The 57,671-nt window shown below is 54.4% G+C and carries 39 protein-coding genes and 1 tRNA gene (1 of these 40 running past the window's edge); 21 read left to right on the forward strand and 19 right to left on the reverse strand.

Going from position 1 to position 57,671, the window contains the following annotated elements:
• The 5 genes from RAC90_RS18910 to ompC all read left to right on the forward strand — a co-directional run.
• On the forward strand, nt 1-11,788 hold an 11,788-nt coding region (locus RAC90_RS18910; protein ID WP_375124649.1), incomplete at its 5' end, for an Ig-like domain-containing protein.
• Nucleotides 11,789-12,290: 502 nt separating this feature from the next.
• Nucleotides 12,291-13,646, forward strand: coding sequence for a TolC family outer membrane protein (locus tag RAC90_RS18915; RefSeq protein ID WP_039338185.1), 1,356 nt, complete (start codon nt 12,291-12,293; stop codon nt 13,644-13,646).
• A gap of 26 nt (nt 13,647-13,672) precedes the next feature.
• Nucleotides 13,673-15,811, forward strand: a complete 2,139-nt coding sequence (locus tag RAC90_RS18920; protein WP_375124650.1) for a type I secretion system permease/ATPase — start codon at nt 13,673-13,675, stop codon at nt 15,809-15,811.
• Entirely contained in the window at nt 15,808-16,977 is a 1,170-nt protein-coding gene (locus RAC90_RS18925; protein WP_033740600.1) for an HlyD family efflux transporter periplasmic adaptor subunit, read from the forward strand. The genes RAC90_RS18920 and RAC90_RS18925 overlap by 4 nt, the downstream gene beginning before the upstream one ends.
• A gap of 583 nt (nt 16,978-17,560) precedes the next feature.
• On the forward strand, nt 17,561-18,688 hold the full coding sequence (gene ompC / locus RAC90_RS18930) for a porin OmpC (RefSeq protein ID WP_006119981.1): 1,128 nt from the start codon (nt 17,561-17,563) through the stop codon (nt 18,686-18,688).
• A 31-nt stretch (nt 18,689-18,719) separates the two neighbouring features.
• Here ompC and RAC90_RS18935 read toward each other — a convergent pair whose 3' ends face one another.
• Both RAC90_RS18935 and RAC90_RS18940 read right to left on the reverse strand, forming a co-directional pair.
• Nucleotides 18,720-18,875: a hypothetical protein gene (locus RAC90_RS18935; protein ID WP_006119982.1), complete on the reverse strand. Its 156-nt coding sequence runs from the start codon at nt 18,873-18,875 to the stop codon at nt 18,720-18,722.
• Between the two features lie 147 nt (nt 18,876-19,022).
• A complete protein-coding gene (locus RAC90_RS18940; protein ID WP_006119983.1) occupies nt 19,023-19,136 on the reverse strand; it encodes a hypothetical protein in 114 nt (37 codons plus the stop codon).
• A 145-nt stretch (nt 19,137-19,281) separates the two neighbouring features.
• Between RAC90_RS18940 and apbE the strand changes: the two genes are divergently transcribed.
• From apbE to RAC90_RS18955, 3 genes are all read left to right on the forward strand, one after another.
• The gene (apbE, locus tag RAC90_RS18945; RefSeq protein ID WP_282498028.1) at nt 19,282-20,322 is read left to right on the forward strand and encodes an FAD:protein FMN transferase ApbE; all 1,041 of its coding nucleotides are present in this window, start codon (nt 19,282-19,284) and stop codon (nt 20,320-20,322) included.
• A 13-nt stretch (nt 20,323-20,335) separates the two neighbouring features.
• Nucleotides 20,336-20,977: a DNA oxidative demethylase AlkB gene (gene alkB, locus RAC90_RS18950; protein WP_039338180.1), complete on the forward strand. Its 642-nt coding sequence runs from the start codon at nt 20,336-20,338 to the stop codon at nt 20,975-20,977.
• Nucleotides 20,978-21,062: 85 nt separating this feature from the next.
• Nucleotides 21,063-22,715, forward strand: coding sequence for a multidrug ABC transporter permease/ATP-binding protein (locus RAC90_RS18955; RefSeq protein WP_375124651.1), 1,653 nt, complete (start codon nt 21,063-21,065; stop codon nt 22,713-22,715).
• Nucleotides 22,716-22,877: 162 nt separating this feature from the next.
• Here the strand turns inward: RAC90_RS18955 and RAC90_RS18960 are convergent, their stop codons facing one another.
• Both RAC90_RS18960 and RAC90_RS18965 read right to left on the reverse strand, forming a co-directional pair.
• Nucleotides 22,878-23,081, reverse strand: a complete 204-nt coding sequence (locus RAC90_RS18960; protein WP_006119987.1) for a hypothetical protein — start codon at nt 23,079-23,081, stop codon at nt 22,878-22,880.
• 253 nt (nt 23,082-23,334) lie between these two features.
• Complete coding sequence (locus tag RAC90_RS18965; protein ID WP_058702164.1) at nt 23,335-24,588, reverse strand: mechanosensitive ion channel family protein; 1,254 nt, start codon at nt 24,586-24,588, stop codon at nt 23,335-23,337.
• 606 nt (nt 24,589-25,194) lie between these two features.
• Here RAC90_RS18965 and RAC90_RS18970 point away from each other — a divergent pair.
• Nucleotides 25,195-26,598 (forward strand): glycoside-pentoside-hexuronide (GPH):cation symporter, encoded by a 1,404-nt coding sequence (locus RAC90_RS18970; protein WP_375124652.1) that lies wholly within the window; start codon nt 25,195-25,197, stop codon nt 26,596-26,598.
• A 41-nt stretch (nt 26,599-26,639) separates the two neighbouring features.
• Nucleotides 26,640-28,154, forward strand: a complete 1,515-nt coding sequence (locus RAC90_RS18975; RefSeq protein WP_375124653.1) for an alpha-N-arabinofuranosidase — start codon at nt 26,640-26,642, stop codon at nt 28,152-28,154.
• 84 nt (nt 28,155-28,238) lie between these two features.
• On the opposite strand, the gene RAC90_RS18980 is transcribed toward RAC90_RS18975, so the two are convergent.
• The 3 genes from RAC90_RS18980 to RAC90_RS18990 form a co-directional block, all read right to left on the reverse strand.
• Nucleotides 28,239-28,315, reverse strand: a tRNA-Pro gene (locus RAC90_RS18980).
• A 73-nt stretch (nt 28,316-28,388) separates the two neighbouring features.
• Nucleotides 28,389-30,143, reverse strand: coding sequence for an LPS biosynthesis-modulating metalloenzyme YejM (yejM, locus tag RAC90_RS18985; protein WP_058708435.1), 1,755 nt, complete (start codon nt 30,141-30,143; stop codon nt 28,389-28,391).
• A 22-nt stretch (nt 30,144-30,165) separates the two neighbouring features.
• On the reverse strand, nt 30,166-30,390 hold the full coding sequence (locus tag RAC90_RS18990) for a YejL family protein (protein ID WP_006119976.1): 225 nt from the start codon (nt 30,388-30,390) through the stop codon (nt 30,166-30,168).
• A gap of 159 nt (nt 30,391-30,549) precedes the next feature.
• Here RAC90_RS18990 and yejK point away from each other — a divergent pair, with 159 nt between their 5' ends.
• Nucleotides 30,550-31,554, forward strand: coding sequence for a nucleoid-associated protein YejK (yejK, locus tag RAC90_RS18995; protein ID WP_033740589.1), 1,005 nt, complete (start codon nt 30,550-30,552; stop codon nt 31,552-31,554).
• A gap of 92 nt (nt 31,555-31,646) precedes the next feature.
• Here yejK and rplY read toward each other — a convergent pair whose 3' ends face one another.
• Together rplY and RAC90_RS19005 are read right to left on the reverse strand one after the other, a co-directional pair.
• On the reverse strand, nt 31,647-31,931 hold the full coding sequence (gene rplY / locus RAC90_RS19000) for a 50S ribosomal protein L25 (protein ID WP_006119974.1): 285 nt from the start codon (nt 31,929-31,931) through the stop codon (nt 31,647-31,649).
• 131 nt (nt 31,932-32,062) lie between these two features.
• On the reverse strand, nt 32,063-33,817 hold the full coding sequence (locus RAC90_RS19005) for a DEAD/DEAH box helicase (RefSeq protein WP_205950537.1): 1,755 nt from the start codon (nt 33,815-33,817) through the stop codon (nt 32,063-32,065).
• Nucleotides 33,818-33,972: 155 nt separating this feature from the next.
• Between RAC90_RS19005 and rsuA the strand changes: the two genes are divergently transcribed.
• From rsuA to RAC90_RS19020, 3 genes are all read left to right on the forward strand, one after another.
• A complete protein-coding gene (gene rsuA / locus RAC90_RS19010) occupies nt 33,973-34,692 on the forward strand; it encodes a 16S rRNA pseudouridine(516) synthase RsuA (RefSeq protein ID WP_033740587.1) in 720 nt (239 codons plus the stop codon).
• An 11-nt stretch (nt 34,693-34,703) separates the two neighbouring features.
• A complete protein-coding gene (locus RAC90_RS19015; protein WP_006119971.1) occupies nt 34,704-35,900 on the forward strand; it encodes a Bcr/CflA family multidrug efflux MFS transporter in 1,197 nt (398 codons plus the stop codon).
• 253 nt (nt 35,901-36,153) lie between these two features.
• Nucleotides 36,154-36,474: a hypothetical protein gene (locus RAC90_RS19020; RefSeq protein ID WP_033740957.1), complete on the forward strand. Its 321-nt coding sequence runs from the start codon at nt 36,154-36,156 to the stop codon at nt 36,472-36,474.
• On the opposite strand, the gene yejF is transcribed toward RAC90_RS19020, so the two are convergent.
• The 9 genes from yejF to yeiP all read right to left on the reverse strand — a co-directional run bounded on the left by yejF (nt 36,461) and on the right by yeiP (nt 47,281).
• Nucleotides 36,461-38,065 (reverse strand): microcin C ABC transporter ATP-binding protein YejF, encoded by a 1,605-nt coding sequence (yejF, locus tag RAC90_RS19025; RefSeq protein ID WP_375124654.1) that lies wholly within the window; start codon nt 38,063-38,065, stop codon nt 36,461-36,463. The two genes, RAC90_RS19020 and yejF, sit on opposite strands and share 14 nt — an antisense overlap.
• Nucleotides 38,066-39,088 carry an ABC transporter permease gene (locus tag RAC90_RS19030; protein WP_039338172.1) on the reverse strand — a complete coding sequence of 341 codons (1,023 nt, stop codon included), beginning with the start codon at nt 39,086-39,088 and terminating at the stop codon, nt 38,066-38,068. It abuts the gene before it with no gap.
• On the reverse strand, nt 39,088-40,182 hold the full coding sequence (locus tag RAC90_RS19035) for a microcin C ABC transporter permease YejB (RefSeq protein WP_006119967.1): 1,095 nt from the start codon (nt 40,180-40,182) through the stop codon (nt 39,088-39,090). The genes RAC90_RS19030 and RAC90_RS19035 overlap by 1 nt, the downstream gene beginning before the upstream one ends.
• A 9-nt stretch (nt 40,183-40,191) precedes the next feature.
• A complete protein-coding gene (locus RAC90_RS19040) occupies nt 40,192-42,000 on the reverse strand; it encodes an extracellular solute-binding protein (protein WP_375124655.1) in 1,809 nt (602 codons plus the stop codon).
• Between the two features lie 41 nt (nt 42,001-42,041).
• Nucleotides 42,042-43,619, reverse strand: coding sequence for a cyclic di-GMP phosphodiesterase (locus tag RAC90_RS19045; RefSeq protein WP_375124656.1), 1,578 nt, complete (start codon nt 43,617-43,619; stop codon nt 42,042-42,044).
• Between the two features lie 207 nt (nt 43,620-43,826).
• On the reverse strand, nt 43,827-44,393 hold the full coding sequence (mepS, locus tag RAC90_RS19050; protein WP_006119961.1) for a bifunctional murein DD-endopeptidase/murein LD-carboxypeptidase: 567 nt from the start codon (nt 44,391-44,393) through the stop codon (nt 43,827-43,829).
• A gap of 509 nt (nt 44,394-44,902) precedes the next feature.
• Nucleotides 44,903-45,610, reverse strand: a complete 708-nt coding sequence (locus RAC90_RS19055; RefSeq protein WP_375124657.1) for a phosphatase PAP2 family protein — start codon at nt 45,608-45,610, stop codon at nt 44,903-44,905.
• Between the two features lie 42 nt (nt 45,611-45,652).
• Nucleotides 45,653-46,630, reverse strand: coding sequence for a CobW family GTP-binding protein (locus RAC90_RS19060; RefSeq protein ID WP_375124658.1), 978 nt, complete (start codon nt 46,628-46,630; stop codon nt 45,653-45,655).
• A 78-nt stretch (nt 46,631-46,708) separates the two neighbouring features.
• Nucleotides 46,709-47,281, reverse strand: a complete 573-nt coding sequence (yeiP, locus tag RAC90_RS19065; protein ID WP_006119958.1) for an elongation factor P-like protein YeiP — start codon at nt 47,279-47,281, stop codon at nt 46,709-46,711.
• Nucleotides 47,282-47,552: 271 nt separating this feature from the next.
• Here yeiP and RAC90_RS19070 point away from each other — a divergent pair, with 271 nt between their 5' ends.
• A complete protein-coding gene (locus tag RAC90_RS19070; protein ID WP_072193592.1) occupies nt 47,553-47,807 on the forward strand; it encodes a YkgJ family cysteine cluster protein in 255 nt (84 codons plus the stop codon).
• A 168-nt stretch (nt 47,808-47,975) separates the two neighbouring features.
• Here RAC90_RS19070 and RAC90_RS19075 read toward each other — a convergent pair whose 3' ends face one another.
• Nucleotides 47,976-49,373, reverse strand: a complete 1,398-nt coding sequence (locus RAC90_RS19075) for an MFS transporter (RefSeq protein ID WP_054633440.1) — start codon at nt 49,371-49,373, stop codon at nt 47,976-47,978.
• Nucleotides 49,374-49,845: 472 nt separating this feature from the next.
• Between RAC90_RS19075 and RAC90_RS19080 the strand changes: the two genes are divergently transcribed.
• The 6 genes from RAC90_RS19080 to fruA form a co-directional block, all read left to right on the forward strand.
• Nucleotides 49,846-50,877: a LacI family DNA-binding transcriptional regulator gene (locus RAC90_RS19080; protein ID WP_054633573.1), complete on the forward strand. Its 1,032-nt coding sequence runs from the start codon at nt 49,846-49,848 to the stop codon at nt 50,875-50,877.
• A 245-nt stretch (nt 50,878-51,122) separates the two neighbouring features.
• Entirely contained in the window at nt 51,123-52,055 is a 933-nt protein-coding gene (locus RAC90_RS19085; RefSeq protein ID WP_367143843.1) for a dihydrodipicolinate synthase family protein, read from the forward strand.
• Between the two features lie 306 nt (nt 52,056-52,361).
• Nucleotides 52,362-53,654: an anaerobic C4-dicarboxylate transporter family protein gene (locus RAC90_RS19090; protein WP_375124659.1), complete on the forward strand. Its 1,293-nt coding sequence runs from the start codon at nt 52,362-52,364 to the stop codon at nt 53,652-53,654.
• Nucleotides 53,655-54,036: 382 nt separating this feature from the next.
• Complete coding sequence (fruB, locus tag RAC90_RS19095; RefSeq protein WP_054633443.1) at nt 54,037-55,167, forward strand: fused PTS fructose transporter subunit IIA/HPr protein; 1,131 nt, start codon at nt 54,037-54,039, stop codon at nt 55,165-55,167.
• Nucleotides 55,164-56,102 carry a 1-phosphofructokinase gene (gene fruK, locus RAC90_RS19100; protein WP_006119955.1) on the forward strand — a complete coding sequence of 313 codons (939 nt, stop codon included), beginning with the start codon at nt 55,164-55,166 and terminating at the stop codon, nt 56,100-56,102. Before fruB ends, fruK begins: the two co-directional genes overlap by 4 nt.
• Nucleotides 56,103-56,118: 16 nt before the next feature.
• On the forward strand, nt 56,119-57,671 hold the 5' portion of the coding sequence (gene fruA, locus RAC90_RS19105) for a PTS fructose transporter subunit IIBC (protein ID WP_006119954.1). The gene runs 145 nt beyond the window's last position; only the first 1,553 of its 1,698 coding nucleotides appear in the window; its start codon is at nt 56,119-56,121; its stop codon lies beyond the right edge, outside the window.

Genomic DNA, 57,671 nt, shown 5'->3' on the forward strand with positions numbered 1-57,671 from the left:
GGCGCTGCAGGCGCTGGCGGCGGGCACGGCAACCATCGAGGCGACGGTGAGCAACGCGGCGGGCACCGCGGCCACGACTGCCGAAACCATCACCGTGGAGGCACCGGCAACACAGCCCGGCGATCCGACGTTGACCGTCGATCCTTTCGCCGGGGACAACGTGCTGGATAATGCAGAAAAAGCAACGGATCAGATTCTGTCCGGCACCACCGTCAATGTGGAGCCGGGCCAGACCGTGACCGTGACCCTGGGCGGGCAGACCTATACTACCACGGTGGGCCAGGACGGCGGCTGGAGCGTGACGGTGCCGTCGTCAGCGCTGGGCGCATTAGCGGCGGGCACGACGACAATTGCCGTCAGCGTGGCTAACAATGCCGGAGACATCGCGACGGGCAACCAGGACATTATCGTTGAACCCGCAGCGGGGACGCCGGGATCGCTGACGATTACCCAACCGCTGGGCGGAGATGGTTTTATTAATGCGCTGGAAGCCAGCCAGGGCGTTATCGTTAAGGGCGCGTTCCTGGGTGGAACACCGGGTCAACAGATTGCGGTTAACTTTAACGGTGTCAATTACAACGGTACCGTAGATGGCGACGGATTATGGTCGGTCACGATGCCTGCAGCCGCTTTTGACGGCGTGGCAGACGGGCTGAAATCGATTACCGTCAGCACCGTGGACGCTAACGGTAACCTCGTGACCGGCACAGCTGACGTGATCCTGCAGGCCACAACATTGCCTGCTGTTAACCTCGACAGCGGCGCGATCAGCGATGGTGTCCTTAATAATCTGGACGCCGCCAGCGATCAGGTACTGAGCGGGAATACCGGCATTACCGGTGACGGACAACAGGTACAGATTCAACTCGGCGGCAACACTTACAACGTTCCGGTTAATACGGACGGCAGCTGGAGTACGACGATTCCTGCCACCGATCTGTCTGCCTTACCGCAGGGGAATAACCCACTGGTTGTCAGTGTGGTTGATCAGGCTGGCAACGTGGTTACCCAGACAAATAACCTCACGGTGGATACCCAGTCACCTGTGCTGGGCGTTGATCCCGTGGGCGGCGATAACACGCTAAGCGTCAGCGATCTGACACAGCCACTGATCCTGAATGGTACCGGCCAGAATGGCGATCAGGTCACACTCTCGCTCAACGGCAGATTTTACCGGACGCTGGTGGCCTCCAATGGCCGCTGGTCTTTGAGAGTTGACCAGTCTGATCTCGCTGCATTACCGTCAGGCAGCAATCCGTTTACGGTCACGGTGACGAATGCCAATGGCAGCCAGACGACGTTCACCAGCGATCTGAATGTCGCGACGGCACCAGAAGTCCAGCCTACCATTACGGTTAATTCGGGTAGTTTTGCTGGCGATGGCATTCTGGATGGTGCCGAACAGCAGCAGCCACAAACCCTTACCGGCACCACAACCAATGTTGAGGCGGGACAACAGGTTAGCGTTACCCTGAATGGCGTGACCTACACGGGGACAGTAGAGCCCAACGGTAACTGGCAAATCACGCTGCCGTCCACCGCATTGTCCGGCTTGCCGAATGGTGCGCAGTCGCTGACCGTTGAGGTCGTAAACGCCGTCGGGAACACCAGCAGTGCGGAGCTGACCTTTACGGTCGACAATACGGGCAGCAGCGTTGCGCTGTCGCCTGTAGGGACAAATAACTACCTCAATGTTGAGGATGTGGCCAGCGATGTCGTGTTGAGTGGCACCACAATCAACATTCCTGCGGGCAGTCAGGTGACCGTTAGTGTTAATGGCACCAGCTATACCGGCACGGTCGATGCGCAGGGCAACTGGACGGTGACGCTGCCTGCCGGTTCACTGGCTGAACTGCCAAACGGTGCTCTGCCGGTCATTACCACTATCACCGATGCCGGTGGTAACACGCTTGCCACCAATACAACGAATATTAACGTCTTTGCTACCGATCTGCCGATCGCAACGGCTGGCGTCGCCTTTGGTGATGGCGTGCTGAATGGCGCTGAAGCCACGGCCAACGGCACGATTACGGGCAACAGCGGTGTGACCGGTGCCGGGCAAGGCGTTGTCGTCAACTTCAATGGGGTTGGCTATAACGGCACGGTAGATGGTGCAGGTAACTGGCAGGTGAGCATTCCGTCAGGCATCCTCGCTGCGCTGGATCAGGGAACGGTACCTTATACCGTCACGCTCACCGATATTGCCGGCAACACCAGTACGGCCTCTGGCTCCGTCACGGTGGATACCGTGTCGCCGGTGCTGCAGGTTGCCACGCCTTCTGGCGATGGCGTACTCAACGCCACGGAAATTCAGCAGCCTCTTGTGCTGACCGGCACCAGTGAAAACGGTGCGACCATCGTCGCCTCGTTTAATGGTACAACCGTCACAACAACGGCTAATACAGATGGCACCTGGACGCTGAATGTACCGGATGCTGCGTTGAGTGGATTGTCTGACGGTAGCTATACCTTAACGGTGACGGCGACAGACAGTGCCGGTAACGTCTCTACCAATACCAGTAACCTGACGGTAAAAGCGGATGCGGCTTCGCTGCCAACGTTAACCCTGAATTCCTTCGCAGGCGATAATGTCGTCGATGGCGCAGAGCGTCAGGTCAGTCAGGTGCTGTCCGGCACCACCACGAATGTCGAGCAGGGTCAGACCGTCACCCTCACTGTAGGCAGCGATGTTTTCAGCGGCACAGTATTGGGGGATGGCACCTGGCAACTGACTGTTCCGGCAGAGGTCCTCGCTTCGCTGGCTGACGGCAGCGCCAGTTACACCGTGGCCGTCAGTGATGCCGCAGGCAATACCGCCACTGGCAGTCTGGATCTGACGCTCAACAGCAATGCCTCAGGCATCGCGCTGGCCCCCCTGAGCGACGATAACTATCTGAATGCCGGTGAGGCAACCGACCCGCTGATTGTTAGCGGAACCACGGTCAATGTCGCGCCCGACAGCACGGTTACGCTGGTGTTCAATGGCGTCACGTATACCGGCACGGTTTCAGCCACCGGAACCTGGAACATTGTGATCCCACCTGCCGATCTGGCAAGCCTGACGGATGGGCCGACCACGTTGACCGTATCGGCTACGGATACCACGGGGGCCGTACTCAGCAGCTCAGGTACGCTGAACGTGGCCATTAACAATGTACCCAACCCTGTCGTTATTAATGCTTTTGATGGCGGCGTGATTAATGCAGACGATGTCACCAATGCGCAGGCGCTGAACGGCACAACTGGCGTGAGTGGCGTTGGGCAAACCGTCAACGTCACCTTTAACGGTAATATCTACAGCGGAACCGTGGACGCAAACGGCAACTGGCGCGTTACGCTGCCTGCTGATGCGCTTACCGCTCTGACTGAGGGCAGCACCGGCTATACGGTGACGGTCACGGATGCGGCCGGTAACAGCCGTTCCGTTGCGGGCACTGTCGAGGTGGATCTCACCCGGCCAGGCCTGACGCTGGATCCGGTGACAGGTGATGATGTTGTCGACCTGACCGAGAGCACCGGACCGATTGTGCTCAGCGGCAGCAGTGATGCCGGGGAAGGTCAGGTGGTAACGATCGCCTTAAACAATCAGGTATGGACCACGGCAGTTGACGCCGAAGGCAACTGGAGCTTTACATTGCCCGCTGGCGCACTGGAAGGTATTCCCGCAGGCAGCTATGCACTGGCCGTGACCGTCAGCGATCTGGCCGGAAACAGCGTGACAGAAACCCGCGAGATTACCGTATCAACGAACAGTCTGCCGATCAGTATCGTTACACCTTTCACAGACGGCTATCTGAACCAGATCGAGTCCACGACTGACCAGACACTCAGCGGCACCACCGGCGCTTCTGGCGCAGGTCAGACCGTCACGGTGACCGTGGGGGGAAATGATTACAGCGCGACAGTGGATGCACAGGGTAACTGGTCTCTGACTCTGGGTAGTGATGTCCTTCAGGCACTGACAGAAGGCGTCAATCCCATTGTCGTCAATGTGACTGACGCGGCGGGTAACACGGGCAGCCTGGACAGTAACATCACCGTGGATTTCACACCGCCTGAACTGACTCTGACGCCGGTTACCGGAGATAATCAAATCAATGCAGTGGAGGTGCTGCAGACCATTCCGGTTTCCGGCACGGCATCGCTGGCTGATGAAGGGCAAACGGTTACCGTGACCTTACAAGGCCAGACTTATCAGACGCTGGTGCTTCAGGATGGAAGCTGGCAGGTCAATATTCCTGCCAGCGTCATGCAGGGCCTACCGGATGGCACGTATGCGTTGGATATTACCCTGACAGATGCGGCGGGTAACCAGACCACGCTGACGCAAAATCTGACCCGCGTCGCCGACAGCGCGTCATTGCCCGTGCTGACAGTCGATACCGTCAGCGGCGATAACTTACTGAACCGGGCAGAAGCCGCTGCGGATTTCACCATCAGCGGTGGCAGCACGAACCTGACGGCGGGGCAGGTTGTGACTGTCACCCTGAACGGTCAGAGCTACACCGGTGCCGTTCAGGCAGACGGCAGTTGGAACGTGACCGTTCCTGCGGGTGATGCTGGCGCGCTGCCAGATGGTGCGTTGTCTGTGGTGGTGGTGGCGAGCGATACGGCGGGCAATCCTGCCAGCAGCACTGCCAGCCTCACTGTCATCGCCAGCGAGGCGGCGCAGCCAACGCTTAGCGTAGATGTAGTGGCAGCGGACGACATCATCAACGCAACCGAAGCCGGAACGGCGCTGGAGGTGACGGGCAGCAGCAGGCTACTGGCAGAAGGGACGCCTGTTACGCTGACCGTTAACGGTATTGCGTACCCGACCACCATTGATGCCAACGGCAACTGGCGCGTAACCTTGCCCGCCGATGCCCTTGCTGATCTGCCGTCTGGGACAGAACAGGCCTTTGTGGTGACGGCGAATGATGCTGCGGGCAATCCTGCGGAGGCCAGCCATAATGTCGCCATCGAAACGACCCTGCCATCGCTGGTCGATATTACCCTGAGCGCAGGCACGTCGCTGAATCAGGCCGAATCGCTCCAGGATCTGACGGTCACCGGTAACAGTGCGCCTGGCGCACAGATTAGCGTGACGCTAAATCAAATCAGTTACACCGCCCTGGCCGACGGAAACGGTGCCTGGACGCTGGCCATCCCGGCAGCGGATCTGCAAGCGCTGACTGATGGTGTTCAGACTGTCACCGTGACGGCAACGGACACCAGCGGTAACGTCGCGACCGACAGCAGTACGACGCTGGATGTGGCGATCAGAAACGTACCTGTCCTGACGCTGGACGTCCCGTTTGGCGATGGCCTGCTGAGTCAGGCAGAGGCTGCGGGTGCGTTGACGCTGACGGGCACAGCCACCAATCTGGCCGAAGGCAGCGAAATCACCGTCACAATTGGGGATCAACCCTTTACCACGACGGTCGCTGCCAACGGTATCTGGACGCTCAATCTGGCACCGGACGCGCTCAGCGGTTTACCCGATGGCGTGACGCAGGTGCAGGTGACGGCCAGTGATGTGGCGGGCAATCCGGCAGAAGCATCCGTCGGCGTTGAGATCTTACTGACGACACCAGCGACGCCAACGGTTGCGGAAACGCTGTTTGGCGATAACGTCATCAATGCCAGTGAAGCTGCGTCAGTACAGCTGATTAACGGCACCACACCACTTAGCGACGGGCAAACCGTGAACGTGACTGTGGACGGCACACCGCTGACGGTATCCGTTGACGCCCAGGGTAACTGGACAGCCAGCCTGACGCCGGAAGTCATGGCGGGGCTGGCCGATGGCAGCCATACCCTGAGTATCGTGACGACCGATCGGGCAGGCAATACCTCGGTGACCACCACACAGGATTTCACGACGGCAACCGCACCGATTGCCGCGCCTACGCTTGATACGCCGTTTGGCGATGGACGCATTAACGCGGCCGAGGCGCAGGCTGGCGGTAGCCTGAGTGGCGATCTGAATAATGATAACGCCGCCGCCGTGACCGTTACGGTCAACGGGACGCTCTATGCGGCTGCCATTAACGGCGACGGCACCTGGTCACTGGATCTGCCCGCGAGCGTCCTGCAAACGCTGCCGGATGGGACCTGGCCGGTGACGATCACCGTCACCGACGTGAATGGCAATACGGCCAGCACCGTTGACAACATCATTGTCGCTGTGCAAACGCTGCCGAATGTGAGTCTCAATCTGCCGTTTGGCGATGGTGCGCTGAATGCCACTGAGGCGACACAGGACCAGACCCTGACCGGTACCACCGGCATCAGTGGCGCGGGGCAAACCGTTACGGTGGTGATCAGCGGCTTCAACAATGACGAACCGCTGAATGCGGTCGTGCAGAATGACGGAAGCTGGTCGCTCACGCTGACCCCGGATCAGATGGCGCAAATTCCTAACGGTAGCCATGTCATTACGGTGAGTGCAGCCGATAGTGCGGGGAACACCGACAACACCACATTAAACGTGGTGACCGCGGTGACGGCGCCCGTGCCGACTTTTGCGGCCACGCAGTTTGGTGGCGACAATGTGCTGAGCATCAGTGAGGCCGCCGCTGGCGTCACGCTGACGGGAACGACGGGCAGCAGCGGCGCAAATCAGGCCGTCAGCATTATCGTGAATCTGGACGGCATCAGCTATCCCGGTACGGTCGATAACGATGGCAACTGGAGCGTGACGATTCCGCCTAATGCGTTAAATTCGTTAGGGAGCGGTCCGTATACCGTCACCGTTAACGTCGTTGATGCTACCGGCAACCCGGGTACTGCCCAGTTTAACTTCACGGCCGATCTGACGACACCGGTGCCAGCCGTGGCCCCGCTCGCACGTGACGGTTTTATTAATTCAGCGGATGTCGCGAATGGCGTCACCCTGACCGGTAGCACAGGGGAACCCGGTGAAGGGCAGACGGTTGTGGTCACCTTAGGAGGGACAAGCTTCGATGCGGTGGTACAGGCAGATGGCAGCTGGACATTAGCCCTGAGCACAGCCGATCTGCAAGCTTATACCGACGGAAATTACAGTCTTTCTGTGGTCGCGACGGATGCGGCTGGCAACAGTGCCACCCTTACAGAGACGCTGACCATTGATACTACCGCACCTGTGATCACCACGGTGGCCTTTGCAGGGGATGACGGACTGGATTACGCCGAAAGTGTTCAGCCGCAGGTGCTGAGTGGCGTAGTAACAGGGGCTGAAATCGGGACTTCGTTGACCGTTTCCCTTGCGGGCACGGTGCTGGGCACGGGCATCGTTGGGGCAGACGGAAGCTGGAGCCTCACACTGACGCCTGAACAAATGCGTGACTTTACGCAGCCGACTACCACACTGACGCTGACCGTCAGCGATCAGGCCGGTAACCCGGTGACGCAGGAACTGTCAGTTCCGGTTGATCTGACGCCACCGCCGGGACCGCTGGTCACGCTGGGCACCGTATCGGGTGACAACATCATCAGTACGGTCGATCAGGCAAATGGTGTCGTGCTGAGCGGAACATCGCAAAACCTGGGTGCTACCGGAGAGGTCAGCATTGTCATCAACGGGACCCCTTACGCCACCACGCTGGATGCGAACGGCAACTGGACGACGGGAGCGCTGTCCGTCGCCGATTTCGGCACCACCGACGGGCCGGTCACCATTACGGTCAACGCGACCAATGGTTCGGAAACCGTCACGGCCACTGGCACCGTGCAGTTGGATCTGACACCGCCGTCACTCACTATCAATGACTTTGCGGGTGACAATGTCATTAACGACGGCGAAACTCAGGTACGCCAGACCATCAGCGGTACCTCGGACACCAGTGAGGCGGGCCGCGCAGTAACGGTTACGCTCAACGGCAAAACCTACACCGCCGTCGTGCAGACTGACGGCACCTGGTCAACCAGCGTACCGGCCAGTGATATGCAGGCACTCGCCGAGGGTCAAACGGTCATCAATGCCCAGCTCAGCGATGCTGCGGGCAACGTGACTTCCGTCGACCGCACCGTGACTGTAGATACGACCGCACCATTGATTCAGACTGACGCCTTCCTGGGCGACAACCTGATTAATGCAGCCGATATCACAACCAGTCAGGTCCTGACCGGTCGCACAACGGGCGCAGAAGAGGGCCAAACCATTTCCCTGTTCGTGGGTGATGGTGCGCCGATCGCTACGGCGGTTATCGGTGCTGACGGCGCCTGGAGCATTGACTTAACGCCTGACGTGCTGGCCAGCCTTAACGATGGTCCGCTGGTCTTTGGTCTTCGCGTCAGCGATGTTGCAGGCAACCAAACCGATGCGACGATCACCGTCAACAAGGTGGTGAACGCGGCGTTAAATCTGGTGGTCGACTCTGTGTTTGATGACGGCACACTCAGTGCGATCGATACCACGATTGCACAGACCATTACCGGCACGGCCACATCGGCCGGCGTGGGCGCGACCGTTGCGGTCACGATTGGTGGCACAACGCTGACCAGCGCGGTCGGACAGGATGGCAAATGGGCCATTGTGGTTCCACCGAATGTACTGGGTTTGATCAGTGATGGTCAGCTGGCGCTGGACGTCACCCTGACAGATGCTGCGGGCAACGTCCGTACCGTGGGGGAAACCGTGACGGCCATTGTCGATGCCGTACCCGTTGTGGGAACCCTGACCGGCCTGTTTGGTGGCGACAACTTGCTGAATATTGCCGAAGCGGCCGTCAACCAACAGATTGGCGGTACGATCGAAAATGCGGCGGCGGGATCGCAGGTGACGGTGACGTTAGGCACCCGCACCTACACCACCGCAGTGGGCGCCAATGGAAGCTGGAGTCTGACGCTGCCTGCTGCCGACCTGACGGCGCTGACGGCGGGTAACCAGACACTGGGCGTCAGCGTGATTGATGCTGTCGGCAACGTGGCCAGCAACAGTACCACCATTGGCATTTTCACCCAGACGCCGACTATCAGTCTGACCTCACTGTTCGGTGATGGTGTGCTTAACCTGGCCGACATGGCGACCAGTCAGACGCTCAGCGGCGTGGTCAACAACGTCGCAGCAGGTTCGACAGTCACGCTTACGGTAGGCGCCTCGCAGATTAACGCAGTGGTGGGAGCGAACGGCACCTTCTCCGCAACGGTGACGCCAGATATCCTCGGCACGCTGGCGCAGGGCAACCTCACCATCGGGGCAACGGTTACCGATGCTGCCGGGAATACGGCCTCGACCAGCGCGGGCATTCGCGTCGATACCGTGGTACCAACCATCACCCTCAATCCGCTGTTTGGGGATACGTTGCTGAACGTAGCTGATGCCCTGGCGGGGCAGACGATTAGCGGCGCGGTAACCGGGGCGGAAGCCGGATCTCGCGTGGTTGTGACGATTGCGGGGCAGCAACTCGTGACCGTCACCGATGCCAGCGGCAACTTCAGCCTCGGCTTAACGCCGACTTTGCTGAAAGGCTTGTCCGACGGCACGCTCACTGTAGGCGTCAGCGTCACCGATGCCGCAGGCAATACCAGCAGCAGCTCGGCCACGGCGACCGTAGGCATTAACAATCTGCCGAAAGTGACGCTGAACCCGCTGTTTGGCGACGGTGTGCTTAATATTGCCGAGTCGCTCGTGACGCAGACCATTACGGGGACCGCAACCGGCGTGGCGGCGGGCAGCACCGTGCGCCTGGCGATTGGCAACACCACGGCGACGGCGGTGGTGAATGCGGATGGTACGTTCTCTGCTTCGTTAAGCCCGGCGGTTCTTTCGACACTGCTTGGCGGCAACTTTACGGTCAGTGCATCGGTAACGGATGCGGTCGGTAACACCACCTCCACCAGCGCAGGCGTGCAGCTGGCCGTGACGCAGCCAACCCTGACGGTCAATACGGTGTTTGGCGACGGTGTACTGAGCGCCGCAGACCTTTCAACTAACCAGACCATCAGCGGGTCGTCGTCACTGTCAGCGGGCGCAACCGTCAGCGCCACGTTAAACGGCGTGACCTACTCCACCAAAGTGGTGAGCGGCGGTGGGTGGACGATCAGCGTACCGAAGGCCGATCTGCTGAGCATCAGCGATGGTGCGAAAACTGTTGCCGTGACAGGGACCGACCTTAACGGTAATACCGTGTCCGGTTCGGGCAACCTGAGCGTCATCAGTAACAGTACGCCGGCGTTAACCATTACCTCCCTGTTTGGTGACAACGCGCTGAGCGTCGCAGATGTGAAAACCACGCAGACGATTAGCGGGACGGCCACTAACGCGGAAGGATCGCTGGTGCAGGTCACCATCGGTACCCAGACCTTTACCACGTCGGTAAACAGTAACGGGACCTGGAGCCTGCCGATCTCCGCAACAAACCTGGCGGCGATTGCGGACGGACTCTATACCGTTACCGCCAGCGTCACCAATGGTATCGGCAACAGCGGCAGCGCGTCTGCTTCGCTGGGCGTCGCCAGCCGCAGCACGCCGACCGTTGGGGTGAACAGCTACTTTGGCGGTGATGGTTATCTGAACATCTCTGAATCCAATATCGCTGAAACCATCAGCGGCACCAGCAGTAATGCTGTCGGCGGGCGCGTAACCGTTAACGTGGCAGGTAATATTCTGACCACCACTGTAGGCGCAAATGGCACCTGGAGCGTTAGCGTACCGTCAGCCACACTGAAAGGCATATCGGACGGCAGCCATTCGGTCGCGGTCACCGTCACGGATATCGGCGGTAACAGCACCACGACGACCAGTGCCTTTACCGCGTTGTCGCACAACCAGCCTGTCGTCGGGGTGGATCCGGTGCTCAGCGTCGTGACCGCACTGTTGACGGGTTTGACGGTGCAGGGCGGATCGCTGAACGCAGCCCAGGGTTCCAGAGTCAGCGTGACGCTGCTGCTGGCGAACGGCAGCAACGGGCCAACCATCAATACGACTACCGATGCTCTGGGACGTTACTCGGCTAATTTTGCCTCGTCACTGCTTTCTGTAGGGGGACTCTTGCTGTCAGTGAATACGCTGGCGAAAGTGACCATTACGGATGTGGCCGGTAACAGCTTTACCACCACAAACACGCTGTTGCTGGGGTCATTGTTGCCTGCCACGACCACGCTGTCGGCGGAGTCGTTTGCCACCTTCGCGGTGTCGGACGAAAGTGTTACAGCGGCCAGTCTGGAAACGCAGCATCACAGTCAGTCTGGCGAGGAAACAGCACCGGCACTCCATGCCGTCTCTACACTGACCACGGAAGCCGATACGGTGGTGCCGACCAGCAGTACCGAGTCGGTGAATGTCGCGGAGCAAGCCGTTGTCGTGCCTGAAACCCCCATAACGGAGGAGGCTTACAGTATTGGTGGGGTGGTGATTACGCTGGAAGATGGCAGACAGATTGAAGGGGCGACGGTAAGCGGCAGCAGTGGTGCCGATACCGTGACCGTCAACGATCTGAATTTCAGCCATATTGATGGCGGTGCCGGTACCGATACCCTGGTGCTGGGCGGTGATCACATCACGCTGGATCTGACTGCGCTTGGCCTGAAAGTCGAAAACATTGAAATTCTCGATCTGGGTAAAAGTGGCACCAATTCGGTCAAACTTGATCTGAATGAGGCGCTTACGCTTACAGACAACCAGAGCGATGATTTGATGATTAAAGGCGCAGACGGCAGTCAGGTCACGCTGGTCAATAGCGATGGTGGCGTTTGGGAAATCAGTGGTGAGCGTATGCTGAATGGCCAGGCCTATGAGGTCTACCATAATTCGGCGCTTGCCAATGACAACACGCTGGGTGATGTGCTGGTCCAGCATAACCTGCAGGTCGCCATCGTCTAAACGGTGCGGTTTGATGGTTACACGCAGAACACAGCGGGTGCGCAAGCACCCGCTTTTTTAATCCGTTTTAACTGACCGTACCGCAGTTAATGCGCCGCATTCGATAGTGCGTGTCGGTCATCCTTCCCCCAGGCGGAGGACTGGCACGGGATAAAGCGGTATATAACGTCACGCCTTGTCCTGACGCCTCGTCCATCAACGGATAGAGTAATTCCTTAACTTTATTAACTGGCAGGTTGTTTACTTATGCTAATGACTTTTTGGGATTGAATTTGGCTAAAAAAACAGCTTTCAGACGAGATATTTGATAACTGGCGATTTTTATCATGAACCTCTCGCCAATTTATACTATTAATATTAACGCGCTCTTAGCGGTAGGCTTTCAAAAACATAAATTAAATTAACAATAAAGTGCGTGTTCTGCTGTCGCATTGCTGTTTTTTACGCCCCAAATCACCAGGTAATCCTCTAACGATGATAAACAGTCCTGTTGGTATGAAGAATGAAGAACGCGCGTCTGGTCCTGATCTGTTGTGCCTTAAATGGCATGGTACTCCCTGCAGCCCTGGCTGCGCCTTTACCCGAAGCCGAATTTAACTGGCGTGCCGCGCCCAGTGAAGAACAGGTAGCAACCTTAACCCTGCGTGAGGCGATTCTGCGCGCGTTTGCCCGCAATCCGAAGATTTCGGAAGCGGCCGCTCAGATTTACGTAGGGGAAGGGGATCTCAGTGCGGCCCAGAGCGCCTGGTATCCCCAGATATCGCTTCAGGGCGCAGCGGGGCGCTCACATCAGACGGATTCCTCCGGCAGTCTGAACAACAACGGCTCTGGCGGCATTATGCTCAGTCAGCTCCTGTACGATTTCGGCCGCACCAACGGTGCCATCGATGAACAGCATGCCCTTTCAGAGGCATATCGCTTTGGCCTGTTCGATGCCATGACGCAGGCCGCGAAAGATACGTTACAGGCCTATCTTGAGGTCAAACGCTATCAGTCACTTGCCATAACGGCCCAGACAAACATCGCGTCGCTTGAGCACGTTCGCGAAATTGCCAAAATGCGGGCGGATGCCGGTCTCAATTCTCAGTCCGATGTATTGCAGGCAGAAACCCGCATTGCTGCGATGCAGGCGACTCGTGAACAGTATCTGGCACAGCTTCGCTCGGCCAAAGCCCAGCTTACGGTCTTGACCGGCGTGGTACCGGCGACGCTGCCTGAACTTCCTCAGGCGCTGCTCAGGCAGCAGGTCACTCTTGATCGTATTGCCTATGAAAACAGCGCTTCGGTGCGCAGCGCGCAGTCTAAGCAGGAAGCCGCGCGTGAGCGGGTAAGGCAGGCCCAGTCTGGCCACTGGCCCAGTATCAAAGTGCAGGCGGGCCGGACGCGTTATGAAAACGATCAACGCTCATACTGGGACGACGAAGTGCAGCTCCAGGTTGAGGCGCCGCTCTATCAGGGCGGGCTGGTCAATGCCAAAACGCAGGCCGCCGAGGGTGAGCGTCTGGCCGCACAGGCGGCGGTGCAGCAAGCCAAACTGGCCATTAATCAAAGCGCCTCCACGGCTTACGCCGATATGATTGGCGCCCAGCAACGCCAGCAGGCGGGGGAAGTGCAACTGGCCAGCGCGGAGCACACGCGCAATGTTTACGCCGACGAATACCGGCTCAGCAAACGTAGCCTGAACGATCTGCTCAGCGTTGAGCAGGATGTCTTTCAGGCCGACAGTTCCCGCATCATCGCCCTCTACGACGGCTGGGATGCCACCGTCCGCTATGCGGCCGCCGTTGACAACCTGCTCGATATCATGGGCATCGACCGCCAGAAAAACAGTGGCGATCTTCTTCCTTCGCTGCAATAGCCAGTCTGCACTAAAAGGCGTGAATAATGAGTGTACAAAACCTGAAGACGGAAAACTGGATTGCCGCGATGTTGCGTGTGGCGGCGCGTTTCGGCAAGCCTGCCGATGGCAAAACGCTGCGTCAGCAGATGCGCTGGTTCGAACATCTCCCTGCTGAACAGCAACTTGAACGGCTTTGCGGTTTGCTCGGCCTACACCTGACCATGGTGTCCCCCAACAAACTGCGCTGGCGCCAGGACATCACGCCTGTCGTGCTGGTTATGGAAAACCATAGCGTGGCGGTGCTGGAAGGCATTGATGGGGAGGGAAGCGCACGTTACTGGCTCAGCGAAGGCGGTGACGTGATTCGCGAAGGTGAGCTGGCGGGCCTGCTTTCGCGTACACAAGGGGATGTGGGCGTTATTGGCGTTGCCGCTCGTGGGCGGGATGCCCGCATTGATGAGTTTGTTCAGCCCTATGAGCCGCACTGGTTCTGGAAAAACTTTCGGGGCATGGGCCGCCGTATTGCTGAGATTTCCCTGGCATCGATCATCAGTAATGTTCTGGCGCTGGCCGGGATTCTGTTTTCCATGCAGGTCTACGACAGGGTCATTCCTGCGCAGTCCGAAGCTACGTTGTGGGTGCTGTTTGTGGGCGTGCTGATTGCCGCCGCCATTGAATATTTGATTCGTCTGATGCGCACGCAGGTATCCGATCTGATGGGGAAACGCATTGACCTGAAAGTCTCTGCCATGCTGTTTGCCCGGGCGATGAATATTCGTAACGAATCCCGACCTAAATCAACCGGCTCTTTTATCTCGCAACTGCGCGAGATCGATCAGGTGCGCGAGTTACTGACCTCCACGACCGTCGGCGCGGCGGCAGATTTACCTTTTGTCATTCTCTTCCTGTTTATTATGTCGTTTATTGGCGGCTGGCTGGTCCTGATTCCGCTGGCCGCCATTCCCCTCATTATTATCCCAGGCCTGCTGGTACAGTTTCCTATGGCCCGGCTGGCGAAAGCCGGCTTACGTGAAGGGGCACTGCGTAATGCGGTGCTGGTCGAGACCATCGAAGGCATTGAAGACATCAAGGCATTGCAGGCAGAGCCGTATTTTCAACGCCAGTGGGAGCAAACGCATGAGGTCAGTGCGTCAATCGGTAATCAGCAACGCCTGTGGGGGGCCAGACTCACGGGCTGGGCATCGACCGTGCAGCAGCTGACCTATGCGGGCATGCTGGTCTTTGGGGTCTATCTGGTGCTGGACGCACAAATCACGACCGGGACGCTGGTCGCCTGTAGCCTGCTTTCCTCGCGCACCATCGCGCCACTGATGCAACTCACCATGGTCTTTTCCCGCTGGCAGCATGCGAAAACCGCAATGAAAGGGCTGGATGAGCTACTGAAAAAACCACTCGATAAACCTGAGACCGCGACATTGGCCCACTGTCCGACGCTGACCGGGCACTATGAATTGCGCAACGTGCATTACACCTATGATGAAGAGAACGAAAAGAACGTACTCAACGTGCAGCAGTTAACCATCAGGCCCGGTGAAAAAATCGCCATTCTGGGCAAGGTCGGTGCAGGTAAATCCACCCTGCTGAAAATTCTGGCCGGTCAGGCACAGGCCACGCAGGGGAAAGTGCTGGTCGATGGCGTGGATATGGCGCAAATCGACCCCACGGATCTCCGCCGTCAGCTCGGCTGGCTTTCTCATGATTCGCGACTGTTCTTCGGCACGTTACGTCAGAATCTGCTGCTGGGGAATCCACACGCCAGTGAACAGGAGATGCTGCAGGCGCTGCGTATCAGCGGTGCGTTGTCGCTGGTTCAGCAGGATGCGGCCAGCCTGGATCGCATTATTAATGAAGGTGGCCGTGGGCTGTCGGGCGGACAGCGCCAGATGATTATGCTCAGTCGGATGATTCTGCGCCAGCCACAGGTTGTGCTGCTGGATGAACCCACCGCCTCGATGGATGAGCAACTTGAAGATCATGTGATCCGCCAGATGCAGATCTGGATCAGTGGACGAACGTTAATCCTGGTCACGCACCGTCCCGCACTGTTGAAGATGGTTGATCGTATCGTGGTGATGGAAAACGGCCGCATCATTGCGGATGGGACAAAAGAGCAGATCCTGCGGCGCGCGACCGTGGATGCCGGTCAGGGAGGTGCAGCATGAGCATCGTCATGTTAGACAAAGATTTGGCCAAACATGAGCGACGCACATCCACCATCATCTGGTTGTGCACCGCCGCGCTGGTGCTTTTTCTGATCTGGGCGCATTTCGCCATTCTTGATGAAGTCACGGTCGGCACCGGAAAAGTGACGCCGTCAACCCGTGCGCAGGTAATTGACAGTCTGGACGGCGGCATCGTGAAGCAGCTTAACGTGCATGAGGGCGATATCGTCGAAAAAGGCCAGATTCTGGCCACTCTGGATCCCACCCGTTTTCAGTCTAACTTTGGTGAAGTGCAGGCACGGGTGAGGACGCTGCGCGCTTCGTCTGAGCGACTGAGCGCAGAGCTGTCTGGTACACCACTCACCTTCAGCGCAGAGACGCTAAAAGAGCCGCAACTGGTGGCGCGTGAGAAGCAGTTGTACGAATCACGTCGCCGTAACCTGACAGAGACGATCAGCAACCTGCAACAGTCTTTACGGCTGGTTCAGGATGAGCTGCGTTTAACGGAACCGCTGGTGGCGAAGGGCGCCGCAGGGCAGGTGGAAGTCATTCGCCTGCGCCGTCAGGTCAGCGATCTGCGCGGTAAAATTGATGAGGCACGTAACGATTATCTGGTCCGTGCCCATGAAGAGCAGGTAAAAAACAATGCGGAACTGGATGCCCAGCTACAGGTTGCCGCAGGCAAAGAAGACCTGCTGACGCGTGCCACGCTCACTTCACCCGTTCGGGGTATCGTGAAGGATATCCAGGTCACCACGGTCGGTGGTGTGCTCGAACCGGGCGGTAAGATGATGGAAATCGTGCCGCTGGAAGATCAACTGCTAATCGAAACCCGTATCAATCCTCGTGATATCGCCTATATTCGGCCCGGCCTGCCAGCCGTGGTGAAAGTGACCGCCTATGACTCTTCCATCTACGGTGACCTGCCGGGCGTGGTGGAAACGGTCTCGCCAGATACCTTGCAGGATGAGGTTAAGCGCGATCAGTTTTATTACCGTGTTTATGTACGCACACAAAAAGCGGAGCTGACAAACCGGGCCGGACGACGCTTTCCCATTGTGCCGGGCATGGTAGCGAATGTAGAGATCAAGACAGGGCAGAAATCTGTCATGGATTATTTGCTTAAGCCGTTGAATAAGGTCAAAGAATCGATGCGTGAACGTTAATAAGGCGTGGAACCGGACCGGTAACCTAGCTGGTTTCGGTCCGTGATAAAATACAGGGGAAACTTTGTAAGAGGCGCGGGTTAATTTGGCGAGGGCGAAGCGGCATAAGTGACGAATAATTCAGCACTTAGCGGTGCTATTTTCCGCACAGCTGACCAGACACTGAACAGCAGGCAAAAAAAAGCCGGGCAATATGCCCGGCGCTTAATTAGCATTTAAGAAATCATTCGGGGGTGAATGAAGATAAGAAATAAATGATGATAGCGGGTGTAATTATAGGGATTATGGGAAAGATGTTTTATCATTGAGTGCTTAGGAATATTCCCACTAAAATCATAGGAATAACTATTATTAAGTAAGGGATTATCAATTTGTGCTTTATTTTTTATCACTCTGTGCGGCTAATTAGTTCCGTAATATTCATATCCTGAAATAAATTTTACAGTTAAAGAAACACTTTCTGAAATTTCGTATCATTTTAGCGATGGATTATTACGCTTGTTGAAATAACAATGGGCCTTCAACCGATTTATCATCGGTTAGCAGTGGCAAATATAAAAGGCACATAACAGAGGGTAATAAAATGAAGCGTCACATTCTCTCCCTGGCGATCCCTGCTTTACTCGCAGCGGCAGGATCGGCAAATGCGGCTGAAATCTATAATAAAGACGGCAATAAATTAGATTTATTTGGCAAGGTAGACGGCCTGCACTATTTCTCGGACAACGACAGTAGCAATGGCGATCAGTCGTATGTGCGTTTTGGCTTCAAGGGTGAAACCCAGGTTACCGATCAACTGAGCGGCTACGGCCAGTGGGAATACCAGGCCGCGCTCAACAATTCAGAAGCCCAGGGAACAGCTGACAGCTATACCCGTGTTGGCTTTGCCGGGTTAAAATTCGGCGATGCGGGCTCATTCGACTATGGCCGTAACTACGGTGTCGCTTACGACATTGGCGCGTGGACAGACGTGCTGCCTGAATTCGGTGGCGATACCTATGGCGCGGATAACTTTATGTTCCAGCGCGGTAACGGCATGGCAACCTACCGTAACAACGGCTTCTTCGGACTGGTCGATGGCTGGAACTTTGCGGTTCAGTATCAAGGCAAGAACGATAACCCCACTGAAACGTCAGGCGGTCGTGATGTGTTGGGTGAGAACGGCGACGGCTGGGGCCTGAGCACCACGTACGATCTGGGATCGGGCTTCGGCATCGGTGCCGCGACCTTCCAGTCCGATCGTACTAATAACCAAAATGGTAATGCGCCAGGCATTCTGGGACGCGGTGATAAAGCTGCAGCCTATACCGGTGGCCTGAAATACGACGCCAACAATATTTACCTGGCCGCGATGTACACGCGCGCCTATAACGCCATCAGCTTTGGCGACAGCACCAGCGGCAACCAGGCGAACACCGCTTACGGATACGCCGATAAAGCCGACAACTGGGAACTGGTGGCGCAGTACCAGTTTGATTTCGGTCTGCGTCCGTCTCTGGCGTACATCAACTCACGCGGTACTGATGTCCAGAACTGGGGCAAACAAAATCTGAAGAAATACGTCGACGTAGGGGCGACTTACTACTTCAACAAAAACATGTCGACCTATGTTGATTATAAAATCAACCTGCTGGACGATAATGACTTTACCAAAGCGGCCGGTATCAATACAGACGATGTGGTGGGCGTAGGACTGGTTTACCAGTTCTGATAAAAGCAGGGAGCGCTATGCGCTCCCTGCGTTATTCCTCACCCACCGAGGCTGGCGGATGGTTTTCGTCTGACGGCACAAGAACGTTGCCGTATCTCGCCCCTTCAAACGCCACACCTGACAAGGTAAACGCGGCGTAACTCAACCAGCGTTGTAACGCCGTCATTCCGATTTCTGGCTTTTCCATCCTCTCTCTCCCGGCAACGCAGATAGCATTACACGTGCAGGATTCATGCCAGTCCGACCGCTCTCATAGCCACGGACATCTCGCCCGTTTTGCTACAATGGCCGGCGATTCAGGGGAAGAGAATGACCTTTGATGGTGCAGACGTGATCAACGACGGCGCAGATAAGTCGTAACCATGTGGCGGTGACGGCGTTGTTGCCAGGTTTTATAACTGCCAATAACGAACAGGCCCAGCGCAACGGCAAGGATTATATAAATCATCTGTTGCTCCTTATGCTTACGCCCTCAGTATTGAGGAGAACGATTCAGTCTGTGCGACTCACTCAGCTTTATCAACCAGTTTTAATTTAATTTACTTAATGTTTATGCTTTGAAACAGGCATAAAACGCCCGTTATGGATGAATAATGATGAGAAGTAAGATTAATCTGCTGTTAGTGGCGGCGGTCCTGCTGGTAGCAGGATGTGATCATCCCGCATCAAAAACCAAAGACGGAATGGTGCTGGAAGGGAAAACGATGGGAACGGTGTGGCGGGTGAGCCTGGCGGGCGTGGATGAAACGCGTAAAGCCGATCTGCAGCAGCGCATTCAGCAACAACTGGATGCCGACGATGCCGAACTTTCAACCTGGAAGGCTACCTCCGTGCTCTCTCGCTTTAATCAGAGCCGCGCCACCACGCCGCAGCCGGTGAGTGAAAACATGGCTGATATTGTGACGATGGCTTTACGTATCGGTAAAAAAACAGCAGGTGCCATGGATATTACGGTGGGACCGCTGGTGAATTTATGGGGGTTTGGGCCGGATAAACAGCCCGTGCATATTCCCGATGATCAACAGATTGCTGCGGCCAGAGCGTTGACCGGCTTACAGCATTTGCGCGTCATACAGGGCAGCAACGGACAATGGCTGCAGAAAGATCTGCCAGGCTTGTATGTCGACCTCTCCACTATGGGCGAAGGATTTGCCACCGATCATCTGGCTCGCCTGATGGAGCAGGAAGGCATCAATAACTATCTGGTGTCGGTCGGGGGAGCCGTCTTATCCCGAGGAATGAATGCACAGAACCAGCCGTGGCGGGTTGCGATTCAAAAACCGACCGACAGAGAAAATGCGGTTCAGGCCAGAGTCGATCTGCAGGGCCATGGGATCAGTACGTCGGGGAGCTATCGCAACTATTATGAACTGGACGGTAAACGCCTCTCCCACATTATTGATCCGGCCACAGGCCGGCCTGTCGAGCACAAGCTGGTTTCGGCAACCGTGATTGCCACGACCGCGATGGAAGCCGACGGCTGGGATACCGGGCTTATGGTGCTAGGCACAGAAAAAGCCAAAGCGCTGGCTCTGAAAGAGAAGCTGGCGGTGTACCTGATTACGAAGGAAGGGGACAAATTTGTGAGCTGGATGTCGCCACAATTTACCGCTTTCATTATTCCATCTGACTGACAGAGAGAAACGCATGCTGGATCTGTTTAGTGACGCTTCACCCTGGCAGGAACCGCTGGCGGACGGCGCCGTGATATTGCGGCGACGTGCCCGCGATCAGGCCGACGCACTGTATGAGGCGATCATGACGATTGCGAAGAGCAATCCGTTTGAACACCGTATTACGCCGGGAGGACACCGCATGTCCGTCGCCATGACCAACTGCGGTGATTTTGGCTGGTCCACGGATGCGCGCGGCTACCGTTACAGTGAGCAGGACAGCACACATCAACGCCAGTGGCCTGCGATGCCGGAGACGTTCCGGCTACTGGCCCGTCAGGCGGCAGAAGAGGCGGGCTTTCCGGCGTTTAACCCAGATGCCTGCCTGATCAACCGCTATGAACCTGGGGCAAAACTGACTTTGCATCAGGATAAAGACGAGAAAGATCTGCGTCAGCCGATCGTTTCTGTGTCGCTGGGGTTGCCTGCTGTATTTCAGTTTGGTGGCTTTGAACGCAGCGATCAGGCGCAGCGGGTGCTACTTGAACACGGCGATGTGGTGGTCTGGGGCGGCCCGTCTCGCCTGCGTTACCATGGAATATTGCCGCTGAAAGCCGGTATTCATCCGCTGACTGGCGCGTTCCGCTATAACCTGACATTTCGCCGGGCGTTTTAACGTGCGCAAGTTAGTGCGAATAACTATTGCTATCATTTGCCATCACTTTACACTGCAGGCTCACTGGATTGCCGGGTAAGGTTTTATGGCGTTGTTACAGGTTGTTTTTAATCAGTATCGCTGGCCGTTTATTGGCGTGATTTTGCTCACCCTGCTGAGTGCGGCATTGGGATTAGGCATGATTGCGTTTATTAACAGCCAGATGATTGTTGCGGTGAATACCTCGCTAAGCGTGTTGCCGGCTTTTCTGGCTCAGGTCGCGCTGCTGATGGCAGTGACCCTGGCTTCACAGCTGTCGCTGACCTGGCTGGGGCATCAGTTTGTCTGGCGGCTGCGCGGCGAATTTATCAAACGTATTCTGGATACGCGCGTGGAGCGCATTGAGCAAACAGGCAGTGCGCAACTGCTGGCAGGATTAACCAGCGATATCCGGGCCATTACCCTTGCGTTTGTGCGTCTGCCGGAGCTGATTCAGGGCATCATTATCACGCTGGGGTCAGCGCTCTATCTTGCCTGGCTGTCGCCGAAAATGTTGCTGGTGACCAGCGGCTGGCTGGCTGTGACGCTGGTGGGCGGCTGGATGCTGGTTTCCCGGGTTTATCAGCACATGGCGAAACTGCGTGAAGTTGAAGACAACCTTTACCGTGACTACCAGACGGTGATTGAAGGACGTAAAGAGCTGCAGCTTAACCGCGCGCGTGCCCGACTGATTTATGACACGGTTTATCAGCAGGATGCCCGCGCTTACCGGCACCACATTGTGCGCGCCGATACTTTCCACCTCAGTGCCGTCAACTGGTCCAATATCATGACGCTGGGTGCTATCGGCATGGTCTTTTTCATGGCAAACAGTCTGGGCTGGGCGAATACGGCTGTCGCAGCAACGTTTTCCCTGACGCTGCTGTTTCTGCGCACGCCGCTGCTGTCGGCGGTAGGGGCCTTGCCGACATTGCTCAGCGCGCAGGTGGCCTTTCGCAAACTCGCGCTGTTTGAACTTGCACCTTATCAGCCTGATTTTCCTGTCCCCGCAGCAACAACTCCGTGGCAAACGCTTGAGTTGCGCGACCTCACCTTTCATTACGGTGAAAACGGGTTTCGGGTGGGGCCGGTCAACCTGACGCTTCGTCGTGGCGAACTGGTGTTTTTGATTGGCGGTAACGGCAGCGGTAAGTCGACGCTGGCGATGCTGCTGACAGGTCTGTATCAGCCCCAGTCCGGTTGTCTGGTGATCGACGGTCAGCCGGTCGATGCTGGCGACCGGGATGCCTGGCGGCAGCATTTTTCAGCCGTCTTTACCGATGTGCACCTGTTTGATCGCCTGATTGACAGTCAGGGCGAACCGGCTTCGCCTGCCCGCGTCCAGCTATGGCTTGAAAAGCTAAAAATGCAGGACAAGCTGAAGATTGAGGGGAATAAGATACTTAATCTGCAACTGTCGAAGGGGCAGAGCAAAAGGCTGGCGTTACTGTTGGCGGTGGCGGAACAACGCGACGTCTTGCTGCTGGATGAGTGGGCCGCCGATCAGGACCCGCATTTCCGCCGGGTGTTTTACCGCGAACTGCTGCCTGCGTTGCAGGCGGCGGGCAAAACCGTCTTTGCAATCAGCCATGATGATCACTACTTCATTCATGCCGATCGTCTGCTGGAGATGCGCGATGGCAGGCTGTATGAGTTAACCGACAGTGAGCGCGAGCGGGCCACGCAGGATGCGATAAAGCTTACCGATACCGGCTTGTAGACGCGTGGCAGCCGTTGCCGGCGCATCGACGATTAACGGAAATAAGACAAAAGATAAAGCCGCTCAAATCAGCGGCTTTTCAATGTTGGGTTGGCGTTTTCAGCTTCCACTCAGGCCTGACAGTGCCAGAGCCAACAACGGTGGGTTGGTCGCTTGAGATAATCAATCATTGGGTGGGATGGCAAAGTTTTTCAGGGACACGACAAAGTGGTGTTGGCCTTTACTGATGCGCGCACCGCGATCGCACCACTGACTTGCCAGACGGAAGAAATCGTCACAACCGATGTCGTATGCCAGCTCCACCTTACTGATGCCTGAATGCAGTAAGTCTTCTGCATCCTTCAGGTTCTTAGCTTTGATGACCATATCTGTATCCTCGATTTCAGGAAGAAACAGAATAAGTTATTTTTATTACAAAATTGTTTCAATTTCATGAATGGCTGTCATATTTGCCCGTTTTGTGAAGCCACAAACACTTTGCATGTCACGTTAACCCAATGACTTTTTTCCTGAATCTCCCTTTCAGGCCTTTTTCTGGCAAGCCAGAGGGAAACCGCCTCAGCGTGGCCCGACTCACTATCCGCTCACTGCCATGCTATCTGTTCTGCGTTTTCCGCTTTCACGGTTGGGGTTCACTTTCTGTTGCTTGCCGGACAGGCCCCTGCGACAGAAAACTGAGATCGCTGCCGGACGGGCGCTGATAAATACGTAATGAAAAAACGTTAGCGATGGCATAGATATATTCAAAGATTGCCGACTGCGTATTTTCATAGTCCACCCAGAGTACGGAGGAGGTAAAGCAGTAGATCTCAATCGGTAACCCTTCGGCTGACGGTTTCAGCGATCTCACCACGATATACATGTCTTTGTGGATATCCTCCCGCTGTGTCAGCCAGGCAGTAAGATAGTGACGAAAGACCATCAGGTTAGTCATGCCGTTTTCAACAAACCAACGGTCACCGACCGCGCTCAGTTCCCGACCATCCATCAGCTTTGACAGTTGTTCGCTGATGCCGCGGACCTGAACCATCGGCTCCAGCATGGCATGATCTACAAAGCGTATTGACGTTTGATCAAGGTAGAAACTCCGCATAATGCGTCGTGCCCCGGAGGAAAACATTGCCTGCCAGTTGGTGTACGTTTCGGTCAGAAAGGTTTTTGTGGGCACACGCGAAAGTGTATTGTCCCAGTTACGAATGGTGATGGTGTGCAGCGCGATATCAATGACCTCGCCACTGATATTATTCGCGGGCAGCTCAATCCAGTCGCCAAGCTGTAGCACGTCATTCGATGAGAGCTGAATATTCGCCACCAGTGATAACAAGGTGTGCTGAAAGACCAGCATCAGAACCGCTGCCACGGCACCCAGACTGGAGATGATAATGGCTGGCGACTTATTCGACATAATGGCCAGGATCATTATCGCAGAGATAATGTGGACCAGAATCTTACCGACCTGAATATAGCCCTTGATTGAATGATTTTTACGTTTTGATTTTTTGACATAGGAGATGTTCACAATCTCCAGTACTTCATTAAAAAACAGCGACAGATAAACCATAAATAAAATGCCGCAAATGGTTTTTATGGCGATTAACAGGTGCTCGGGCAGGTCCGGCATAAACTGTAACAGGAAGTAGACCGTGATGACCGGAATAAAATTGGATAGTTTTTCAGACAATCTGACATCTTTATCCAGCGGCACCTGATTCTTGTGACTGCTGAAGAACACTTTACGCACCACTCTGACCACAAAAAATTTGCATATCAGATGGGCTACCAGGCCCGCGACAATCAACACCAGGAGGTTAACAGCAATAGAAAGGGCGGGTTTATTCTCGATAAAGTGTTGTATGTCGTTAAAATAATTCATGTTAATCGTAAGCCTGGAAATGTTGCTGGTATTCAACCACAAACCTGTTGATGGCGATAAGCGTAGCGTGCGCCTGCTCTTCGCGCGACCGCGGTTAAATAAATGTTGTTTGTGCCTGAATGTAAGCCGCGCGGCACGGGCCGTCAGCCCGGGGGTGGTGACCCTGCTGTTGTTGACGTGCGCGGCTATCTGTTTCAGCGCGGGTCGTTAACCACGATGTTTTGTCGATGCATCGCATTGTCTCATGAAGGTGAGTGCGGGTAACGCGCGGAGGTCTCCATCGCAGCAAACCGCATTGCAGATAAAGACAGGGAAGAGACGAATCAGAGAAGGAATAATATCGTCGGCGTTTTTCTCCTTTGCACAGGGAAGGTGATTAGCGTCAGGTTTTATACTTGCAGAAAATTAAATTTTTGATGGTGACTGACGCGTATTAACCAGGCTGCTGTCGGTTTTATCCCAGGCGAGATGATGTCTGAATATATGCCCATATACGCTGAATACATGGAATATATGGTTATTATTTTGCTTATGAGAGCGTTATCGTAGGTTAAAAATACCTCTAAAACATATGCTTATCGCCACCTCTTTTCAGGAAGGTGGAAAATGAAAACGCACATAACGTCAACCATTCATGCCGATTACGCTGTTCAGTCAGACCGCTCGGGTCGTGTAGGCTTTATTGAGAAGGCCGGATTTGGGGCCGGTGATGCAGCCTGTAATATGCTGTTCAACCCGATAACCCTGTTCCTGTCATTTTTTTATACGGATATATTTGGTCTGGCTCCGGGCGTGGTGGCGACCATCTTTCTTGTTGTCCGTTTTGCAGATGCGATTTTTGATCCTTTTTATGGCGCCTGGATTGATAAAACCACCACACGCTGGGGGCGCTTTCGTCCGTGGATCATTGGCTTCGCCGTACCGTTTGCGATGAGTTGTATGGTGATGTTTTACACGCCCGATTTGCAGGGCAATGCAAAGATCCTGTATGCGTTTATTACCTATCTGATTTTGTCACTGCTGTATTCCGGTGTGAATATTCCGTACTGCTCGCTAGGCGGTGTTATCACCACCAATGCGCAGGAGCGGGTGTCCTGTCAGCAGTTTCGTTTTATGGGCGCTGGCTTTGCCAGCTTATTCTGTACTCTGACATTGTTACCGATGGTGGCTTTCTTCGGTAATGGCAACCGGCAAATGGGCTTCTTTTGGGTCATTACGATTTTTGCCGTGATTTCCCTGTTCCTGTTTGTCTTTTGCGTGGCTACGACACGGGAGCGCGTGATCCCCAAAAGCAACGCCGGGGATTCCATCTTTAACATTATCCGGCAAATCATGAAAAACGATCAGTGGGTCGTCTGTGTCTTTGCCATGTTCCTGGATTGTATTCCGTCGTTTGTGCGCGGGGCCGCGTGTATTTATTTTGCCAAATACGTGATGGGGCTAAACGATTATTATGCCACGCTATTTCTGAGCACCGGGATTGTCGCCGGGATTCTGGGTTCCTATATCACACCGTATTTCACCAACCGCTGGTGCAAAGTCACCGTTTACCAGGTATGCAAAGCTATCGCGCTGATGATGTCTGTCGGGTTCTTTTTTCTGCCCGCGCAGAGTGTGCTGGTGGTCTTTGTCTGGTTCTTTGTTCTGTCAGTGATTCATCAGATTGGCGCGCCCATTCTGTGGTCGTTTATTGGCGATGTGGATGACTATGGCGACTGGAAAACGGGTAAACGTCTGTCCGGCATCTGTGCCTCCGGTAACCTGTTTTCACTCAAAATTGCGCTGGCTGTCAGTGGCGCGATGGTGGGGGCAGTGCTGTCGGTTACCGGTTATCAGGCCAATGTCGCCATTCAAAAAGCTAGCGCGATTGCGGGCATTTATACGCTGATGGTCTGGATTCCGGTCGTGGGTTATCTGCTTTCTGTGTGGCTGGTCCGCACGCGCTACATACTGACCACGGCCAAAATGAAAACCATCGAAGACGACCTGTTATCGGCGCATGCTGAGTGAGCCTCTGCGCGTTCGCCACAGAGAAGACAGAAGGGGAGAAAATGATTAAGTACTTTTTTCAAAAACAAAACTACATCGGCCAGGTCAATGACGCGCTGTACGGCTCTTTTGTGGAACATCTTGGACGTGCGGTCTACAGCGGTATTTATGAACCCGGTCATGTCACGGCGGATCGGCACGGTTTTCGTCAGGATGTGGGGGCCCTGGTGCAGGATCTGGGGATTAACACCGTACGCTATCCTGGTGGCAACTTTGTCTCTGGTTACAACTGGCGAGACGGTATTGGGCCGCAAGCTGAGCGTCCGGTGCGGCTGGATTACGCATGGCTTACCAAAGAGAGCAATCAGTTTGGCATTGATGAGTTCGCGACCTGGTGTGAAAGCTATGGGCTGACACCCATGATTGCCGTAAATCTTGGCACCGGCACGCCGCAGGAGGCCGGTTACTTTATTGAGTACTGTAATGTGGCATCGGGGACCGCGCTGAGCGACTTGCGTATCCAGCATGGTCGGGCAGCGCCGTACAATTTTAAACTCTGGTGCCTGGGTAACGAGATGGACGGTGACTGGCAAACCGGGCAACTGAGTGCAGAAGATTACGTGAAAAAAGCCCGTGAAACGGCAAAAATCATGCGCTGGGTCGATCAGGATATCAGGCTGGTCGCCTGTGGCAGTTCAAACTCGTTACAGGCCAGTTATCCGGAATGGGATCGCATCGTTCTGGAAGGGCTTTATCATCAGATCGATTACCTTTCCTGCCACCACTATTTTGAAAACAGCACCGGCAATCCGCAGGACTTCCTGGCGTCTTTCCAGCGAATGGATGATTTTATTCATACCATCACGGCCACAGCCGACTATGTGAAAGCCAAACTGCGTAGCGATAAAAAAATGATGCTGTCGTTTGATGAATGGAATATCTGGTCCATCGAAGGCGAGCCCTGGCAGGATTACTTTACCGATCCCGCTAATCGCTATCAGGAAGCACCGCCGTTACTTGAACAGTCTTACACCTTCCTTGACGCGCTGACGTTTGGCGGGCTGATGTGCTCGTTACTCAATCACTGTGACCGCGTAAAAATGGCTTCTCTGGCCCAGTTAGTTAATGTGATTGCCCCCATCTTTACCCGTCCGGGAGGCGAGGCCATTCGCCAGACGATCTACTGGCCTTTCCAGATGGTGAGCCATTGCGGGCGAGGGCATGCCTTACGCTATTTTGCCAATGTTCCCACCCTGAATACGGTGCACGGCGAAACCCGGCAGATACAGAGCGCGGCGGTGTACAACGAAGAGAAACAGCAAATTGCCTTCTTCGCGCTCAATATGCACGAGCATGATGCAGCGGATGTGGCCTTTATGCTCAATGGCTTTGGTGAAGGGACGATAGCCGAACACAGCATACTGGCAGGTTATGCGCTGGACGCAAAAAACACTTTTGCTCAGCCCGACAACGTGGTGCCAACGTCACGCACGCTCACTGAGGCTGAACGTCGTCAGATGCAGGTGACGTTGCCGCCGCTGAGCTGGAACCGGGTGCTGATTGATCTGCGGGGTTGAATACAGGTCGGGCCGGCCAGGTTGGCGGGCCCAGAGACAGACATAAAAAAACCAACCGTAAAGGTTGGTTTTTTCGGGATAATTTGGTCGGCACGAGAGGATTTGAACCTCCGACCCCTGACACCCCATGACAGTGCGCTACCAGGCTGCGCTACGTGCCGAACTTTGGAGAGCTAGTCTACTGATTATCAGCACGAATGCAAGCGTTCCAACGCCTAACTGCCTTATTATTAATCAGTTAGCGATAAAACGCTTCTCTTCTGTAAGCACCTGCAACAACAGCGCCAGCTCGGGTTTATGATCCTTCAACGTATTGCCGTCTGCGTCGTAGGCGCGATAGCTACCGTTATTGTTGAGCACCAGCGTGACTTTCGGCGTGGTGATGACCAGCTTATTGTCTTCGCTACTGGTCACCCAGTCATGACGGCGCTGTGCCGCAAACAGATCTTCACCCTGCGCATAATTCACCGGATTCGTTCGCACATGCAGCAAGCGCTGCATCAGCGTCACCATCACGTCCTGATGATCGGAAAGGCGCGTCACCGTCTGTGCGGGCGTGTCCGGCCAGTGAATCACCAGCGGCACCTGCAGGTTTTGGCGATTTCCCTCGTTATCCGGATCGCCCTCCAGCGCAATACCGTGCTGTGCAGTAATCACGACCACAGTGTTTTTCAGCAAATCACGCTGCTGTAGCGTGGTGAGGATCGCCTGAATCTGTTCATTTAGTGCCGGTGCCTGGCGCAGATAGCTGCGCTGGCGGGTTTTGTCATTGTTGCCGCTGATATCCGGTCCGTTCAGGGCCAGCCAGGAGAACCATGGCGTGCCGTCAACTTTTTGCGTGCTCAGCCAGTTTTGCCATTGCGATACGGTGCTGGCATTGGGCTGATCGCCGCTGGCAGGCAGCGAGTAATCTGACAACAGCGCCTGACGGTACAACGGCTGGTTGAAGCCGTCAGAAGAGAACAAACCAAACTGATAGCCCTGCGTACTCAGCGCCGTCAGCAGGGCAGAAGGCGTACGTTGCGCCAGCACGCCGTTCATATAGCTGGGTGAAATACCGTAGAACAGGCCAAACAGCCCTCTTTCAGCGTTATCGCCTGCGCTGAAGTGCTGCGTGAAACGCACGTTCTGACGGGCAAACGCGCCTAGCGCGGGCAGCGCCGTGTCGGTGTTGGCGCTGTTCAGGCCATCCACCGTGATCACTAACAGGTTATCGCGCGTACCTTTATCCGCAAAGGTGATATCGCTCAGCGGATACTGCACGGCCGCCGCTTCGGGATCGCCTTGCTGTACCAGGCGGCGTTGATATTCCTGCGCATCCAGTAAGCCGTGGCGCTCCAGGAAACGTCGCGCGGTCATCGGGTAGGAGAGCGGCAGATTGGCGCGTTGCATAGTAATAGGGCGGTAGAAGTTGGCGTCCGCCCAGATATACATCAGGTGGCTGGCAAAGAAGGCGCAGATAAACAGGGCCGCCAGCGGTTTGCCAAAAGAGCGGCGGTTCAGGCTACGTAGCTTCTGCCAGCTCCAGGTGGCAAACAAAATCTCCACCAGAAAAATCAGCGGCACGCCGATAAACATCAACTGCCAGTCGCGCGCCATCTCACTTTGATCAGGATTGATCACCAGTTCCCATACCACCGGATTAAGGTGAAGATGGAAACGGTTAAATACCGCGCTGTCGACCATCAGCAGTGTCAGTCCTGCCGTGGCCACCACCGACGACAGGACCCGCATCAGACGTTGCGACATAACGACGAACGTCAGCGGAAAAATAATCAGTAAATAGGCGGCAAAGACAATAAAGCTGAAGTGGCCAATCCAACTGCTGTACGCATAGATACGTCCCGCCAGGGAGGCAGGCCAGTCGGCAACCAACAAATAGCGGCTACCCAAAATGAGCGCGAAAAAGATATTAAACAGAGCAAACCAGTGTCCCCAGCTAATCATCTGGGAGACTTTTTCGCGGTAGCGCTGTCGGTTGGTTACCATAGTTTTACGTCAGACCGGCAAATTAATGAGTACTGTCGTCTACCGACGCCTGTAGCGCATCAGCAAAAGAACGAGCCAGAGCGCGGCGTTGCGCAGGCGCAACATCGCTGTTAATCAGGTTGGTTACCATGTTCCCCAGAACCATCAGGGAGAGATCGGTGGGAGCCTGGTCTTTTTGCAAAACCTGCGCCATTTCCGCGAGGAGTTGTTCAACGCGTTGGTCGCTGTAACGGGATGATTGTGGCATAGCGAAAACTTATCTCGTCTCAAAAGGCGATATAGTACCGGAACAACGCACTTTTTTCCGCAAATTTATCGAAAGCATCCGGTCTGCGTTATGTAGAGAGTTGAAAGCTGCTGCTGGCGGTGTTTGAATACGCGCCTGTGCTACCAGGAGGAGTTTACCATGAGTCTGGATATCGACCAGATTGCCTTGCATCAGTTAATTAAACGTGATGAAAATCAGCTAGAGCTGGTGTTGCGTGATTCGTTACTGCCGGCCACCAGCACGGTCGAAGCAATGGCGGAAGAGTTGCACCGTGTTTACAGTGCGAAGAGTAAAGCTTACGGGCTGTTTAATGCGGAAAGCGAACTGGCCGAGGCGCTGCGTAACTGCCGCAAAGGACATGATGATTTCCTCGCCTTTAGCCGGGCGGCGACCGGACGCCTGCGTGATGAACTGGCAAAGTATCCCTTTGCAGAAGGCGGCGTGGTGCTGTTTATTCAGTATCGTTACCTGGCGGTAGAGTATTTACTGGTGGCGGTATTGAACAGCCAGTCCAGTATGCGCGTCAACGAACAAATGGATATCAGTAGCACACACTATCTGGATATCAATCATGCGGATATCGTGGCACGTATCGATCTCACCGAATGGGAAACCAATCCCGAATCCACCCGTTACCTGACTTTTCTGCGCGGCCGGGTCGGGCGCAAAGTGGCCGATTTCTTTATGGATTTCCTGGGCGCGGAAGTCGGCCTGGATACCAAAGCACAAAACCGTGGCCTGTTACAGGCGGTAGATGATTACTGTGACGAGTCGAATCTGGATAAAAATGAGCGGCAAAATTATCGCCAGCAGGTTTACAGCTACTGTAATGAGCAACTTCAGGCAGGCGAAGAGATTGCGCTGAAGGCGCTGTCTGGCGAACTGCCACCGCTGGGGGATAAAACGTTTGAAGCCTTTACCCAGGAGCAGGGCTATGAACTGGAAGAACATTTCCCGGCCGACCGCAGCACCTTACGTCAGTTAACCAAATTTGCCGGGAGCGGCGGGGGGCTGACGCTAAATTTTGATGCCATGCTGCTCGGCGAGCGCATTTTCTGGGACCCGGTGACGGATACCCTGACTATCAAGGGCACGCCGCCCAACCTGCGCGAACAGCTACAGCGCCGTACCAGCAGTAAGTAATGGCGAGCCGGACACGGCGTTCCGGCTGACCGCAGACAAAATAAAAGGGCCGGTTTCGCAACCGGCCCTTCTACTTTCAACTCACCCGGCAATTAAGCGCGAACGAAGTCGATGTGGTGCAGTTTTGGCTTGAACGGGTGACGCTGAACAGCCTGCACTTTAACTTTGGTTTCTTTACCATCAACAACCAGCGTCAGAACTTCTTCGTAGAAGCCTGGCTTCGCTTGCAGGTTCATTACCTGGTCGTGGTCAAGGTCGATAGAAACAGCCGCTTCTGAACCACCATAGATGATGGCCGGGAAACGGTTTGCTGCGCGCAGGCGGCGGCTCGCACCCTTACCCTGCTCTTTACGTTCTACTGCATTGATAGTGAACATTAATACGTCTCTTTATAATTTCTGCTACAGGCGACCCAGTAACAGAAGGGTTATTCAACACCGCTGATGCACATGCAAAAGCGGGCGGCATTATAGCCGTAATCCCCCACCGGGGCAAACCCTAATACGACCTAGCGGAGTTCATTGGCCCGGCGGAAACGGCCCTGATAGTCAAACAGCTTCTCGCGAATCTGCCAGAAGCGGCCTTTGGCGCGCGCCACAACAAAATCGGGATGACGCAGCAGCGGCTGTAAGGCCAGCACATCGGCGGCGGTTTGCCAGCCCAGCGGCACGCCGGGTGCGCGCTGGTGCGGGCGCATAAAGAGCTGTTCGAAGGCCTTGCGCTGTGCAGGGGTTTGCAGGCGAAAGCGCTCGCTGACGCTGGTGCCGTCTTCATCAAAGTAGGTGGCGTTGAGCCATTCGCCTTTTTCATCGCGGCCCTGTTCCAGGGTCATGCCACCGCAGCGCAGAACCCGGGCATCTTTCAGTTTCAGGGCGGCTTTGAGCATATCGTCAGGATCGACCAGAATCTTGTCGCATTCGCGGCAGCGACGCGCAGCAATGTCGTTCTCTGCGTTGCACTCCGGGCAGTTTTTAAAGCGGAAACGGTAGTCGCACTGTTCACGCTCGCCCTCGTCGTCCTCTAAAACGCCCTGGCATCGCCGGCCGAAGTGCTCAATCACCATGCCATCGCTTGTGGCTTTGCCCCAGAAGGTGTTGGCGAAACCGCAGGCAGGGCAAAACACCTGCACGGGCTGATTGTCGCTTTTCCCTTTTGGCGTCCCCACTTCGGGCGTAAACAAATCGTGGGGATTACCGGCATAGTCCAGAATCAGGCAGTCCTTCTTGCCGGGAGACAAGCGCAGACCACGCCCCACAATCTGTTGATACAGGCTGACCGATTCCGTGGGACGCAGGATGGCAATCAGGTCCACATGCGGCGCATCGAAGCCGGTCGTTAACACGGCGACGTTCACCAGAAATTTAAGCTGCTGGGCTTTAAAGGCGGCGATCAGGGCGTCGCGGTCTTTGGCATGGGTTTCCGCCGAGACCAGCGCGCTGTTTTCCGGCAGCAGGCTCAGAATTTCCCGTGCGTGTTCGACCGTGGAAGCAAAAATCATCACGCCCTGGCGATCGTCGGCAAATTCCACAACCTGACGAATGATCTGTGGGGTAATACGCTGCTGCTGTTTAAGTTCCCGGTTCAGATCGGCTTCGCTAAACAGGCCATTCGCTTGCGCGGTCAGGCGGCTGAAATCATACTGCACCACCGGCATATCCAGCCGTTCAGGGGGCACCAGAAACTGGTGCTTAATCATATAGCGCAGGGGCAGTTCATAGATGCAGTCGCGGAACAGGGCTTTTTCGTCGCCACGCACCATTCCGTGATAATGAAAACGGTAGATCCAGCCCTTGCCCAGACGGAACGGTGTGGCCGTTAAGCCCAGTAAACGCAGGTTGGGATTGTGCTGACGCAGATGCGTAAAAATCTGTTGATACTGGCTCTCTTTGTCGTCACCAATGCGGTGACACTCATCCACGATCACCAGCGAAAAGGCGCTGTCAAACAGGCTGAGGTTTCGCGCAACGGACTGCACGCTGCCAAACACGACTTTTCGCTGGCTCTCTTTGCGCTGTAAGCCTGCCGCAAAGATATCAGCCTCCAGGCCGTAAGCCTGATATTTGCTGTGATTTTGCGCCACCAGCTCTTTGACATGCGCCAGCACCAGCACCCGGCCGCGTGCCAGGCGTGCCAGTTCCGCGATCACCAGGCTTTTTCCTGCCCCGGTGGGCAGCACTATCACGGCAGGTTCATGATGACGCCGGAAGTGGGCGACGGTGGCATCAACCGCTTCCTGTTGATAGGGACGTAAAGTAAAAGACATGCTGCTCACTTTTGGAAAACTTGCTGCAATTATGCCACGAATCGTCTATAAACGCGCTGTCAGAGAGACGCCGTTCAGGCTATACTTCCCAGACTTTTTCAACGGTTAATAACGCCGTTTTAGTTTCCCTCCGCAGTAACAGGCAAAACACATTCATGCGACTCGACAAATTCATTTCTCAGCAACTGGAAATCAGCCGTGCTATCGCCGGACGCGAAATCCGTGGTCAACGTGTCACCGTTAATGGTGAGGTGGTGCGCGATACCGCGTTCAAACTCCAGCCCGATCACGAGGTCGAGTATGACGGCAACGTGCTTCAGATGCAGACCGGGCCGCGCTATTTCATGCTGAATAAACCGCAGGGCTATGTCTGCTCCACGGACGATCCCGATCATCCTACCATCGTCTATTTCATCGAAGAACCAATGGCATTCAAACTGCACGCCGCAGGCCGGTTGGATATCGATACGACCGGATTAGTGCTGCTGACGGACGACGGACAGTGGTCGCACCGTATCACTTCACCGCGTCACCATTGTGAGAAAACCTACCGTGTGACGCTTGAAGCGCCGGTAAGCGACGATACCGCTGCGCAGTTCAGCGCAGGTGTACAACTGCATAACGAAAAGAGCCTGACCAAACCCGCACAGCTTGAGATCATCACACCGACGGAAGTCCTGCTGACGATCAGCGAAGGGCGCTATCATCAGGTCAAACGCATGTTCGCCGCCGTGGGGAATCGGGTGGTGGAGTTACACCGTGAGCGCATTGGCGCCATCGTCCTGGACGAGGACCTGGAACCGGGAGAATACCGCCCGTTAACAGAAGAAGAGATAGCCAGCATTGGCTTGCCTGACGAACTGAAACAGAAATAGCGAGAAAGCCGGTGCGCAAGGAAAAAAATTCGCCAATGGGGTTGGTGATCATTCTCGGCCTGTTAGCGATGTTGATGCCATTGTCGATAGATATGTATCTGCCTGCCATGCCACAAATTGCGCGTCAGTTTGCGGTATCCGCAGGCAGCGTACAGATGACGCTCAATCTTTATATTCTGGGGTTCGCCATTGGGCAGTTGATCTACGGTCCGCTGGCCGACAGCTATGGTCGCAAACCGGTGATAACGCTGGGCACCCTGATATTTGCCTGTGCGGCGGCAGCCTGCGCGCTTTCTCAGTCAATAGAACAGCTTATCGCGATGCGTTTTTTGCACGGCCTGTCCGCTGCGGCTGCCAGTGTCGTGATTAATGCCCTGATGCGCGACAGCTACTCGAAAGAGGAGTTTTCGCGCATGATGTCCTTCGTGATGTTAATCACCACCATTGCGCCACTGCTGGCCCCCATTATCGGTGGCTGGCTGCTGTTGCTCTGGAGCTGGCACGCCATTTTCTGGACACTCTCGATAGCCGCGCTGATTACCACCGTTCTGGTCGCGACCCAGATTCGGGAAACGCTGAAGCCTGCGCAGCGCCAGCGTTTTCATCTGCGCACGACGCTAGGGAATTTTGTGGCTTTATTTCGCCATAAACGGGCGTTCAGCTATATGCTGTCGAGCGGGTTCTCCTTTGCGGGACTGTTTACCTTTCTCAATGCGGGCCCGTTTGTTTACATCGAGCTCAATCATATTTCGCCGCAAAGCTTTGGCTATTATTTTGGCCTGAATATCGTGTTTTTGTTCATCATGACCCTGATTAACAGCCGCGCGGTGCGCCGTTTTGGCCCTGTCACCCTGTTCCGTTTTGGGTTACTGGTGCAGTTTGCGATGGGCATCTGGTTGCTGGTGGTCAGCGCGTTTGATCTGGGGTTTTTGCCGCTGGTCTTCGGTATCGCCATGTTTATCGGCTGTGTGTCCATGGTGTCATCAAATGCCATGGCGGTAATTCTGGATGAATTTCCGCACATGGCCGGTACGGCGTCTTCACTGGCGGGCACGCTACGTTTCGGCGTAGGCGCACTGGCCGGTGCGCTGCTCTCCCTGTTCAGCTTTAACAGTGCCTGGCCTATGGTGGGCACCATTGCGCTCTGTGCAACGCTCTCCGTTGCGCTCTTTCTCTACGCGTCACGTCCGCATTCTGCCGCCCGCTAAGCAGGCGGCAGCCTTCGCTGTCGCCTGTCCTGACCTGCAAAGACAATAATGTTTCTTATTTGTGAAAAAAAATAGCAAATAAAGTAATCACATTGGGTCTAAAATGATTGTTAGTTATCATTAAACGCGGTACATATAGCCCAAAATGAGATTCAACTCGCAATTTGGCAGATAACGCGCATGACAGGTTCGGCGCGCGATGCTGATACCGTTGGTGGTGAATTGGCTGCATTCTCTGGAGATACTGATCACTATGTTGCAACTTTCGGTGGTGCATCGTTTACCCCAGCGGTTTCGCTGGTTGAGCGATCGTCATAGCGTGATTGAGACTGACGATACGGATTCAGAAGAGCACGATGTTATCGCGCTTCGTCTGATAAGCCATGATGGCGTGCCCGCCTGGGAGATTTTGCATGAACTGAAAGACATGCTGACCGCCATTCAGGTCGATGGCAAAATTGCCGAGTGCGAAGGGCAACCCTGTCTTTTTATCCGCCGTTGTGATGAAAGCGCCACTAACTGCTGTCTGAAAAACCAGGGCGTTGCGATTGCGGAGACCTTTATTGGTCGCTGAGCGCCACTGACCTGAGCAGCTCGCGAGTATAGGCTTGCTGTGGGGCGGCGAATAACGTTTCACAGTCACCTTGTTCCACCACCTCTCCCTGTCGCAGGACGATCAGCTGATGGCAGAGCGAGCGAACCACTTCCAGATCGTGGCTGATAAACACATAGCTGAGCTGACGTTGCTGTTGCAGTCCACGCAGCAGATCCAGAATCTGTTTTTGGACCGAGCGATCCAGCGATGATGTGGGTTCATCCAGCAACAGCAGTTCAGGCTCCAGAATCAGTGCGCGTGCAATAGCGATTCGCTGCCGCTGTCCGCCCGAAAACTCTGCCGGATAACGATGGCGGCTCTCCGTGTCCAGCCCGACTTCTGCCATCACCGCGATAACCCGCTCTTCCTGCTGTGCCGCACTCAACTGCGGAAAATGCACCGCCAGCCCTTCGGCGATAATTTGCAGGACGGTCATGCGCGGATTAAGCGCAGAGTCAGGATCCTGAAACACTACCTGAATACGGCGGCGAAGCGGCAACAGCTGTTTACGTGACAGTTGATGCAGCGGTTGATGATCAAACCAGACTTCGCCCTGAGCGGCTATCAGTCGCAGCAGGGCCAGCCCGGTGGTGCTTTTCCCCGAACCGGATTCGCCCACCAGCCCCAGGCTTTCCCCGCGTTTCAGGCGAAAACTGATCGAGTTGACGGCAATCTTTTCGCCCGTTTTACGCTTAAACAGCCCCTGATGCAGGGGGAAAGTGACGCGCAAATGCGCCACGTTCAGCATCACAGGAGATTCGGCCGCGAGCGGCACGGCGCGGCCTTCCGGGTTGGCCGCAAGGAGTTGCTGAGTGTAAGCGTGCTCCGGCTGACGAAGCAGAACCGCGCTGCGGTTGTGCTCCACCACCTGACCGGCGCGCATGACGCTCACGTTATCCGCCAGCTGACGAACGATGTTCAGGTTATGCGTAATAAACAGCATCCCCATATTCAGTTCCTGTTGCAGTTCACGCAGCAGGGTAAGGATTTGCGCCTGTACCGTGACATCCAGTGCGGTCGTCGGTTCATCGGCAATCAACAGCTTCGGTTGGGTGAGCAGCGCCATGGCGATCATGACGCGCTGGCGTTCACCGCCGGAGAGCTGGTGCGGAAAATCATTGAGTCGCGAGGCGGGCTGGCGAATACCGACGCGATCCAGACAGCGAATAATCTCTGCCCGTGCCGCTTCCCGCCGCAGCCCGCGATGCAAAGACAGAACTTCGTACAGCTGTTTTTCGATGCTGTGCAGCGGATTGAGAGAAACCATGGGTTCCTGAAAAATCATCGCCATTTGATTGCCACGCAGTCCGCGAAGGTGCTGCTCTGATGCCGTTAACAGGTTCTCACCGGCGAACAGAATCTCTCCCTGCGGATAGACGACGGCGGCCTCATGCAGGAGCCGCATGACTGACAGGGCCGTGACGCTTTTACCCGAGCCGGATTCGCCTACCAGCGCCAGCGTTTCTCCCGCCTCAACGCACAGTGAAACATCCTTCACGACCTGATGCAGCTGTTTGCCCTGACGAAAGGCGATGGAAAGGTGATTAACGGCAAGCAGCGGCGCGTCCATTCAGACTCCTTTACTGGGATCGAAGGCGTCGCGTACGGCTTCACCAATGAAAATCAGCAGCGACAGCAGTATCGCTAGCGTAAAAAAACCAGATAAACCCAGCCACGGTGCCTGCAAATTATTTTTTCCCTGCAGCAGCAATTCACCCAGCGAAGGCGAACCGATGGGCAAGCCAAAACCTAGAAAATCGAGGGACGTCAGCGTGGTAATCGAACCGCACAGAATAAAAGGCAGAAAGGTCAGCGTAGCGACCATCGCATTCGGCAGCATATGCCGCAGCATGATGCGTGCGTCGTTGACGCCCAGCGCCTGCGCCGCGCGAATATAGTCAAAGTTGCGGGTACGCAAAAATTCGGCTCGGACCACGCTGACCAGGCTCATCCAGCCAAACAGCACGGTCACCAGCAGCAGCCACCAGAAGCTGGGCTGAACCACGCTGGACAGCAGAATCAGTAAAAACAGCGAAGGCATACCGGACCAGACTTCTGTAAGTCGTTGTCCTATCAGATCTGTTCTGCCGCCAAAGTAGCCCTGTATTGCGCCAATGACGATACCGATGACGCTGGAAAACAGCGTAAGCAGCAGACCGAACAGAAGCGAAATACGCAGACCGTACAGCAACCGCGCCAGCACGTCGCCACCGTTGGCGTCAGTACCCAGCCAGTTTTGTCGCGAGGGAGGTGAAGGGAAAGGCACCTGTGACGCAAAATTGAGGGTATTGGCTCCAAAGCGAATGGGTGCCCAGAGCGCCCAACCCGCTTTTTCCAGCCGCTGTTGCAGCCAGGGATCCTGATAATCGGCTGCCGTCGCAAAGTCGCCGCCGAAGTCAGTTTCGCTGTAGTTAAAAAACAGGGGCGCGTACCAGCGGTGCTGATAGTGCACCAGCAGCGGCTTGTCGTTGGCAACCAGCTCGGCACACAGGGAAAGAACAAAGATAAACAGAAAAATCCACAGCGACCAGTAGCCGCGTCGATGATGCCGGAAGCGCTGCCAGCGTTGCTGGTTTAAACGCGAAATCTGCATTATCGCCTCTCAAAATCGATACGAGGATCAACCAGCGTGTAGGTCAAATCACTCAGGATATTCATCAGCAACCCAATCAGGGTGAAAATATACAGGGTACCAAACATCACCGGATAATCCCGCTGGACGGTGGCATCAAATCCCAGCAGACCTAAACCATTCAGCGAGAACATCACCTCAATCAGGACCGAGCTGGTAAAAAACATACTGATAAAGGTGGCGGGGAAGCTGGCTATCACCAGCAGCATCGCATTGCGGAACACGTGGTGGTACAGGATACGGCGCTCGGAAACCCCCTTAGCCCGGGCGGTGACGACGTAATGTTTGCGAATCTCATCAAGAAACGCATTTTTGGTCAGCATGGTTAAAGTAGCAAAACCGCCAATGACCGTAGCCAGCACCGGAAGCGCAATATGCCAGAGATAATCCCCCACCTTGCCATACCAGGGCAGGGTGGCAAACTGCGGCGAGGTCAGCCCGCGCAGGGGAAACCAGTCGAAATAGCTGCCGCCGGCAAACAGGACTATCAGCATAATACCGAACAGAAAAGCAGGCACCGAGTAGCCAATGATGATGAACGTGCTGCTCCAGATATCAAACGGGCTACCATTCCGCACGGCCTTTTTTATCCCTAACGGAATCGACACCAGATAGATAATCAGTGTGCTCCACAGGCCGAGGCTGATGGATACCGGTAAACTCTCTTTAATCAGTTGCAACACAGACGCACTGCGAAACAGGCTGTCACCAAAGTCAAAGCGCAGGTAGTTCCACAGCATCGAAAGATAGCGCTGCCCGATGGGTTTGTCGAAACCGTAACGCTTTTCAATTTCGGCGATCACTTCCGGGTCCAGACCACGTGCGCCGCGATACTGATTATCGCCAGGCGTTGAGCGGTTCAGGCCGGCCCGCGTTCCGCTGCTGTCAGCGCCGCCTGCGCCGGGCATGCCGCTGGTCTGGCCAAACTGAATGTTCGCCAGCGCCTGATCAACCGGGCCGCCGGGCGCGATCTGCACAATGAAAAAGTTGAGTGTGATAATGGCCCACAAGGTCGGAATGATCAGTAACAGTCTGCGAAAAAAGTACATTGCCACAGGATGTCCTCAGCGTCGGTTAGCGGGCAGGCGGCCGGCTTTACTGACGTCATACCACCAGTTATCCAGTCCCGTACTGTAATCAGGTTTCCTCGCAGGATGGGAAAATTTATTCCAAAAGGCAAGGCGCTGGTCGGCGCTGTACCACATCGGGATCATGTACGCATTCCACAGCAAAATGCGGTCCAGCGCCTGCCCCAGTGGCAGCAAGGCGTCGGCATCACCCTGATGGTCGACAATCGCTTTAACGAAGTGATCAACGACGGGATCCTGAACCCTGGCGCTGTTCCACGAGGACTGAATATAGTCCGACTGCCAGCTAGCCTGCAGGTTACGTGAGGGCGTTGGCATCGCGAGATACACCGTGCTGACCATATCATAGTCGCCGCTGCGCAGGCGACGCAGATACTGAGAGCTGTCAATCTGACGCAGCGTTAAGGTGATCCCCAGGCGGGAGAGGTTATGCTGGTAGGGAAGGGCCCATTCGCTGTTGGTGCCACCGGGCAACAGCAGCTCTGCCGTAAAGGGTTTTCCGCTCTTATCGTTCACCAGGCGTTGGTTTTTAACATGCCAGCCAGCCTGGTTCAGCAGGGACATGGTTTTAAGCAGGTTCGTGCGATCGTAACCGCTGCCATGGGTTGTCGGGGGTGCCCAGGCGTCGGTAAAGATGTCCGGCGGTAACTGCGCACGGAAAGGGGTGAGTAGCCGTTGCTGTGCGGCATCAGGTTGGCCCTTTGCAGCATAGTTTGTATTCTGGAAATAGCTGCTGGTACGTTTATAAGCATGATAGAACAGCGTTTTATTCATCCATTCAAAATCAAAGGCCAGCGCCATCGCCTGGCGTACCCGTCGATCCTGAAACAGGGGTTTTTGATTATTGAGCGCCAGCCAGCGCGTATCAATTGACGCGGTATTGGGCATAGATTCTTTCACAATCTGCTGATCGTCAAAGTGACGACCACGGTACTGCGTTGCCCATTTTTTCGCGGACGTCTCTTCTCGCAGGTCGAAAGCGCCGGCCTTAAACGCCTCAAACGCCACGTTGTCATCCAGGTAATAGTCGTAACGCATGACGTCAAAATTAAAGCGACCGCGGTTGACTGGCAAATCAGCTGCCCAGTAGTCCTTCACGCGACTGTACTCAATAAACTGGCCCAGCTTCCAGCGGCTGATGCGGTAAGGTCCGCTCGACAGAGGAGGCTGACTGAGCGGTTCGTTAAACTTTTTATTCTGCCAGAAGGTATGTGATATCACCGGCAGCGATAGTAAGCTCAGCATCAAATCTTTGTCGGGTGCCGGTAACGTAATACGCACCGTCAGACGGTTAACCGCCTCCATCGTCACGCCGCGATAATAGAGACGAAACTGGGGCACGCCTTCGGTCATGAATGTGTGAAACGTAAACGCGACATCCTCAGCGGTAATGGCAGAGCCATCGTGAAATCGCGCACGCGGGTTGAGGGTGATCTCCATCCAGCGAAAATCAGCGGGATGACGGGCGGATTCGGCAATCAGCGGATAGTAACTGCCGGGTTCATCATCCGACGTGGTAAATAAGCTGTCATACAGTGTGCCGGTGCCCGCCGCCGGATTGCCGCGCGATGCGTAGCGGTTGAAATTGTCGTAGGTGCCGGGCACAGCCTGAACCATTTTGCCGCCCTTCGGCGCGTCAGGGTTCACATAGTCGTAATGATGAAAGTCCACGGCATACTTCGGCGTGCCCAACTGAGCAAATGTGTAACTGACCTGCACCGGGCTGGCGTGCAGCGGGCTGGTCAACCAGCAGCACAGCAGCAAAACAACATAGCGGAACGGCATAAAGAGGGCGGTCTCCTGTACGTTTTGACGCCGCAGCGGTGTTACAGGCTGATGGACTGGCTGGTCTGGCGCAGAAAGAACGCCTTGACCTGTTCGGGCGGTAGCGGGCGGCTAAACAGATAGCCCTGCAAATGTGTCACGCCACGGTTGATCAGCCAGCTTGCCTGCTCATCCGTCTCAACGCCTTCCGCCACGCTCATCAGATTCAGTTTCTTTGACAGCTGTAAGACTGTATCCAGTACGGGCGAGGTAATCGTTTCGGTGCCAATACTTTGAACAAACCCACGGTCAATCTTCAGATAATCAAACGCATACTTTTCAAGATAGATTAATGCACTGTGCCCGGTACCGAAATCATCTACCGCAATTTTAATTCCGCGCTGATGAAGCCAGTTAAACAGTGCGGCCGCGTTACTGTTTTCCACCACAGCACGTTCAGTAATCTCAAAAACGTACTGAAAGTGATCGTGCGGCATGCTGTCTTGCCAGTACAGCACATCATCGCGAAAGCTGCAGGCACCCAGATGCAGCGGCGAAATATTCAGACTGATGCAGGTTCCTTTCGGCAGCGTGTGGCGCAGTAGATGTGCATCACGTGCAACCAGCTCAAAAAGGTGCCGGGTCAGGGGAATGATTTGGTTTTGCGCTTCGGCATAACTGATAAAAATGTCGGGTGAGATTGCTTCGCCTGAAGGGTGCGTCCAGCGAAGCAGCGCCTCAATGCCGTACGATTGCCTGTCTGCTGCTGTGATGATGGGCTGATATTCAACATGAAACTCGCCACGTCGAATGCCCATCGTGATTTCTTTACCGGGACGGCGCACCCGGGACAGTAACACCCAGCTCATCCCGCTGACAATTAACGCAAACAACAGGCTAATCAGCATGATCGTTTGGTAGTCGCTCGCCGATAAGGTTGAACCATAAAGTGCAAACTGAAACGGCAATCCGTCCATTGGCGTCTGCATAAGGGGTGAGGGGATCAGGTGATTCCGCACCAGCGTGGGCTGCCAGCTTGTCAGGGCAGTATTATGCGCAAGTAACGCGATACCGGTAATTTCGGGGTGAGATGATGCTTTGAGTTGATAAGGTGACAGGCTGACATTCAGCGTGACAAACAGGCCTGACTGCTGGGTACCGGGTTGTTTGATCCAGATCGCCAGCGCCGGTTTTGTTGGCTGCATTGGCGTTCCGGGCAGTAAACGAATATCCCGTTCACGTGTAGGATCGGTGCGCGGTGAGAGCGCGCTGAGCGGCTGAGAGAAACTGCCCGTCGCCGAGGAGCAAAAGGCATTACCGTCTTTAACCAGGATAATGGCGCGTATGTCACCCGCAAAGGCTGCACGCGCGGTTAATTCGTGATTAACGATGTAGCATTCAGACTTAACCAAGGGAAGCAGCGGAATGAGGGTATCTGAAATAAGGGCGTTCACGCTGTGCTGAAAATCGGTGCTGCTGTCGATGAGCAACTGCTTGTGTTGTTGCTTGCGATGGTGCTGGGTCTGAATAAGCAAAACAGACGTTAACAACAAGAAAAACAAACTACCAACAATCGCGCTCTTCCACGCGATGCGACGAGGATAAGTTGCCTGGCGTATCAGCGCCCGCGACAATGGCATGAAGTGCTTCCCCTGATCAAAATACAAAACTAAATGATGCACAATCGCACACATTTTCGCGTTTGAGAATATAACGAGTCAGTTAGTAATGTCTCGTTATTATTTTGATAAACAAGTATTTTTTACGTTGATTCGCTGGATTCAGAAAAAAAAACGCTGCATAGGCAGCGTTCTTTTTTCTCTGGCTGAGAGGACGTTCGTTCTACACTAGCTCGGATTTCGACTTAATACCCGACGTGCTTCGCGATAACGTTTTTTCCAGTAATCTTCATTAAGGCTGGAGATCATCACGCCGTTGCTGGTCGAGGCATGAACAAAGTTGTCGTTGCCAAGATAGATACCAACATGACGGCCGGTGGAACCTGCACGGAAGAGGACTAAGTCACCCGGGCGCAGTCTGCTGCGTGCGATTTCTTTCCCTGTTCCCTGCTGTTCGGAGGTCGAACGAGGAAGATCTAATCCAAATTGTTCACGAAAAGTACGCTGTACGAAAGCGGAACAATCAATGCCGCGTTTAGTATCACCGCCAAGACGGTAACGTACACCTTTCCAGCTCGCGTATTGATCCATGATGCGTGTCTTAACATCGACATTACGCACCATCTCTTCGAACTCATCCTGAGACGCTTGAAGTAAAAAACCATTCTGGTTGTTAACTTCATGATTCTCGATTTTTGCGTTATGGGTACTGCTACAAGCTGAGAGGAGTGTTGCCAGCGCCAGAGCGGGCGCTATCCGCCAGATATATCTCAGTATTGGTTGAGACTTGACCATTATTCGGGTTTTCCTTCGAAGTCCTTACGACAAGATTGTCGCCAGCCAGATGACAAAACGGAATGAGATTAATAAGCCAGCCAGAACAAGACAACGCTTTAATTATAAAAATGTGTAAATCACCACAATTTATCTGTTAAAGAATGCTTAATACCGCGACTTCTTTCTCACTGCGACCGAGATTAACCGATTCCCGAGGCCGTGGCGAGTGCTTTTAATCAAATTCTGATAGGTTTTTTTGATACTTATCAAACTTAAATGACTTGTTCACTTTATCAACAGGAATGCAAGTGTAATAACAGGATGAAAGGGGAAAACAGACGCTAATTCCAGGCATAGTGCGGGTTACGGGGAGGGCGGCGGCGCGGCTGGCTTTCATCAGACAGGATAAATCCAGTAATATCATCGGCTTCAGCGTGATTTTTTGTTAGCGTGCTAATTGTTACTTTAAGTTTTTTATAAGTAAGGGCGGTTTAAAATTTAATCATTAACCCGCCCTCGCTAATTAATTACCCTTGGGGTTTATTTTTGCCCGGTAATTTGTGATAAAACCAATTAACCAGATAATCACTTGCCGGTGTTAATAACCACCAGCTCAATCCCACCAGAACAACAGAAAGCGAACCCACCGTAATATCCGTAAACCAGTGCGCACCAGCCATCACGCGCGGCAAAGCGAATAAAACGACAATAACCACGCCGACTAAAAACGGGCGAAAGCCAAAATAACGCCACATAAATGCCGCAAAGATCATCAGCATCATGCCATGATCGCCGGGAAAACTGTCCTTTGACGCATCTTTAGCGGAAATGCCGGTCAGCTCACTGACACGATGCACGCCGTCAAAAAACAGCGTCGGGCTGGCGTGTTTGACCGGCAACAGATGGCCGGCCTGATTCAGAACGACCGCAGTCACAAGCATGGTAATGCCAATGGCCAGCATACGACGTCGACCGGTGGGCGTTTCGCGGTACCACAGCCACAGATAGAGCAAGCCCATTGCCAGCAAGGACACGGCATCAAAGCCGCGAAAATTAGTGATGGCAACCAGCAGAGCAAACGCCGGGTGAGCAACCATCTCATTATTGAAGGCGAAAAAAATCCCTTTATCAATTTCAAACCAAAACCCGTGATGAGGCGGTAAGTACCAAGAAAAAAACAGCATCATCCCCAGTGCATTAAGCAGGAGGATGGTGACAAGACGTGTTGCGTGCATAAATCTGCCCCAGTAAAAAAATAACCGCCGACCATAACCATGTCAGCTTAAACGAATCTTCAACAAGGCGGATTGTAAACTATTCCAGTCGGCAGGTGCGGAATGAATCATCTCAACACGGCTGTCTGGCGACGTTGTGTCCAGCAATTCATAATGAAAATCCTCCCCCTGACGATTGATACTGACTGAGCCTTCCTTTATGCGCAGGAAGCCTTTGACCCGATCTACAGGGGCAAGCCTCGCCCATTCAAGCAGAGGCTGAGCGTCAAACACCGTTTCATTGTCAAAAAGCCAGCCGCAGGCGACATAATCCTGGCCCTGATTGAGCGCCCGACGCCACGCGCTCTGACCGTCAAGACGCATTGCCGCAATACCACTGCCCGGGGGCGTTGAATGAGAGTGATGTGCAGGATGCGGAATGTCACGCGGCGCACCTCGCGGTTTGTCCAGTAAGGCTGGAGGGATACGGCCAAATTCCGTAGCCACAAACGGGCGATCGGCCTGATGCGCTTCCCGCCATTGTGCCAGGCGCTGCTTATCATGGTCACTCCAGCGATCGCGTTTATTGCCAATGATGATGTCGGCGGCGAGGAGTTGATCGCGAAAGTTTTCATTATTGAGGATACGTGGGTCGGCAAGCTGGCGCGCATCCAGCAGCGTCAGTGTCGCCTGAAGCGTGAGCCAGGGCTCATAGGCAGGCGAGGTCAGCATGGTCAGGAGCTGGCGGGGATGGCCGAGTCCAGTGGGTTCGATTAATAAACGGTCGGGTTTAGTCTGCTTTAACAGCCTGTTCAACCCAATTTGCATGGGCAGTCCGTTAACGCAACACATACAGCCGCCGGGAATCTCTTTTAGCGTGGCGCCGCGGTTGGCAAGTAATGCGCCATCAATACCAATCTCACCGAATTCATTGACCAGTACAGCCCAGTTTTCCCCGGCGGGCTTATGCGCTAACAGGTGAAGCAACGTAGTGGTCTTTCCACTGCCTAAAAATCCGGTAAGGAGGTTAACACGTGTCATGCCTGAGGCTCCTGCAAAGCATTATGCGAATATTGTTATAGTATAACAATATTCGCCTGCCGCACGCGCCAGTCTGGATCAGTCGGCGCGTCCCATATAGCGGCGCTCTGCCACATGGATGCGAATGCGCTCACCGTTACTGAGATATTCGGGCACCTGTACGACCAGGCCTGTACTCATCCCGGCAGGCTTTGTGCGTGCGCTGGCCGACGCGCCTTTAATTCCGGGCGAGGTGTCCACAATTTCCATGTCAACCGTCTGAGGCAGTTCAAGCGCCAGCACCTGTCCGTCCATGGTGAGCACCTGGATACCGGGAATGCCCCCTTCAGGGATAAACAGCAGTTCTTCTTCTATTTGCTCTTTTTTGAAGGCGTAAGGCGTGTAATCTTCATCGTCCATGAAGACGTATTCATCACCATCAATATAAGAGAAGGTGACGCTGCGGCGGCTTAGCGAAATGGCATCAATAATTTCATCGCCTTTGAAGCGTTCTTCTACTTTCATGCCGGTGCGCACATCGGTAAAGCGCATTTTATACAGCGTTGCCGCGCCCCGGGCGCTTGGGCTCTGGACATCAATGTCTTTCACCAGCAGCAGTTTGCCGTTATGGGTGACGGCCATTCCTTTTTTGATTTCGTTCGCTTTTGGCATTGCGGTTCTCGCTGTCAAAGTGATAGTGCGCGCAACGTTACTCGCGCGGACGTGAACAGGCAAGACAGCGCGAAAAATTTTGTGCCTGATGGCGACTAACAGGATAAAGCCATCTCAGTATACATCATGGATCATGACGTCATTGGCGTTGCAAAGGCGACATCACAGCATGCCCGGCGATCGGCGCCTGGCCTGTTTCTCTGTAAAGGTGATGTCAGGGTAAGGCACGTTCTGTTATCGTGCGCGCTTTAGCGGTTCGGGGAGGTAAAAGATGGAATGTCGTACAGACTGTGGCGCATGTTGTATTGCCCCGAGTATTTCCTCGCCCATTCCGGGAATGCCACTGGGCAAACCCGCCAATACCCGGTGCGTTCAACTTGCGGATAATAACCTCTGTAAAATTTTTGGCTCGCCTCTGCGTCCGAAAGTGTGTGCCGGACTGCAGCCATCGGTTGAGATGTGCGGTAGTAACCGTCATTATGCGATGGATTATCTGATTCATCTTGAGCAAAGCACCGCACCTTAGTCTCTACAGATGATCATCCACGTTTATGGCGTTATAACCCGGAAAGTTTGTTGTCCCCGGTTACACAGTGGCCGCCTGAATTCATAAACGCACTCCACGTCCATAAACTTAATGGTTCTGGCAGTAACCCCACTATTTTCCCGTCCGGTAAACACCGCGATAAGCAGCTCAGGGCGAGAGTTCTTCCAGCGATTTTCCTTTTGTTTCAACAGCAAACAGCAGTGTTACCACACCGCCAATGAGTGCAATAACAGCAAACATGATGAAAACAAATCTGATGCCGAAACCGGACACGATAAATCCTACCATCAGGGGACCCAGTGACGATCCGGCGCGCAGCCAGGCGCTGGAAAAGGCGGTGCCAACCGCCCGTAGTCGGGTTGGATACAGTTCCGCCGAATAGAGATACAGCGAGAAAGCGATAGTTTGCAATATTGCATAGGTGATACTGCCAAAGATTAGTACCTGCAAAGGGGCTGTTGCGCCCGATACCCAGAGCGCGGCTAACGGAATAATCGCCAGCATGAACGCCCAACTATACCAGCGCTTTCTTCCTACTTTATCGATATTGAACGCACAGACAACAGAAGCGATGACGCCGCACGCAGAAGTGATCCATCCATAGGCCAGGCTGGTTTCCAGCGGCAGATGGAATAAGGTTCGGTACAGGGTTGGAAACCACGTAATCATCCCGTTGTTAATGGTGTAAACCGTAAGCCACAGGCCCCAGAGCATAAAGGTACGCGACTTATAGATTCCCGAAAAAAGCGCTTTGACACCACCTGATGATACGGCAGCAGGGACAACGGGTGTTATGACGGGTTCAGGCAACACCATGCCGCGGCGAAGGGCTTCTGCTTCAAACGAACTCACCACGTTTTCGGCTTCCTGGTGACGTCCTTTCACCACTAACCAGCGCGGTGATTCTGGCATCAGCCAACGTAATGGCGCAGCCAGTGCCGAGGGAATCAGGCCAATAAGAAACATGACTTTCCAGCCATAAACCGGTACCAGGAAAAAACCGATCAACCCGGCACACATCATACCGACAGGAAAAATTACTTCGTACAGCAAAAAGAAGCGACCGCGCTTTTTGGCTCCGACAAATTCATTGATATAGGCACTGGCGACAGGCACTTCCGCACCAATACCCAGCCCCTGTAAAAAGCGAATAATCAGTATTGACCAACCATTCCAGGCAAACAGGCAGGCGGCATCCATGATAACGAACAGGATAATGGTGATTCGTAATACGCCGATTCTGCCTATCTTCTCCGCCAGGGTGCCGAAAAATAATGCGCCAAACAGCTGCCCGACGTAGCTTGCCGCAATGATCAGTCCGACAAATGTTGGCGTCAGTCCCCATTCCTGGGTCAATTGCGGCAGGGCAAATGCAATAGCAATAATCGTGTAAGCGTCGAAAAACGTTGATAATCCAACAACGATACGGATGAGCTTTAAGCGTCGCGTAATAGGTAAGCGCTCGAGTCGTGCCAGTAACGCAGTAGAGTGCGCCGCAGAATGACTCTCGCTAGCCGTACGTGACGCGATAACCTGAATAGTCATAGTTATACCCTGTAACATGGGGCATAAACGTAAGAAAGCGAAAGGACAGACATCAAATTTCAGGCCCTTTACTTACGGTTATTGCACATCTTTAAAGAGAGAAAATAAGCTGTGATAACGTTAATGCAATCGTTTTCACATGGGTTTATCCTTTGTCCTGTATGCGTTTGCGTCAATTCAGCGGTGCAATTAATTGCGAGTGACTTCACACTCCAGAGGCATGTCATTAAAAAAGCGTGAACGGACGCATAATATCAGGCAGCGTTTGGTTGAGATTTCCTCCAAATGCATAACGTAAGCTTTACCGGTGCGGGGCTAGCCGGGAACGCAATCAAAAGCCAGTCGCATAATGTGAATCATGATTACGCTGAGGTGCGCTTGCGGCAAGCGAACAGGCTATTTCGTCCCGACAGGCAGCAGCTACAGTTTGTAGACAGTTATTTGCTACTCAGATTATTACTTGGAGTCAATTGTGGATCAGGAAAGCCAGGAAAAGGACCCGTCAGATAAGCGACTTATCACGATGCGCGATGTTGCTAATGCGGCAGGCGTCAGCATTTCGACCGTATCACGGATTTTGGATGAAAGGCTGCCACAGTCAAAAAGCGCCTCAGCTGAAAAAGTTCGCCAGGTTGCACGTGAGCTGGGTTACAGGCGAGATTACGTTGCATCAAGTTTACGCAGAGGGGACACCGGGACGCTGGGTGTGCTGGTTCCCCGAATGACCGATGCCGTCACCGCGATGCTCTACGAGGAAATCGCCACCGCAGCCGCACGACGCGGCTATTTTGCGATTGTCGCGACCTGTGGTGATGACTCCAGTCAGGAAAGCGCCGCGGTAGAATCTTTGCTGGACCGACGCGTAGATGGCTTGATTCTCTCGACCTGCCGTTTGGGTGACCCGCTTCCTCTTACGTTACGTGAGCGTGATATTCCCCATGTGCTGGTATTACGCACCGATGAAATCAGCCCTTCTTCCGTAGGCGATGATGAAATGGGAGGGTACCTGGCCACGCGCCATCTCATTGATTTGGGTCATAAAAAAATAGGCATGATTGGGGGGCCTGACTTTGCTTCTAATGCCTTGAATCGTCGCAAAGGCTTTGAACGCGCGATGAACGAGGCAGGCTTAACGGTGCGACCTGAATGGTGCCGTTCGTCAGACTTTAATATCCAGTCTGGCGAAGACGTGGGAAAAGCCATATTGAACAGTCGCTCACGGCCCAGTGCCATTTTTGCTGTGAACGATGAGATTGCTATCGGCGTCATGGCCGCCGCACACCAACTGAATATTACGATAGGTAAGGCATTGTCACTTGTCGGCTACAACGATATCCCTTTGGTAAGCCGGTTGCCTGTGGCATTAACCTCTGTAAGAACGCCGCTGGAACATATTGCCAGTAATGCAGTTGATATGCTGATAAATGGCAAAAATGCGTCGACCCTCCGCACTGTTATTCCCACACTTATACCGCGTAAATCGACGGCTTCGCCCGATACCTGAGATAGCCTGTATCAGGTATCGTCATGACAATAAATCCTGAAAGCGAATCCGAGATCCAGATCGCAGCAGTTATTCTCCTCGCTGTTTTTTTGTGATAATTGCTGCATTTTTACCCGCATGAATATTGACGGCGCACCGGGGACGGTTCAGATTTACCCTTGAGTGAAAACGATTGCACAAACGATTTCATGCGATCTTAATTTCTATGTTACAGATTTAATTATCTAAATATTAAGGAGTTTAAGATGATCAATATCGATCTCAGGGGATTAACACCGGCGCCCGTTACGCCTTTTACACGTGAAGGCCATATTGATTTTCCAGCCATCCAGCGCCTTGGAAGCTGGCTGGGCAGTATCGACGGTGTGAAAGGGCTTGTCGTATTGGGCCATGCGGGTGAGGGGACTTTCCTGACTCAGGATGAGCAGGCCGCTGTAATTCGAGCTTTTGTTAAATCTGTTGAGGGCAAAATACCGGTGATTGCGGGCATCACGGGGGAGGGCACAGAGGTTGCAGCACGGGAAGCAAAACGGGCTGTCGAAGCGGGTGCAACTGCCGGATTGCTTTATCCTTCACATGGCTGGTTGCGCTTTGGATACCAGGAGGGCGCGCCTCAGGATCGTTATCGCGTAGTCTATGAGGAGAGTGGATTACCGCTCATTCTCTTCCAGTATCCTGATGTCACTAAAGCCACCTATAACCTGAAGACGTTACTTGATATCGCTGCGCAACCCGGCGTGTTTGCAATGAAGAACGGGGTGCGTAACATGCGGCGCTGGGATACTGAGATCCCAGTGATCAGACGGGAACGCCCTGATCTGCAAGTATTAACCTGCCACGATGAATATCTGCTTCATACCATCTTTGACGTCGACGGCTTTTTAGTCGGATACGGCAATATCGCGCCTGAGCCGCTAATTGAGATGATTAATGCAGGTAAAGCACAGGACTATAAAAAGGCACGTGCGATTCACGATCGCCTCATGCCGGTGACTAAGGCGGTGTACCATCGCGGTTCACATATGGAAGGAACTGTTGCGCTTAAACATGCACTGGTCGCGCGTGGGATTCTGGAACATGCGACGGTTCGCTCACCTTTACTGCCCTTAGGCGAAGGGGCGGCAGAAGAAATTCATGCTGCAATGCGTTCGGCTGAACTGGGTAAGGTTAACGGCTGACTGGCGCGCAAACAGGCGGTGCTCATCCTTCGGGCGCTGCCTGGCTTAACACCGAAGGCTCTCAGCGGTTACGTATCTCGCAACAACGCTTTCAATGAAATGCTCCCTCAGTCAGCAGGGAACGCGCACTTTTACGGGCAATAACAGCGTTGTTCAACCCTCACAGGAAACCCTCGACTTAATCTGACGGGTGTCCTGGTAAAATCTGTTTCCACAACGTCTTCCCGTTTGTCGCGAAAGCATATTCGTGAAGACCTGCAGGGCAGGTGAGCAGGTAAGGGGCGCACGTAAAAAAGGAAAGACTACATGCTCTTACTCCAGTTTATTACCGTACTTTTTTTCCTGTTTTTAGGGATGCGAATCGGTGGCATTGGCGTAGGGTTCGCAGGCGGAGCCGGTGTCGTTGTGCTGTGCGCATTAGGGGCGACGCCCGGAGAGCTGCCAATGCTGGTTATGGTGTTTATCATGGTCGTCATCGTTGCGATATCGGCCATGCAGCAAGCCGGAGGCATTGATTATCTGGTGCAGCTTACCGAGCGAGTTCTTCGTCGTTATCCTCGTCTGCTGGTCGTGACGGCACCTCTGTCAACCTGGCTATTGACGATGATGGCCAGCACAGGCCAGGTTTCCTTTGCCTGTATGCCCGTTATTGTGGGTGTGGCGAAAGATCATCACCTTCGACCAACGCGAGCACTGGCTCTGTCGGTGGTGGCGTCATTGCTGGGGATCGTCGCCTCGCCCATTTCAGCGGCGGTGATTTTTTTCTCGGGTATTCTGGAACAAACCCAACTGGGATGGGGTTATATTGACCTGATTACCGTTATGATTCCTGCCACCTTCATGGCACTCATGTGCACGTCACTTTTCTACCTGTGCTGGGATCGCCTACGTAACAGCGATAAACTGGACACCCGGACTCTCTGTAATAAAAAAATATCCCATCATGAATCGTCCCCTTTTGCTAAACGTTCAGTCCTGATCTTTGTTACCGGGCTTATTGTCATCCTGTGTTATGCCATTTTTAGCAGCCCCAGGGTGGGGATCATTTCAGAGCCAGTTTTAAATAGCGGCGAGGCCCGAATTACCGTAATGCTCGCTGTCGCCATGGCCATTGTGATGTTATGCCGGGTCAATGTGCACACCATTCCTGATTCCTCCGTCTTTAAAACCGGCATGACTTCCTGTATTTGCATACTGGGTGTGGCCTGGCTGGGCACGACTTTTATGAACAGCAATCGCATCTTTATACAGGACATCGTGGCCAGCTATTTTACGGACTCTGTTGTGCTACTGGCACTCATCATTATGCTCGTCTCCTGTTTTCTCTATTCTCAGGCCGCCTCAACCAAAATTTTGTTTCCAATGGCGCTAAGCATGGGTATTGCACCGGCAGCGCTCATCGCCTGCTTTCCGGCCACTGCTTCGCTGTTTATCCTGCCCAATTACCCCACGCTATTGGCTGCTGTCACGCTGGACGACACCGGATCGACACAGCTAGGACGCCGGATAATTGATCATCCTTTTTTTGTTCCCGGATTACTGGCAACGTTATTATCGATGCTGTTTTCCCTTTGGCTGGCTGTTCTTATTCATCCCTGAATGCCAACGTAAGGGTGTTAGCAACAGTCTGTGCAGATTTGCCAGCGCTTAAACGGGCAGGACGCGCTGGCGCATCGTTTCCGTTGTTCGTCAATCGCACTTCTCTCTCTGAAAAGCTGACGTTGCTGAAATTCCCTACTGTAAATCGACCTGATGTCGTCCAGACTTCAGCACGCTTTTTTAAGATTCTCCTGCGACCTCACTGAATTGTGCGTAATGTCAAAGATCTGTTACGTCGTTAACGCATTTTCTTGCCTGCGGCACGTCACTCCATCACAATTCTTGAAACGTTTCAGCGTTGCTCTGGCAACCTTCGTTGCCGCTAACAGCATTTTTAAACACCAGTTAGCTGAAACGATTCAATCAGCAAGCGAGGAGAATTATGTTCCAGCTCGAATTGCAGGCCATCCATACCGGAGCCAGCGCCCAAAATAAAGAAGATGCGATTCGTCAGGTTGCGGCGGCACTTACTGCTGCAGGTAATGTGGCGGAAGGTTATGTCAACGGTATGCTGGCACGTGAGCAGCAGACCTCTACCTTTCTGGGGAGTGGTATTGCCATTCCTCATGGCACCACCGACACGCGCGATCTGGTGCTGAAAACCGGCGTGCAGGTCTTTCAGTTTCCGCAGGGCATTGCCTGGGGCGACGATCAGACCGCCTATGTCGCGATTGGTATTGCGGCCAAATCCGATGAACACCTGGCCTTGTTACGTCAGCTTACGCATGTGCTGAGTGATGACTCTGTTGCCGAACAGCTTAAAACGGCCTCAGCGGAAGATCTGCGTGCGCTGCTGATGGGTGAGAAGCAGCCCGCGGCGTTCAGCTTTGACACCTCCCTGATTACCCTCGACGTCAATGCACGTGATTTGATGACGTTGCAGGCCTTAAATGCCGGGCGTTTACAGGCGGCGGGCGTGGTTGATGCCAGCTATGTCGCGGATGTGGTGTCCCGCCATCCTCTGAGTCTGGGACAGGGCATCTGGCTCAGTGACAGCGGTAAAGGCAATCTGCAAAGCGGCGTAGCCGTCAGCCGCGCAGCGAGCGCGTTTGAGCACCAGGGCGAACCGGTCAACATGCTGATAAGCGTGGCAGCCGTTGATGAGCGTCCTCTGGACGTGCTGGGCTACCTCAGCGCGTTGCTGCAGAGTAATAAGGCCGATCGTTTATTAAAAGCGGATGCGGCAGGTGTCTATGCCCTGCTGACCAGCGAAGTCGACGAGCAGGCGGACCAACTGACTGCAGAATTCACGATCCGCAACGAGCATGGCTTACATGCGCGTCCGGGTACGGCACTGGTGAGCGTTATCAAGCAGTTTAACAGTGAGATCACGATTACGAACCTCGACGGCAGCGGCAAACCGGCGAACGGACGCAGCCTGATGAAAGTGGTCGCGCTGGGCGTGAAAAAAGGCCATCGCCTGCGTTTCACTGCCAGTGGTGATGATGCACAGCAGGCATTAGACGCCATCGAAGAAGCAATCAACAGCGGATTAGGTGAGGGGGCAGCATGACCAGACGTGTGGCAACTATCACGTTGAATCCTGCGTACGACCTGGTCGGCTATACGCCTGAAATTGAGCGCGGTGAAGTGAACCTGGTGAAAACCACCGGATTGCATGCTGCCGGTAAAGGCATCAATGTTGCCAAAGTGCTGAAAGATCTGGGGATTGATGTCACCGTAGGGGGCTTTCTGGGGAAAGATAACCAGGATGGTTTCCAACAGCTGTTCAGTGAACTGGGGATTGCTAACCGCTTTCAGGTGGTCAATGGCCGTACCCGCATCAACGTCAAGCTCACCGAGCAAAACGGGGACGTCACCGATCTCAACTTTTCCGGCTTCAGGGTGACCGCGCAGGACTGGGATCGTTTTACCAGCGATTCATTAACCTGGCTGGGTCAGTTCGACATGGTTTGCGTCAGCGGCAGCCTGCCGGAAGGTGTCGATCCTGACGCCTTTACCCGCTGGATGACTGAACTGCGCACCCATTGCCCTTGCATTATCTTCGACAGCAGCCGTGAAGCGCTGGTCGCAGGCCTGAAGGCCGCACCATGGCTCGTCAAACCCAACCGTCGCGAGCTGGAAATCTGGGCGGGACGTAAACTCCCTACGTTGCAGGATGTGATTAATGCAGCGCACGAGTTGCGTGAGCAGGGCATTGCACATGTGGTGATTTCTCTGGGTGCAGAAGGCGCACTTTGGGTCAATGCCTCAGGTGAATGGATTGCTAAACCGCCGGTGTGCGAGGTTGTCAGCACCGTTGGGGCAGGTGACTCCATGGTAGGTGGCCTGATTTATGGCCTGTTAATGCGTGAATCCAGTGAACATACGTTACGTCTGGCTACTGCGGTAGCCGCGATGGCCGTGAGCCAGAGCAACGTTGGCGTTACCGATCGTACCCAGTTGGCCGCAATGATGGCGCGCGTCGACTTACAACCCGTTAACTAACAGCAGGAGAGCGATAGTGAAAACGCTGCTGATAAAAGATCCTTCAACAGGACTGGCCTCTGCCTACATGGCAAAACAACGTCTGGCTGCTGCGGCTGCGCAGGCGGGTTTGACGCTAACAGAAAACCCGGCGGAAGCCGAACTGGTGATTGTCACCGGTCAACATGTGCCTGACGATGCTGCGCTGAACGGAAAATCCGTCTGGCTGGGGGATGTTCAACAGGCGGTCAGTGAGCCAGAACAGTTCCTGAACCGTGCGAAAGCCGAAGCGAAACCCTGGCAGGCCCGCGCAGCCGCTCCGGCTGCAACCCCTGCAACAGCGTCAGCTAACGGACCAAAACGCGTGGTTGCCGTAACGGCCTGTCCAACGGGCGTAGCACATACGTTTATGGCGGCTGAAGCTATTCAGGCTGAAGCGACCAAACGCGGCTGGTGGGTAAAAGTTGAAACCCGTGGCTCTGTTGGTGCAGGTAACGCGATTACGCCAGAAGAAGTGGCGGCGGCCGATCTGGTGATCGTGGCGGCGGATATCGAAGTGGACCTGGCGAAGTTTGCGGGTAAGCCGATGTACCGTACCTCAACCGGCCTGGCGCTGAAGAAGACCGCTCAGGAACTGGATAAAGCCGTTGCTGAAGCGAAGCCGTTTAAACCGTCCGGCGCGCAAAACAGCAATCAGGAAGAGAAAAAAGAGGGCGGTGCAGGCGCTTACCGTCATCTGTTAACAGGCGTGTCTTACATGCTGCCGATGGTGGTGGCTGGTGGTCTGAGTATCGCGCTGTCGTTTGCGTTTGGTATTACGGCGTTTAAAGAGCCGGGTACGCTGGCGGCTGCGCTGATGCAAATCGGTGGCGGTAGCGCGTTTGCCCTGATGGTGCCGGTACTGGCGGGTTTTATCGCGTTCTCTATCGCGGACCGTCCGGGCCTGACGCCGGGCCTGATTGGCGGGATGATCGCCACCAGCATCAACGCGGGCTTCCTTGGCGGCATCATCGCGGGCTTTATTGCGGGGTATGCAGCCAAACTCATTAGCGGCAAAGTGAAGCTGCCACAAAGTATGGAAGCGTTAAAACCTATCCTGATTATTCCGCTGTTTGCCAGCCTGATCACCGGCTTGCTGATGATCTATGTGGTCGGTAAACCCGTCGCGGGCATCATGAGCGGTTTGACCAGCTGGCTGGCTCACATGGGAACGGCTAACGCTATCCTGCTGGGTGCTATTCTCGGCGGTATGATGTGTACCGACATGGGTGGCCCTGTTAACAAAGTTGCCTACGCTTTCGGTGTCGGTCTGCTGAGTTCACAAACCTATGCACCGATGGCCGCCATTATGGCTGCGGGTATGGTGCCACCGCTGGCAATGGGGCTGGCGACGCTGGTTGCCCGTCGTAAATTCAATAAAGGTCAGCAGGAAGGAGGTAAAGCCGCGCTGGTTCTGGGCCTGTGCTTTATCTCAGAAGGTGCGATTCCGTTTGCTGCTCGTGACCCCATGCGCGTCCTGCCATGCTGTATCGTCGGCGGTGCGGTGACCGGTGCCACTTCTATGGCGATTGGTGCCAAACTGATGGCACC

Source organism: Pantoea sp. CS_6, assembly GCF_041954745.1.
GTDB lineage: Bacteria > Pseudomonadota > Gammaproteobacteria > Enterobacterales > Enterobacteriaceae > Pantoea > Pantoea stewartii.

Excerpts from the sequence above, each read along its gene's own strand:
- RAC90_RS18915 (WP_039338185.1), top strand. The coding sequence starts at position 12,291 with ATGAAGAACGCGCGTCTGGTCCTGATCTGTTGTGCCTTAAATGGCATG.
- RAC90_RS18920 (WP_375124650.1), top strand. The coding sequence starts at position 13,673 with ATGAGTGTACAAAACCTGAAGACGGAAAACTGGATTGCCGCGATGTTG.
- RAC90_RS18925 (WP_033740600.1), top strand. The coding sequence starts at position 15,808 with ATGAGCATCGTCATGTTAGACAAAGATTTGGCCAAACATGAGCGACGC.
- ompC (WP_006119981.1), top strand. The coding sequence starts at position 17,561 with ATGAAGCGTCACATTCTCTCCCTGGCGATCCCTGCTTTACTCGCAGCG.
- RAC90_RS18935 (WP_006119982.1), bottom strand. The coding sequence starts at position 18,875 with ATGGAAAAGCCAGAAATCGGAATGACGGCGTTACAACGCTGGTTGAGT.
- RAC90_RS18940 (WP_006119983.1), bottom strand. The coding sequence starts at position 19,136 with ATGATTTATATAATCCTTGCCGTTGCGCTGGGCCTGTTCGTTATTGGC.
- apbE (WP_282498028.1), top strand. The coding sequence starts at position 19,282 with ATGATGAGAAGTAAGATTAATCTGCTGTTAGTGGCGGCGGTCCTGCTG.
- alkB (WP_039338180.1), top strand. The coding sequence starts at position 20,336 with ATGCTGGATCTGTTTAGTGACGCTTCACCCTGGCAGGAACCGCTGGCG.
- RAC90_RS18955 (WP_375124651.1), top strand. The coding sequence starts at position 21,063 with ATGGCGTTGTTACAGGTTGTTTTTAATCAGTATCGCTGGCCGTTTATT.
- RAC90_RS18960 (WP_006119987.1), bottom strand. The coding sequence starts at position 23,081 with ATGGTCATCAAAGCTAAGAACCTGAAGGATGCAGAAGACTTACTGCAT.
- RAC90_RS18965 (WP_058702164.1), bottom strand. The coding sequence starts at position 24,588 with ATGAATTATTTTAACGACATACAACACTTTATCGAGAATAAACCCGCC.
- RAC90_RS18970 (WP_375124652.1), top strand. The coding sequence starts at position 25,195 with ATGAAAACGCACATAACGTCAACCATTCATGCCGATTACGCTGTTCAG.
- RAC90_RS18975 (WP_375124653.1), top strand. The coding sequence starts at position 26,640 with ATGATTAAGTACTTTTTTCAAAAACAAAACTACATCGGCCAGGTCAAT.
- yejM (WP_058708435.1), bottom strand. The coding sequence starts at position 30,143 with ATGGTAACCAACCGACAGCGCTACCGCGAAAAAGTCTCCCAGATGATT.
- RAC90_RS18990 (WP_006119976.1), bottom strand. The coding sequence starts at position 30,390 with ATGCCACAATCATCCCGTTACAGCGACCAACGCGTTGAACAACTCCTC.
- yejK (WP_033740589.1), top strand. The coding sequence starts at position 30,550 with ATGAGTCTGGATATCGACCAGATTGCCTTGCATCAGTTAATTAAACGT.
- rplY (WP_006119974.1), bottom strand. The coding sequence starts at position 31,931 with ATGTTCACTATCAATGCAGTAGAACGTAAAGAGCAGGGTAAGGGTGCG.
- RAC90_RS19005 (WP_205950537.1), bottom strand. The coding sequence starts at position 33,817 with ATGTCTTTTACTTTACGTCCCTATCAACAGGAAGCGGTTGATGCCACC.
- rsuA (WP_033740587.1), top strand. The coding sequence starts at position 33,973 with ATGCGACTCGACAAATTCATTTCTCAGCAACTGGAAATCAGCCGTGCT.
- RAC90_RS19020 (WP_033740957.1), top strand. The coding sequence starts at position 36,154 with ATGTTGCAACTTTCGGTGGTGCATCGTTTACCCCAGCGGTTTCGCTGG.
- yejF (WP_375124654.1), bottom strand. The coding sequence starts at position 38,065 with ATGGACGCGCCGCTGCTTGCCGTTAATCACCTTTCCATCGCCTTTCGT.
- RAC90_RS19030 (WP_039338172.1), bottom strand. The coding sequence starts at position 39,088 with ATGCAGATTTCGCGTTTAAACCAGCAACGCTGGCAGCGCTTCCGGCAT.
- RAC90_RS19040 (WP_375124655.1), bottom strand. The coding sequence starts at position 42,000 with ATGCCGTTCCGCTATGTTGTTTTGCTGCTGTGCTGCTGGTTGACCAGC.
- RAC90_RS19045 (WP_375124656.1), bottom strand. The coding sequence starts at position 43,619 with ATGCCATTGTCGCGGGCGCTGATACGCCAGGCAACTTATCCTCGTCGC.
- mepS (WP_006119961.1), bottom strand. The coding sequence starts at position 44,393 with ATGGTCAAGTCTCAACCAATACTGAGATATATCTGGCGGATAGCGCCC.
- RAC90_RS19055 (WP_375124657.1), bottom strand. The coding sequence starts at position 45,610 with ATGCACGCAACACGTCTTGTCACCATCCTCCTGCTTAATGCACTGGGG.
- RAC90_RS19060 (WP_375124658.1), bottom strand. The coding sequence starts at position 46,630 with ATGACACGTGTTAACCTCCTTACCGGATTTTTAGGCAGTGGAAAGACC.
- yeiP (WP_006119958.1), bottom strand. The coding sequence starts at position 47,281 with ATGCCAAAAGCGAACGAAATCAAAAAAGGAATGGCCGTCACCCATAAC.
- RAC90_RS19070 (WP_072193592.1), top strand. The coding sequence starts at position 47,553 with ATGGAATGTCGTACAGACTGTGGCGCATGTTGTATTGCCCCGAGTATT.
- RAC90_RS19075 (WP_054633440.1), bottom strand. The coding sequence starts at position 49,373 with ATGACTATTCAGGTTATCGCGTCACGTACGGCTAGCGAGAGTCATTCT.
- RAC90_RS19085 (WP_367143843.1), top strand. The coding sequence starts at position 51,123 with ATGATCAATATCGATCTCAGGGGATTAACACCGGCGCCCGTTACGCCT.
- RAC90_RS19090 (WP_375124659.1), top strand. The coding sequence starts at position 52,362 with ATGCTCTTACTCCAGTTTATTACCGTACTTTTTTTCCTGTTTTTAGGG.
- fruB (WP_054633443.1), top strand. The coding sequence starts at position 54,037 with ATGTTCCAGCTCGAATTGCAGGCCATCCATACCGGAGCCAGCGCCCAA.
- fruK (WP_006119955.1), top strand. The coding sequence starts at position 55,164 with ATGACCAGACGTGTGGCAACTATCACGTTGAATCCTGCGTACGACCTG.